This is a genomic window from Streptomyces sp. SID14436 (assembly GCF_010548465.1).
Classification (GTDB): domain Bacteria; phylum Actinomycetota; class Actinomycetes; order Streptomycetales; family Streptomycetaceae; genus Streptomyces.
The window spans coordinates 1-42,791 of record NZ_JAAGMD010000597.1; the positions used below are offsets into that span (position 1 = coordinate 1).

Genomic DNA, 42,791 nt, shown 5'->3' on the forward strand with positions numbered 1-42,791 from the left:
GCCCGGTCGCCGGGCGCCGCGAGGCGGACTGCGTCCTGCGCGACGGGACCCGGCTGCGGACCGTGCTGCTGCTGCCGCACGGGACCGGGCCGTGGCCGGCCCTGCTGACCCGCCATCCCTACGACGTGACCCGTGAGGAGTACGACGGGCTGCTGGACGTCGGCCGTCTCGTCGCCGCCGGCTACCTCGTCGCGCTCCAGGACGTGCGGGGCCGCTTCGGCTCCGAGGGCGTCTTCGAGCCCGGTGCGCAGGAGGTGGCCGACGGCGCCGACGCCGTGGCCTGGCTCGCGGCGCGTCCCGAGTGCACCGGCAGCGTCGGCATGTGGGGTGCGTCCTACGCCTCGGACACCCAGTTCGCCGCCCTGTTGGGAGGTGCCCCGGCGCTGCGGGCGATCGCTCCGGCGATGACGCCGGCGTTGTCAGCGCTCGACGGTTTCCGGTTCCGCGGCGGGGTGCCGGAGATCGGGAGCACCCTGACGTGGACGCACGGGGCGATCGCCCCGGACCTGATCTCGCGCATCGGTTCCGCCCGCGAACGGGAGGCCGAGCAGCGGCGGTGGGAGGCCACCGAGCGGGCCATCGCCTCCGGTGACGCGTTCCGGGCCGGGGCCCCGCACCCCGGGTGGGACGCCGAGGCGATCGTCCGGTGGGGCCTGGACCGGCTTCGGGAGCCGCTCGGGTCGGTCCGGCACCGCGAGGGCAAGATCGTCGACCGGATCGACGCGGTCGGTGTCCCCGTCCTGCTGACCGGCGGGTGGTTCGACGTGTTCCTCGGGCCGACCCTGGAGATGTACCGGCGGCTGCTGCGCCGCGCGAAGGACACCGGCGGGCCGGTGCCCCGCCTGCTGGTCGGCCCCTGGACGCACGACGACCTGTCGGGCCGGGCCGCCGGCGCCGACTTCGGTCCCGGCGCGTCCGCCGACGACCTCGGCGACGGCAGCGACCTCACCGCACGGCATCTGCGGTGGTTCGACTCCGTCCTGCGCTCGGGCGCGCCGACGGGGCCGCCGGTGCGCGTGTTCGTGATGGGCTCCGGCCGGTGGGTGACGCTGGACGAGTTCCCGCCGCCCGGCACGCGGACGCTCGCCCTGTACCTGAACCCGGGGGGCGAGCTGGCCGCCGAGCCGGCCGGCAGCGGTGAACGGCGGCTGATCAGCGACCCGTCGGACCCGGTGCCGACGCGCGGCGGTGCGGTGCTGCTGTTCGCGCCGTTCACGGCGGGGCCCGCCGACCAGACGGAGGTTCAGGCGCGTCCCGACGTGGTGGCGTGGCGCACCGGGCCGCTGACGGAGGGCCTCACGGTGCTGGGCGCGGTGCGTGCCGTGGTCCACCTCGTGACCACGGGGACGGACGCGGACGTGGTGGTGCGGCTGTGCGACGAGCACCCGGACGGCAGCAGCCGGGTCGTCGCCGACGGTGTGCAGCGGGCGTCGGCCCTGTCCGTCGACCCGGTGACGGGCCTGGGCGAGCGGCTGCCGGTCGTGCCGGGTCAGGAGCTGGAGGTGGTCGTGGACCTGTGGTCGACGGCGCACACGTTCCTGCCGGGCCACCGGGTGCGCGTGGACATCGCCCCGAGTTCGTCACCCCGCTGGGAGGCCGGGCGCAACGCCTTCGATGCGGACGGCACGGCCGCGCGGCCCGCGGCGGCGGAGTACACGATCCGTCACGGCGCCGCCCGGCCGAGCCGTCTCGTCCTCCAGGTCGCGGCGACGGCACCGGGGTGAGAGCGGCCGGGCCGCGCCCGGCGGGTCACCGGCGTGGTGCCGTGGTGGCCCGGGCGGGTGCGGTGGAGGACCGGACGACCAGCTCGGTGGCCAGTTCCATGCGGGCGGGTGACCGGGCGCCGCCGTCCTCGCCGCGGGTCTGCTCGATCAGGAGCTTGACCGCGGCGGCGCCCAGTTCGGTGCTGGGCTGGCGGACGGTCGTCAGGCCGGGGGTGATGTACTGCGCCTCGGGCAGGTCGTCGAAGCCGACGACACTGATGTCCTCGGGGATCCGCAGGCCGCGGGCGGCCAGGGCGTCGTAGATGCCGAGTGCCATGGAGTCCGCGCAGGCGAAGAGCCCGGTGATGCCGGGGTCGCCGTCGAGCAGGGTGTGGGCGGCGGTGGCCGCCTTGGCCCGGTTCCAGCCGCCGTGGGCCACCGACACCGAGGCCGGGCCGGCCGCCGCCGTGTCGGCCGCGGCGCGGAAACCGTCGACACGGGCGCGGCTGAAGAGGTGGCGGGCGTGGCCGGCGACCACGCCCAGGCGCTCGTGGCCGAGGGACAGCAGGTGCTCGGCGGCCATCCTGCCGCCTTCCCAGTTCGCCACGCCGATGCTCGACACCCCGGACGGGGGTGCGCTCATGGGGTCGATCAGCACCACGGGGACACCGGCGGCGAAGAGGGTGCCGAACTGGTGCGAGGCGGGATCGACGAGCGTCCCGATCACGCCGAGGGTGCGTCGGCGCAGGACCCGCGACACCCAGTCGCCGTCCGGTTCGGCGAGCGTCAGTACGACGTCGAGGCCGGCTGCGGCCGCTTCCCGGCCGACGCCGGCGATCAGCAGGTTCGCCCAGGATCCCTCGAAGTGGGTGACGACGAGGTCGAGTACGTGGGACAGGGCGGTCTCGTCCCGCCCGCTCTCGCTCTTGGCCCCGCCCCGGCGGGTGTAGCCGACGGCCCGCACGGCTTCCATGACCCTCGCGCGTGTCTCCGCCGAGACGTCGGTTCCGCCTCGCAGCACCTTGGACACGGTGGGCACGCTCGTACCGGCGGTCTGGGCCACCAAGGACAGTGTGGGGCGCGATCCGGCTGGTCGGGGGGGCATGGGGACAGATTATCCCAAGGCGTGGAAGGGCCCCCGGGGGCCCAAGAGGCGCCTTGGGGCGGGGCCGGACCGGCCGCGGACGGGCCCCTGGGGAGGCGGAGCCCGCCCGCGTCCGCCCGCCGGGCACGCGCGCGTCATCCGGTCGGCACCGGGACGTACTCGAACCAGTCGAAGGCGACCGTGCCCTCGGTGGCGTACATGCCGATGACCCGGCCGGTGAAGCCGGCGGCGACCTCGGTGGACAGGTAGCGTCCGTCCAGTTCGGCGAGCGGCGGGCCGTCCGGGGTGCCGGGTCCGCCGAGGTGGAAGGCGATGGTGTCGGGGCCCGTGGTCCCGCCGTCGGTGAGTCCGGGTGACGCGGGGACGAGGCCGGTCGTCCGGACCGTGACGGTGAGGTGCAGGGGGCCCGCCGGGGCGGGCTGCCGGGCGACGGTGCTGCGCAGCGGCCCGATGCGGGCGACGACGCGGACCTCGCCGTCCCCGGCCTCGATCTCGTAGTGGTGGGCCTCGTCCAGGCGTACGCAGAGGCCGCCGCGGCCGGTGCCCGGGTCGAGCAGGGCGGTGACGCGGCAGTCGTGGTGCTGCTGGCGGCGGCCGACGAAGGTGTGGCCGGGGCTGTCCAGGGTGGGGCCGGTCGCGTGGAGGGTGAGACGGCCGGGGCGCTCGGTGAGGGACCAGGAGCCCTCGGGGCGGGCGAACGGCGAGATCCAGTGCGGGGCGAGAGCCGGCTCGTCGAAGTCGTCGCGGGCGGGCGGGGCGGGAACGGGATGCCAGGCACCGCCCGGCGCCGGGTGCCGTTCGGGGACGGGAGCGACGACGGGCCAGCCGTCCTCGTCCCACTCCACGGGGGTCAGGAACGTCTCGCGGCCGAGCACGTGCACGTCGGGGGTGAAGCCGCGGGGGCGGACACCGAGCAGCACCATCCACCAGCTGCCGTCGGGGGCCTGCACCAGGTCGGCGTGGCCGGTGTTCTGGACGGGGCGGGGGCTGCCGCTGTGGGTCAGCAGGGGGTTGCCGGGTGCGCCCTCCCAGGGGCCGCGCGGCGAGCGGCTGCGGGCCACGGACACGCTGTGGCCGCGTTCCGTGCCGCCCTCCGCGATGAGCAGGTACCACCAGTCGCCGATGCGGTACAGGTGCGGTGCCTCGGGGAACTTCAGGCCGGTTCCGGACCAGGTGGCGAAGGGCCCCTCCAGCACCTCTCCCCGGACGGGGTCGATCCTGGCCATGTTGATGCCCCCGGCGGGGCCGGAGAAGGCGCACCAGCAGGTGCCGTCCTCCTCCCACGCGAGGTCGGGGTCGATGCCGGGCAGGCCGATCCACACCGGGTCGCTCCACGGCCCCTCGGGCCGCTCGGCCGTGACGACGAAGGTGCCGCCGCCGTCGATGTTGGTGTTGATGACCCAGTAACGGCCGTCGTGGTGACGGATCGTGGGGGCGTAGAGCCCGCCGGACGCCTTGGCGCCGGGGAGGGGCAGGGGCAGTTGTGCGGGGCGGTCCAGCACGTTGCCGATCTGCTCCCAGTGCACCAGGTCCTTGCTGTGGAACAGCGGCAGTCCGGGGACGTACTCGAAGCTGGAGCACACCAGGTAGTAGTCGTCGCCGACCCGGCACACGCTCGGATCGGGGTGGAACCCGCTGATCACCGGGTTGTCGTAGAGGTGCACGGGACGTGTTCCCTTCGGGGTGCCGGGCAGCGCCCGCTGCGGCACGACGGACGGCCCGCAGCGCCCGCTGCGGCACGACGGACGGCCGGTGAGGGCCGCCGCCCGGACGGCGGCGGCCCTCACGCTCAGCGGTGCTGTCCTCGCGCGGGACGTGTCAGGCGCGGGTCCAGCGCTGGTTGTTGCCGTTGGAGCAGGAGTAGATCTGGATCTGGGTGCCGTTGGCGGTGCCGGCGCCCACGGCGTCCAGGCACTTGCCGGACTGGACGCCGACGATGGAACCGTCGGAGTTCAGACGCCACTTCTGGTTGTCGCCGCCCCAGCAGCTGTAGATCTGGACCTTGGCGCCGTTGCCGGTGCCGGCGGCGTCCAGGCACTTGTCGCCGTAGACCCTGAGCTCACCGGAGCCGGTCAGCGTCCACTGCTGGTTGGTGCGGTTGTTGCAGTCGTAGAGCTGGACCTGGGTGCCGTCGGCCGTGCTGGCGTTGGGCACGTCCAGGCAGCGGCCCGAGGCGACGCCCTTGATGGCGGTGCCGTCACCGGGCTCCGGGTCCGGGTCCGGGTTGCCGCCGGCGCCCCCGTTGAGGGCGTTCAGCACGGCGCTGTACGCCTGCTTCTTGCTGCCGTCGTTGTTGAACAGCAGCGGAGTGTGCTCCGAACGCCAGGAGTCGCTGTCGCGGACGCCCCAGACGGTGACGCCGAGGCAGCGGGAGACGGCCAGGCAGTCGTTGACCACGGCGGCGTAGGTGGTCGGCGAGGCGCCCTGGATGTCGAGCTCGGTGACGGCCACGTCGACTCCGAGGGCGGCGAACTCACTCAGCGTGGTGCGGAAGTTGCTGTTGTAGGGGCTGCCGCTGTTGAAGTGCGACTGGAAGCCGACGCAGTCGATCGGCACGCCGCGCTGCTTGAAGTCCCGCACCATGCGGTACATCGCCTGGGTCTTGGCCCAGGTCCAGTCCTCGACGTTGTAGTCGTTGTAGCAGAGCTTGGCGGACGGGTCGGCGGCCCGCGCGGTGCGGAAGGCGACCTCGATCCAGTCGCTGCCGCTGCGCTCCAGGTTGGAGTCGCGCCGGGCGCCCGAACTGCCGTCGGCGAACGCCTCGTTCACCACGTCCCACTGCGTGATCTTGCCCTTGTAGTGGTTCATCACGCCGTTGATGTGGTCGATCATCGCCTGGCGCAGCGCGCTGCCGTTGAGGCTCTGCATCCAGCCGGGCTGCTGGGAGTGCCAGGCCAGCGTGTGGCCGCGCACCTCCTTGCCGTTCTGCACCGCCCAGTTGTAGACGCGGTCGCCGGCGGAGAAGTCGAACTGGCCCCGCTGCGGCTGGGTGGCGTCGATCTTCATCTCGTTCTCGGCCGTCACCGAGTTGAACTCACGGGAGGCGATCGAGGCGTACGTCGAGTCGTTCAGCCTGTTCGCGGCGATGGCGACGCCGAAGTAGCGGCCGCTCTGGGCCGCGGCGGCACCGAGGGTGCTCTCGGCGGCCTGGGCGGAGGGCGGCGCGACGAGCGCGCCGACCAGACCGACGGAGCCGGCGACCAGCGCCAGCATCGCAGCGCGGAATTTCTGCCGTACAGGGGGTCTGGCAAGGGCAGAGGAGCCCATGGCTGTGCCTCCAGGGGTAGGGGATGACGGGATCACCGGACGTCGCGGTCATGGGACCCGGGGGGAAGAAGTCGACCGGCACGGACGGGCCCGGTCGGCCGCCGAGGTGCGCCGGGCGGCGGCGGTCCTGCGGCCGTGCGGGCTGTTGCACGGCTGTGGTGCGGCTCGGGCTGCGCAGGGGCCCGCTCACGGCAGGCCCGTTCGAGATTTCGGTACACGGTCGGTGTACCAGACAGGATCATTGAGTGATTGACAGTGCCTCGTCAACCCCTCGGCCTCATCAATTTCCGACTCTGGCCCGAAACTTTCGAACAGCCGGTCATGAAGTCGCGCTCACGGGAGCCGCGTGCCACACAGCTCACCACCTGCCGGTTCCCGGTCAACTCCGCGGACCGTTCCGCCGGGTGGGAGGGACTGTTTGCGGTCAGGTCGGCCGCAGACCTTGACCGAGGAGCGTCGGCTTCCTAGCTTGTGGCGTCACACAACCGGGATCACTTTCGAAACATTCGACATCCGCCCCGCCCCGGAGCGGCTGCCGCTCCGCGGTTCGCCCGCGTCCCCCCACCCCGCCCCCTAGGAGGCCCCTCGATGTGGTCACGCCCCCTGTCCCCGGTCCGTCCGAGACGCTTACTCGGTGTCCTCGCCCCACTGCTCCTGCTGGCCACGTTCCTCGGCGCCCAGCCCGCCGAGGCGGCGACCGTCGACACGAGCGCCAGCTACGTGCTGGTCAACCGCAACAGCGGCAAGGCGCTCGACGTGTACAACCGGGCGACCGGCGACGGCGCCCGCATCACCCAGTGGACACGGAACGACCAGGCCCAGCAGCAGTGGCAGTTCGTCGATTCCGGTGACGGCTACTACCGCCTCAGGTCCCGCCACTCGGGCAAGGTGCTGGACGTCCACAACTGGTCCACCGCCAACGGCGGTTCGATCGTCCAGTGGTCCGACCTGAACGCCGCCAACCAGCAATGGCGGCTGGCCGACAGCGCGGACGGCCACGTCCGGCTCATCTCGCGCCACAGCGGCAAGGCCCTCGAAGTGCAGGGCGGGTCCACCGCCGACAACGCGAACATCGTCCAGTACGACGACTGGGGCGGGACCAACCAGCAGTGGCGGCTCGTCGAGGTCGGCGCCGGCGATCCCGGCACACCCGGCACGTGCGAGCTGCCGTCGAGCTACAGCTGGACGTCGACGGGCGCGCTGGCGCAGCCCCGGCAGGGCTGGGTCTCGCTCAAGGACTTCACCGTCGCCCCCTACAACGGCCGGCAGCTCGTCTACGCGACCACGCACGACACCGGGACGCGGTGGGGGTCGATGAACTTCGACCTGTTCACCGACTGGCCGGAGATGGCCTCGGCCGGCCAGAACGCGATGTCGGCGTCGACCGTGGCGCCCTCGTTGTTCTACTTCGCGCCGAAGGACATCTGGGTGCTCGCCTACCAGTGGGGCCGCACCGCCTTCTCCTACCGGACGTCGAACAACCCCACCGACCCCAACGGCTGGTCGTCGGAGCAGACGCTCTTCTCCGGGAGCATCCCCGACTCCGGAACGGGACCCATCGACCAGGCCCTCATCGGTGACGGCACGAACATGTACCTGTTCTTCGCCGGCGACAACGGCCGCATCTACCGGGCGAGCATGCCGATCGGGAACTTCCCCGGCAGCTTCGGCTCGACCTCGACCGTGGTCATGAGCGACACGACGAACAACCTGTTCGAAGCCCCGCAGGTCTACAAGCTGGAGGGCCAGAACCGCTACCTCATGATCGTCGAGGCGATCGGCTCGCAGGGCCGCTACTTCCGCTCGTTCACGGCCACGAGTCTGAACGGCTCCTGGACGCCCCAGGCCGCGACCGAGAGCAATCCCTTCGCCGGCAAGGCCAACAGCGGCGCCACCTGGACCAACGACATCAGCCACGGCGAGCTGCTCCGCACCAGCCCCGATCAGACCATGACCGTCGATCCCTGCCGGCTGCAGCTGCTGTACCAGGGCCGCAGCCCCGCCTCCGGCGGCGACTACGGCCTGCTGCCCTACCGTCCGGGCCTGCTGACGCTGCGGCGCTGACGGTACGACGGGGCCGGCAGCGGGCCGGCAGCCAGGGGGAGCCGGTGTGGCGGGTCCGGCGGGTGGGCCGGACCCGCCACACCACCGGCCCCCGGCTGTGGGGGCGGGGCCGTGCGGCCGGGGGCCGCGGGACCGGAGAACCCCGATGGCGGAGGGCCGCGGGGCCGGAGAAGAGCCTGGGGCCGGAGGGCCGGAGCGCAGATCGCGCAGGGCAAGGAACACGGCGGACCCCGGGTGACGGGGTGAGGAGGGCGTGACGCCGGGCAGACACAGCTCTTGACTCGCACGTGACGACATGATCGGCGGCATCTCAACGGATGTCGCCGACACTCCTGTCGGCACGCCGGTGAGGCGCAGGTGAGGCCATGGGCGGCCGGTGATCGCCGGAGCGGTTCGCGTCACACTCGCGGGGAGAACAAGGTCACAACGTTCCCTCTGCTGCTCGCCTGTCGGCCTGCCCTAACATCCGAGCATGACGCTCCTGCCTGACGACGGCCTCGGCCTGGCCGCCGAGTTCCCCGACGCGACCCACGAGCAGTGGCAGCACCTGGTGGCCGGTGTGCTGCGCAGGTCGGGCCGGGAAACGCCGGACGACGAGGCGGAGGACGCCCTGTCCACGCTGCTGGAGGACGGCCTGCGGGTGCGTCCCCTCTACACCCGGCGCGATGCCGCCCCCGACCCGGGGCTGCCCGGCTTCCCGCCCTTCGTGCGGGGCGGGCGGGCCGAGGGGAGCCGGGTCGGCGGCTGGGACGTACGGCAGCGCCACACGGTGGCCGATCCGGCGTCGGTGCTCGCCGACCTGGAGAACGGGGTCACCTCCCTGTGGCTGGCCGTCGGCGAGCCCTCCGGCCTCCCGCTCGGCGCGCTCGGTCACGCCCTCGACGGTGTCCTCCTCGACCTGGCCCCCGTCGTGCTGGAGGCGGGCTCCGCGTTCGAGCCGGCCGCGCGGGAACTGCTGGCGCTGCACGAGGAACGGGGCGTCGCCGCGGACGCCGTGCGCGGCAACCTGGGGGCCGATCCCCTGGGCCACGAGGCCCGCACCGGCAGCGCCTTCGACACCGCGCCCGTGACGGAAACGGCCCTGCGGTGCGCCGAACGGCACCCGGGTCTGCGCGTGCTGACCGTGGACGCGCTGCCCTACCACGAGGCCGGCGGGTCCGCGGCGCAGGAACTGGGCTGCTCGCTGGCGACGGGGGTGGCCTATGTGCGCGACCTCACCGCGGCCGGGCTGAGCACGGCGCAGGCGCTGGCGCAGCTGGAGTTCCGGTACGCCGCCACCGCCGACCAGTTCCTGACCGTCGCCAAGCTGCGTGCCGCACGCCGGCTGTGGGCGCGGGTGGCCGAGGTCTGCGGGGAGCCGCGGGCGGGCGGGCAGCTCCAGCACGCGGTGACCTCACCGGTGATGATGACGCGCCGCGACCCGTGGGTGAACATGCTGCGCACCACCGTCGCCACCCTGGCCGCCGGAGTGGGGGGTGCCGACTCCGTGACCGTGCTGCCCTTCGACCACGCGCTGGGTCTGCCGGACGCGTTCGCCCGCCGGATCGCCCGCAACACCTCCACGATCCTCATCGAGGAGGCGCACCTGTCGAAGGTGATCGACCCGGCCGGCGGCTCCTGGTACGTGGAACGGCTCACCGATGAACTCGCCCACGCCGCCTGGGAGTTCTTCCAGGACATCGAGAAGGCGGGCGGTCAGGCCGCCGCCCTGCGCTCCGGGACGGTCGGCGAACGGCTCGCCGGGACCTGGGCGGTGCGCAGCGCGAAGCTGGCGAAGCGGCGGGAACCGGTCACCGGGGTCAGCGAGTTCCCGCACCTGGCCGAGAAGCCGGTGGTCCGCGCGTCCGTGCCCGAACCGCCGGGCGGGGGCCTGCCGCGGGTGCGGCGGGACGAGGCGTTCGAGGCGCTGCGGGCCCGCTCCGACGCCCACCTGGCCGCCACCGGCGCCCGGCCGCGCATCCATCTGACCGCCCTGGGCCCGGCCGCCGCGCACACCGCCCGGCTCACCTTCGCCGCCAACCTCTTCCAGGCCGGCGGCATCGAGCCCGTCACCGAGGGCGGCTTCGCGGACAGCGGGGCGCGGGAGGTGTGCCTGTGCTCCAGCGACGCGCTGTACGAGGAGCAGGCCGCGACCGCGGCCGCCGCGCTGCGTGAGGCGGGCGCCGAGCACGTGTTCCTCGCGGGCCGTCCGGGAGCGTATCCGGGCGTCGACAGCTACGTCTTCGCCGGCTGTGACGCCGTCGCCGTGCTCTCCGCAGCCCTCGACCGCATGGGAGTGTCCTGATGTCCATCCCCGACTTCTCCACGATCGGGCTGGGGTCGCCGTCCTCCGGCGCCGGCCCCGACGAGTGGCGCGCGGCGGTGAAGAAGGCCGCCGACGGCGACGACCTGCTCTGGGAGACGCCGGAGGGGATCGACGTCAAGCCCCTGTACACCGGGCAGGACCTGGAGGGCCTGGACTTCCTGGACACCTTCCCCGGCGTCGCCCCGTATCTGCGGGGCCCGTACCCGACGATGTACGTGAACCAGCCGTGGACGATCCGCCAGTACGCGGGCTTCTCCACGGCCGAGGAGTCCAACGCCTTCTACCGCCGCAATCTGGCCGCGGGGCAGAAGGGGCTGTCGGTCGCCTTCGACCTGCCCACGCACCGGGGCTACGACAGCGACCACCCGCGGGTGACCGGTGACGTCGGCATGGCGGGCGTGGCGATCGACTCGATCTACGACATGCGCCAGCTGTTCGACGGCATCCCGCTGGACCGCATGACGGTGTCGATGACGATGAACGGCGCGGTGCTGCCGGTGCTGGCGCTGTACATCGTGGCGGCGGAGGAGCAGGGCGTACCGCCCGAGAAGCTGGCCGGGACCATCCAGAACGACATCCTCAAGGAGTTCATGGTCCGCAACACGTACATCTATCCGCCGAAGCCGTCGATGCGGATCATCTCCGACATCTTCGCGTACACCTCGCAGCGGATGCCGCGCTACAACTCCATCTCCATCTCCGGCTACCACATCCAGGAGGCGGGTGCGACGGCCGATCTGGAGCTGGCGTACACGCTCGCCGACGGGGTGGAGTACATCCGGGCGGGGCGGGAGGCCGGCCTGGACGTGGACGCGTTCGCGCCGCGGCTGTCGTTCTTCTGGGCGATCGGCATGAACTTCTTCATGGAGATCGCCAAGCTGCGGGCGGCCCGCCTGCTGTGGGCCAAGCTGGTGCGGCAGTTCGACCCGCAGAACGCCAAGTCGCTGTCGCTGCGCACCCATTCGCAGACCTCCGGCTGGTCGCTGACCGCGCAGGACGTGTTCAACAACGTCACCCGCACCTGCGTGGAGGCGATGGCCGCCACTCAGGGCCACACCCAGTCGCTGCACACCAACGCCCTCGACGAGGCGCTCGCCCTGCCCACCGACTTCTCCGCCCGCATCGCCCGCAACACGCAACTGCTGCTCCAGCAGGAGTCCGGGACGACCCGGGTGATCGACCCCTGGGGCGGCAGTGCCTACGTGGAGCGGCTGACGTACGACCTCGCGCGCCGCGCCTGGCGGCACATCGAGGAGGTGGAGCAGGCCGGCGGCATGGCGCAGGCCATCGACGCGGGCATCCCCAAGCTGCGGGTGGAGGAGGCCGCCGCCCGCACCCAGGCCCGGATCGACTCGGGGCGGCAGCCGGTGATCGGGGTGAACAAGTACCGGGTGGAGACGGACGAGCAGATCGACGTGCTCAAGGTCGACAACTCCTCGGTGCGCGCCCAGCAGATCGCCAAGCTGCGGCGGCTGCGCGAGGAACGGGACGAGACCGCCTGCCGCGACGCGCTGGACGCCCTGACCCGGGCGGCCGGCGGGGAGGGCAACCTGCTGGAGCTGGCGGTGCGGGCGGCCCGGGCGAAGGCGACGGTCGGTGAGATCAGCGACGCCCTGGAGAAGGTGTACGGGCGGCACGCCGGGCAGATCCGTACGATCTCCGGTGTGTACCGCAACGAGACGGGGGAGTCACCGGCCGTGGAACGCACCCGGACGGTGGTGGACGCCTTCGCCGACGCCGAGGGGCGGCGGCCGCGCATCCTGGTCGCCAAGATGGGCCAGGACGGTCACGACCGGGGCCAGAAGGTGATCGCGACGGCCTTCGCCGACCTCGGTTTCGACGTGGACGTCGGCCCGCTGTTCCAGACGCCGGGCGAGGTCGCCCGGCAGGCCGTGGAGGCGGACGTGCACATCGTGGGCGTGTCGTCGCTGGCCGCGGGGCACCTCACCCTCGTCCCTGCGCTGCGCGAGGCGCTCGCCGAGGAGGGACGGGAGGACATCATGGTCGTCGTCGGCGGGGTGATCCCGCCGCAGGACGTGCCCGTCCTGCTGGAGATGGGCGCGGCGGCCGTGTTCCCGCCCGGCACGGTCATCCCGGACGCGGCCCGTGACCTGGTGGAGCGGCTGGCGGGTGCCCTCGGGCACGACGAGCTGTGAGCCGGTGACGTGATGGCCCTCGATCTGGACGCGTACGTCAAGGGTGTCCTCGACGGCAGGCGGGCGGTCGTCGCCCGGGCGATCACCCTCGTCGAGTCCACCCGGCCCCGGCACCGTGCGCTCGCCCAGCGGCTGCTGACGGAGCTGCTGCCGCACAGCGGGCGGGCGCGGCGGATCGGCATCAGCGGGGTGCCGGGCGTGGGCAAGTCGACGTTCACCGACGCCTTCGGCACGATGCTGACGGGGCTCGGCCACCGGGTGGCGGTCCTGGCCGTCGACCCGTCGTCGACCCGCACCGGCGGTTCGATCCTGGGCGACAAGACCCGGATGGAGCGTCTGGCCGTCGACCCGGCGGCGTTCGTCCGCCCCTCCCCCACGGCCGGTACGCTCGGCGGCGTCGCGAAGGCGACCCGCGAGTCGATCGTGGTGATGGAGGCGGCCGGTTACGACGTCGTGCTGGTGGAGACGGTCGGGGTCGGCCAGTCCGAGACGGCGGTCGCCGACATGGTGGACTCCTTCCTGCTGCTCACCCTGGCCCGCACCGGCGACCAGTTGCAGGGCATCAAGAAGGGCGTGCTGGAGCTGGCCGACGTCATCGCGGTCAACAAGGCCGACGGCCCGCACGAGCGGGACGCCCGCGCGGCGGCGCGTGAACTGGCCGGGGCGCTGCGGCTGATGCACGGCAAGGACGCCTTCTGGACGCCTCCCGTGCTCAGTTGCAGCGCGCGCGAGTCGACCGGGCTCGACGCGGTCTGGGAACGGCTGGAGCAGCACCGGGCGTTGCTGGACTCCACGGGCCGGCTCGCCGCCAAGCGGCGGACCCAGCAGGTCGACTGGCTGTGGGCGATGGTCCGGGACGAACTCCTGGACCGGCTGCACGCCGACCCGGCGGTGCGCTCCCTCGCCCCCGGGCTCGAACAGCAGGTGCGGGACGGCGGGTTGACGGCGACCCTGGCCGCCGAACGCATCCTGGACGCCTTCACGGGCGGCGCGCCCTCCGCCGGGCCGCCGGGCCCTGCGGCCCCCCCGGCCGCCCCGGCCACACCGCCCGCTGCCGAGTGACCGGGCGGGACTGCGGCACGTGAGCAGCGCCGTGCGGCGCGGCGGCCGTCGGCCGGCCGCTCAGCGTACGGACGTATCGCGGCGCGCGGCCCGCCGGGGCGGGCGGTCGGCCAGCCCGCAGTCACCGCACTTCGAGCCGTTCGGCGCGCGGTAGTAGAGGCAGCAGCTCACGCGGCGGAACGCCAGGTCGGGGCCGGTGAGGACGCCGGTGCCCGCCAGGCGTCCGGTGCCCAGCAGTTCGGTCGTGAGAGCGGTGAGCGGTCCGCGTACGGCGGGCCGCAGGGCGAGCAGGGCGTGGGCCGCTCCGGCCAGCGCGGACGCCGAGTTGCCGTCCAGCAGGCGTGGGGCGACCTTGACGCGCAGTCCGTCGGCCAGGGCCGACAAGTGGCCGGTCACCTGCTCGTACAGGGCGCGCGCGGGGCCGGCGTCGAGCCGGTCGGCGTACCGGCCGGCTGGCCGTGGCAGCCGCAGGGCGGGGCCGTCGTCGGCCCGCTGGAGTCCCTCCAGGTCGAGGACGATGCCGTGCAGGACGGCGCAGGCCAGGACGGGTGACCAGAGGCGGGCGGCGTGACCGAGCTGGGCGATGGAGACATCGACGCGCGGCTCGGTGGTGCGGTGGAGGCGGGCGACCGCCGCGGCGAGGTCGGTGAAACCCGTCGCGTAGGAGCGGGCGACCGGGTGCCAGCCGTCGTCCGGGCCGCCGGCCCGCAGATCGAAGAACCCGCCGAGACCGGCCACGTCGTGCAGGGCGGCGGTGACGGACGCGGCCGGGGCGCGGGCGTCCTGCACGGCTCGGTCCTCCCTCTGCACTCCTGCGACGGTTCCTGCATCATCCCATCCCGGGTCCTGCGCGTCGCGGGCCCCCGGGGCGGTCATTCGGTCGCCTGCTCGTGCGGGGCCGTGGCGGGCGGATGCGTCGGCCGGTCCCGTCCGCCGTCACGGCCGGACACCACGACGGCCAGCAGCCCCAGGACGACGGCTGCGACGGCGACCCGTCCTGCCGCCCGGAGCCACCAGCCCGGCCGGCCCCCGCGCCCGCCTCCGCCCGGGGAGCCGAGCCGCTCGGCCCGCCGGGCCGGTCTCAGCAGGCGCAGCAACAGCAGGACGGCGATCGGCAGTTGCAGCAGCCACAGCAGCGTGCGCGGCCATGCTCCGAACCAGACGTTGGTCCCGTACAGCAGGGTGTGCCAGACGCTCAGCACGTAGACGGCGATGACGAAGCGGTGCAGCCGGCGCCAGGTGTTGGCTCCGATGCGGTGGCGGACGTAGAACAGCAGGCCCAGCGGAATCGCGAGGTAGAGGGCGGCCTGTCCGATCGGGATGGCGATCCGGCCGGTGCCGGAGTCGTACCAGCCGGGCACGAAGGTGTCCGCGAAGGCCACCCACAGGCGCTTCGCCCACCCCACCTCGGACTCGTAGCGGACGAGTTCCGCCGCGAACATCAGGGCGTGGGCCAGCATCAGCGCCGTCGTCGACAGGCTGGTGGTGCGGTGCCAGCGCTCCAGGACCGGCCGGGAGACGGGCAGGCGGACCGGCCGGGGGCCCGACAGCAGGAGACCGAGCATGACCGTGCCCCAGGCCCACAGCAGCGCCGACCAGCCGAACGCCTGGCTGAGCAGGTACATCCAGTAGGTGCGGGGATCGTCCATGAACGGCATGACGGCGACGGTGTCCGAGGCGCCCGATTCCATGCGCGCGTACAGGAGCGCGAAGACGAGCGCCGTGACCACCACCGCCGCGGTGGCGTCGGGGAGGGCGGACCGCAGGTCGCCGCGCAGCCCGGCGCGGCCGCCGGGAGGCCGTCGCTCTCCGGGCCGGACCGCTGCGCCGTCCTCGTCCGGAGTGGGGTCCGACAGCATCAGGGCCTCCCGGGCACGGTGCACCGCGGGGCGGTGCGCATGTGGCGTGAGGCAACCAGTCTGGCCGAGGGGGCCGGTGATCGCCGAGGCGTTATCCGGCCAGAGGTGCGGCGCGCAACGCGCGAGGCGGCAGCAGCCTCGCTTTGTCTAGACCTATTATGTCTAGACCTCTTGCCCCGGCCAGGATCCGCGGGCTACGTTGCGCGCTGTTCGGCTCCCCTGGTGATTCCCGCAACTCCCCTGACCAGCAAGGCTGGAAGGAGCATGCCCGCATGCAGGACCGAAGCCCGTCCAGACGAACAGTGATCGCCTCCGCGGCCGTGGTCGCCGCGAGCGCCACGGGTGTCGTGGGCGCGACGGCCACCCCCGCGGCCGCCCACCGGCGCGACCGGCGCCTGAAGAAGATCCTCTCCGGGATGAGCACCGAGGCGAAGGTCGGCCAGCTGTTCGTGCCGTACTTCTACGGCTCGTCGGCGACCTCCCCCAGCCAGTTCGACCAGGAGCGCAACCTCAGCGAACTCGGTGTCCGCACCGTGGCCGAACTCATCGCCAAGTACCACCTCGGCGGTGTCATCTACTTCCAGGGCTGGACGAACAACATCCACGACCCCCGGCAGATCGCGGACCTGACGAACGGTATCCAGCGGGCCTCCCTCGCCCTGCCCACCCCCGTCCCGTCGCTGATCTCCATCGACCAGGAGCACGGGGCCAACGTCCGGGTCGGCGACGGCGCCACCCAGCTGCCGGGGGCGATGGCGCTCGGCGCGGGCCGTTCGCTGTCCGACGCGCGCACCGCCGGGCGCATCTCCGGCACCGAACTCGCCGCCCTGGGCATCCACCAGAACTTCGCCCCGGTCGCCGACGTCAACGTCAACCCGGCCAACCCCATCATCAACATCCGTTCCTTCGGTGCCGATCCGCGCGAGGTCGGCCGCATGGTGGCCGCCCAGGTGACGGGCTACCAGCAGGCCGGAGTCGTGGCCTGCGCCAAGCACTTCCCCGGCCACGGCGACACCGGGCAGGACAGCCACACCGAGCTGCCCGTCATCACCCACACCCGAGAGGAGTGGGAACGCATCGACGCCCCGCCCTTCCGGGCCGCCATCGCCGCCGGCGTCGACTCGATCATGACCGCGCACCTCCAGGTGCCCGCGCTCGACCCCAGCAACGACCCGGCCACCCTGTCCCCCACGATCCTTCAGGGCGTGCTGCGCGGCGAACTCGGCTTCGACGGCGTGATCGTCACCGACGCCCTCAACATGCAGGGGGTGCGCACCAAGTACGGCGACGACCGCGTGCCCGTCCTCGCCCTCAAGGCCGGCGCCGACCAGCTGCTGTTCCCGCCGGACATCGACGTCGCCTACCACGGCGTCCTGGCCGCCGTCCGCAGCGGGGAGATCGCCGAGGACCGGCTGAACGAGTCCGTGCTGCGCATCCTGCGGGTGAAGGACAAGGCCGGTCTGCTCAGCGGCAGCCCCTACGTGTCGCGCAGAGAGGTCGACCGGGTGGTCGGCGCCCGCGCGCACCGCCTCGCCGCCGCCCGGATCGCCGAGCGCACCACCACCCTGCTGGTCAACCGGGGCAGGACGCTGCCGCTGCGGCGCCGGCACCGCAAGCTGCTCGTGGTCGGCGCCAGCCCGGCCTTCCCGACCGACGGCACCCGCACCACCGTGCCGGAACTGGCCAGGGCGTTCGACGAACTGGGCTACAGCACCACCCACCTCGCCACCGGCCGCACCCCCGACGCGGCGAAGATCGACGAGGCGGTGTCCGCCGCGCGGGGCCGGGACGCGGTGATCGTCACCACCGACAACGTCGGCGCGCCCAGCACCCAGCGCACCCTGGTGACCCGGCTGCTCGCGACGGGCGTGCCCGTCGTCCACCTCGCGGTGCGCAACCCCTACGACATCGCCCACCTCGGCGACGTCCCCGCCTCCCTGGCCTCCTACTGCTGGACCGAGGTCGAACTGCGCGCCGCCGCCCGGGTGATCGCCGGCCGTGTCGACCCGCGCGGCCGGCTGCCCGTGCCCGTCCCCCGGGCCGACGATCCGGACCGGATCCTCTTCCGCTCCGGACACGGCCTGTCGTACGACGACTGACGCCGGTCAGCCCTCACGCCGGGCGCATTCGGCCCACACCGTCTTGCCGCCCGGCGGGCAGGGCTCGCAGCCCCACGCGTCCGCGAGGGCGGCGACCAGGAGCAGGCCGCGCCCCGACTCCCCGTCGGCACCCGCGGCCGACACGGGCACGGGCCGGCGTTCGCCCCGCGCGTCGGTGACCTCGATGCGCAGGGTGGTGGCCGTCAGGGTCAGGGCCAGGCGTGCGTGGCGGCCCCTCACCCGGCCGTGCAGGGCGGCGTTCGCCGTCAGTTCGGCGACGAGGAGGCGGGCCGTGGCCGTGCTCTCGTCGTCGTCGGCCTCCGGCCCGCCCCGCCGGTCCGTCAGCCACCGCTCGGCGGCGTGGCGCGCGGTGTGCGCGCCGCGCGCCGTGGCGGCGAACACGGTGCGGAAGTGGGCGGCGCCCACCGTCGGTTCATCAGGTGCGGTGACGATTTCCTGTTTCACCTCACCGAGGGTGACCGAGTCGCCCTACCGTGGGGAGCCCTCGGGGCCGTACGCAGGGTGACTGTCCCGGTGCGGACGGTGTGCCGTACGGGTGTCCGGCCGTGCCCCGGCGGGATCCTCGCCGGTTCGTCCCCGGTACACGGAGCGATCAGGGTGGGTGGTGGTGCGGCATGACGGTGCAGCCGGGTACGGGCGTTTCCCCGGGCGGTGAGGCGGACGGTACGGACGAGGTCACGGACCTGTTCCGGGCACTGGGGCGGCAGATCAGGGTCGCCCGGGAGCGGGCCGGGCTGAGCCAGCGGGAGCTGGGCGACCGGGTCGGCTACGGCGAGGAGACGATCTCCTCGGTCGAGCGCGCACGGCGTACGCCCCAGCCCGAACTGCTCCTCGCCGTCGACCGGTTGCTCGACTGCGGCGGCCTGCTCGCGTCGGCCGCGGAGGACGTGGAACGGGCGAAGTCCCGTCGCCGGGTGCGGCATCCGGAGTGGTTCCGGGACTATGCGCGGTTGGAGGCGGAGGCGGTCGAGCTGCACGACTACAGCTCACTCGCCGTTCCCGGCCTCCTCCAGACCGAGGCGCACGCACAGGTGGTGTTCGGCACCCGCCGGCCCCTGCTGGACGAGGCAACCGTGGAACAGCGGGTGGCCGCGCGGCTGGACCGTCAACAGGTCTTCACCCGCTGGCCCCCGCCCTTCACGACCTTCACCATCGAGGAGTCCGTGCTGCGCCGTCCGCTCGGCGGATGGGACGTTCATCGGCAACAGCTCGAAGCGCTGCTGAAGTTCGGCGGGCTGCGCAGTGTGGAACTCCAGGTACTGCCGACGGACCGCAAGGAGCATCCCAGCCTGGGCGGGCCCTTCATCCTGCTCACGCCGAAAGGCAGACCGCAGGTGGCCTACCTCGAAGTACAGCACGTCAGCCGTCTGATTACAGACCCGGACGAGGTACGTACCCTTGCCGCACGCTACGGCAGCATCAGGGCGCAGGCACTCACCCCGGAGGAGTCGCTGGCCCTGATCGAGACGATGCTGGGAGACCGATGAACACTGAACGGCCGGCACGGCTGGACTGGTTCAAGAGCAGCTACAGCAGCGGCGAGGGCGGGGCGTGCGTCGAGGTCGCCGCCGACCCCGCCCTCATACACGTACGGGACTCCAAGGAGCGCCGGGGTCCGTGCCTCGCGTTCGCGCGGAGCGCCTGGGCCGGGTTCGTGGCAGGGCTGGAGCGGGACCGGAGCTGACCCGCGGGGAGGCCCGGGTACGCACCCGGGCCTCCGTGGCCGGTCGGCTCAGCCGCCGCTCTTGCGCCGGAACGACCGCTGGTTCGCGGCCGGTCCGTGCGCCCCACGGACCTTCGAGGCGTTCGGGCCGGCGCCCGACTCGGCCGTCTTCGCCTGCGTGCCGCGCTTGCGCTCCAGGGCCTCACGGAACTTGCGCTTGAGGTCGTAGGTGCCATCGCCGTCCGGCTCCAGCGGGGGCGTCCCGGGGGCGGCCGGCTCCGAACCTTCGGTGGGGACGGGCTCTGTGGTCATGGTGCCTCCTGGGTTCGGGGGTGGTGCCGGCACAGCCTGCCGTGCCGGTGTTCGCGGGGCAGGCCCTTCAGCCGTTGCGCCGCACGTGGGCCGCCTTCCGGGCCTCGGCCAGCTTGCGGGCCTCGCCCGCCTTGCGGGACGGCCTGCCGCCGCCGCGCGAGGTGTCCTTGCTGGTGCCGAGCCCACGGAAGGGACGGTTGGTGTTCTTGGGCCGGGGGGCGGCGGGCCCGCCGTCGAGCGGGGACCCGGAGGGGGTCCTGGCGCCGGTGATGCGGCTCAGTTCCGCCTCGCCGGAGCGCACCTTGGTGACGCCCGCCTCGATGCCGGCCTCGGCGATGACGCGGGCCGCTTCACGGCGTCCGCCCGCCGGCACCAGCGTGACGACGGTGCCGGACTCGCCGGCGCGGGCGGTGCGGCCCGCGCGGTGCACGTAGTCCTTGGGGTCGGTGGGCGGGTCGACGTTGACGACGAGGTCGAGGTCGTCGATGTGCAGTCCGCGGGCGGCGACGTTCGTCGCCACCAGGGCGGTGAGGTGGCCGTCCTTGAACTGCGCGAGGGTGCGGGTGCGTTGGGGCTGGGACTTGCCGCTGTGCAGGGCCCCGGCGGGCACCCCGGAGGCGCGCAGGTGGCGGGTGAGCTGGTCGACGGCGTGCTTGGTGTCGAGGAACAGCAGGACGCGGCCGTCACGGGCGGCGATCTCCGTGCAGACGGCGTAGCGGTCGGGGCCGTGGACGACGAGGAGGTGGTGCCGCATCGTCGTGACGGTGCCCTCCGCGGGGTCGACCGAGTGGACGACGGGATCGCGGAGGTGGCGCCGGACCAACTGGTCGACGTCGCCGTCCAGGGTGGCCGAGAACAGCATCCGCTGGCCGTCGGGGTGGACCCGGTCGAGCGCGTCGACGGCCTGGGGCAGGAAGCCCAGGTCGCACATCTGGTCGGCCTCGTCCAGCACGGTGATCCGCACCCGCCCCAGCCGGCAGGCGTTCCGCTCGACCAGGTCGTGCAGGCGTCCGGGGGTGGCGACGACGACCTCGGCTCCCTGCCGGAGCGCGGTGATCTGCCGGCCGATGGACATGCCGCCGACGACCGTGGCCATGCGCAGCCGCAGTGCCTCGGCGTACGGCTGAAGCGCCTGGGTGACCTGCTGGGCCAGCTCCCGGGTGGGCACCAGGATCAGGGCGAGCGGCTGCTTCGGTTCGGCGCGCCGCCCGGCCGTGCGGGTCAGCAGGGGGAGGCCGAAGGCGAGCGTCTTGCCGGAGCCGGTGCGCCCGCGGCCCAGGACGTCGCGTCCTCGCAGGGCGTCGGGCAGCGTGGCGGCCTGGATCGGGAAGGGTGCGCGCACGCCCTGCTCGTCCAGGGTGCGCAGTACCGCGCCGGGCAGTCCCAGGGCGGCGAAGGTGCCGGAGTCGTCGGGGTGCTTCATGAAGGGGGCCTTCCGCAGGGGGCGTACCGAGGAAGGCCCGGCGGACGACACGGCCCCCGCACCGGCGGATGCGTACGGGCGGTATCGTCCCACCGCGACGACCACGCAAACGCGTCACAGTAGCACGCGCTGGAGATCTCCTACGACTCAGTTCTTGCGGGTCTTTCCTCCGGGTCCGTTTCCCCGCCCCGGTCCCGGTCGGTTCCCGCGTCCGGGTGCGCGCCACCCTCCGGTCGTTCGACCGGATCGCCCCCGACACCGCCCAGATCGGCTGGGACGCCGTGGTGGAACGGGAGGGGTCGGACAAGCCGGTGTGCGTCCGGGACGTCACCATCCGCGGCGCGGGCATGTGGCACTCCCAGCTGTACACCCTCACCCCGCCCCACGAGGCCGGCGGCATCAACCACCCGCACGAGGGGAACTTCGGCTTCGACATCGACGACAACACGAGGATCTCCGACCTGGCCGTCTTCGGCTCCGGCACGATCCGGGGCGGGGACGGCAACGCGGAAGGGGGCGTCGGCCTCAACGGCCGGTTCGGCCGGAACACCCGGATCAGCAACGTGTGGATCGAGCACGCCAACGTCGGCGTCTGGGTAGGCCGGGACCACTCGAACATCCCCGAGCTGTGGGGGCCGGGCGACGGGCTGGAGTTCACCGGCATGCGGATCCGCAACACGTACGCCGACGGCATCAACTTCGCCAACGGCACCCGCAACTCGACCGTCTTCGACTCGTCCTTCCGCAACACCGGTGACGACTCCCTGGCCGTGTGGGCCAGCAAGTACGTCAAGGACCCCGCCGTGGACGTCGGCCACGACAACCACTTCCGCAACAACACCGTCCAGTTGCCCTGGCGGGCCAACGGCATCGCCGTGTACGGCGGCCACGGCAACACCATCGAGAACAACGTCGTGTCCGACACGATGAACTACCCGGGCATCATGCTCGCCACCGACCACGATCCGCTGCCCTTCTCGGGACGGACCCTCATCGCCGGCAACGCCCTGCACCGCACCGGCGGGGCGTTCTGGAACGAGGCCCAGGAGTTCGGCGCCATCACCCTGTTCGCCCAGGGTCCGGACATCCCGGGCGTCACCATCCGGGACACCGACATCCATGACTCCACCTACGACGGCATCCAGTTCAAGACGGGCGGCGGCGCACTGCCGGACGTGACGGTGGACAACGTCCGCATCGACGGGTCGGTCAACGGCTGCGGAGTCCTCGCGATGAGCGGAGCCCGGGGCAGCGCCACCCTGACGGACGTCACCATCACCGGCTCGGCGGAGGGCGACGTCTGCGTCGAACCGGGCTCGCAGTTCGTCGTGCGCCGCGACTGACCGCGCGACAGGAGACCGTCGGCCCGGGGACGTCGTCGTCCTCGGGCCGTTGGAGGACGAGCTATCCCGTGGTGACTCGGTTCACGGTGTGACCAGTTCTCCGACGGTTCCGCACCTCATGGGGCTTTCCAGTACGAGAGCCCGGTCGGACCTGGTGTAATCGGCGGCGGACGACCGAGGATCAAGGGGGCCATATGCAGGCCAAGGAAACATTGTTCGCCGATCTCGTGCAAGGCAGGGCTCAGCAGTTCCAGGTACCGCTCTACCAACGGACGTACTCCTGGACCGAGAAGCACCTCAAGCAGCTGTGGAGCGACATCCTGGAACAGGCAGGCCTGCTCGAGTCGCAGGAGGAGAAGGCGAGCACGCACTTCCTCGGTTCGGTCGTGCTCGCGCCATCACCGCAGAACGACGCTACGTTCCCCCGCTGGCTCGTCGTCGACGGTCAGCAGCGACTGACCACGTTGTCTCTGGCCCTGGCCGCCATCCGCGATCACGTCGCGGACACCGCGCCAGACCAGGCCCAGCGCATCGACGAGCAGTACCTGATCAACAAATGGAACAGCGGCCACGACCACCTCCGCCTGCTGCCGACGCAGGCTGACCGGCCGCAGTTCGCCGCACACATCCGCGGCCCCCTCAGCGAGCAGGCCGCCGGCAGCGGTGTCGCCACCGCCTACGCCTTCTTCCGCAGGAAGCTCGTCGAGGCGGACGACCCTGCTGCCCCGCAGGACGTGTTCCGCATCGAGCAAGCGATCACCTCGCGACTCACGCTGGTGGCGGTGACCGCCGAACGCGGCGACAACGTGCATCGCATCTTCGAGTCGCTCAACAACACCGGCCTGAAGCTGAGCCAGGCCGACCTGCTGCGCAACTACCTTTTCATGCGGCTGCCAACGCGCGGCGAGCACGTCTACGAGACCTATTGGCTGCCCCTGCAGAACAGTCTCAGCAACGACGAGCTGGAGCAGCTCATGTGGCTGCAACTCGTGCTGGACGGAGACGACCGGGTCCGCCGCCAGGATCTGTACACCGCCCAGCAGAAGCGCTTCGAGAAGTCCGGGACCGGCGAGGCGGAGATCGAGGCGTACATCAGGGAACTGCACCGCCGCAGTGCCCACTTCCGTCGGCTGCTGCACCCCGAGGAAGAGGCCGATCCCGCGATCCGAGCCGCCCTGCGCCGCCTGGACGGGTGGCACGCGGCCGTCACCTACCCGGCCCTGATGCTGCTGTTCGACCGGCGTGAACGTGGGGAACTCGATGCCTCCGAGACCGCCCGTGCCCTCGCGTACATCGAGAGCTTCCTCGTCCGCCGGATGATCTGCCGGGTGCCGACCAACAACCTCAACCGCATCTTCCAGGCCGTGCCGGGTCAGCTTCCGCTCGACGTGCCCGTCACCGAGGGCCTGCACAGGCTCCTCTCCTCCGAGAACCGCTTCTGGCCCGATGACGCCGAACTGCGCGAGAAGATCCGGACAGCACCGTTCTACCAGTACGGCAGGTGGCAGCAGCGCAAACTGGTGCTGCAACGGCTGGAGGAGAGCTACGAGCACCCGGAACCGGTCGACTTCGCCGCCGCACAGTTCACCGTGGAGCACGTCATGCCGCAGTCGCCCGGCGACGAGTGGCTGCGTGTTCTGGGCGAGGAGGCCGACGAGGGCGAGACCGCGGAGGAACTGCACGCCCGGTTCCAGCACACCCTCGGCAACCTGACACTCACTGCGGTCAACTCGGAGTTGTCCAACCACCCCTTCGAGCGCAAGCAAGATCTGCTGCACAGCAGTCACCTGGAGATGAACCGCCGCATCGCCGCCACCGAGCGCTGGGGCGTGCGCGAGATCCTGGCCCGTGCCGACGAACTCGCCGACCGTGCCATCGCGTTGTGGCCGGCCCCGCTGCGCGGAGTCGGCCGGGCGGAGCGCAGCCGCGACTGGCAGCTCGCCCACCAGGTTCTCGCCGCACTCCCCCACGGCACGTGGACCTCCTACGGCGACCTCGCCGCGTTCCTCGGCTCCGGCGCCCAGGCCGTCGGCAACCACCTGGCCAACACCCCCGGAGTGACGAACGCGTACCGTGTCCTGACTTCCGAGGGCAAGGTCTCCGACGGCTTCCGGTGGGCGACCCCTCAGGAGGCGGGAAGCGACGACATCCGCGCCCGGCTGGCCGCCGACGGCGTCCGCTTCACGGCCGCCGGGGCCGCCGACCCGGCCCAGCGGCTCACCGCCGACGACCTCGCCGCGCTGCTCGCCGGCACGGACGACGACCGGGCGGACGGAGAGGACACCGCTCAGGCCGGAACCGCGGAAGCACCGGGCGAGGAGACCCGCGCCGAACGCTTCTTCCGCCAGCTCGCCGCGGACGACTCCCCCGAGACGGTCGAAGCGGTCCGCGCCCTCCTCGCCCACTGGGAGGCACTGGGCGGCTGGATCGGCCACGGCGCGGGACACGTCACCACGAGTGCGTACCTCATGCTCGGTGAGGTCGGTGGACCCGGTCGCGGCATCTGGCCGATGACGCTCTGCCCGGGCGCCGGGCGCGGGGGCACGGCGGAGGTGGTGTTCCAGTACATGGCCGCACGGGAGCCGTTCACCGACCGCGCGCTGCGCGCCGAACTCCTGACCCGCCTCAACGCCCTGGACGGTGTCGACATCCCGGAGGGCAAGCTGGAGCTGCGCCCCAACATCCGGCTGTCCCTGCTGGAGAAGGAGCGCAACCGGGAACTGCTCACCGAGACGCTGACGTGGTTCCGGGACCGCTGGGAGAGCCGGGGCTCGTCCTGAGCGGTGCCCGCCGGGCGCACTCCGCCCACACCGTCTTGCCGCCCGGCGGGTACGACTCGCAGCCGCAGCTGCGGGGAGACTGATGAACGTCCGACAGCCCTGCGCGCTTGGCTGGTTCACGATCGAGCAGCAGTTCCTCGAAGCCCCGGTACTCGGCGGAGTCGAGGTCGTAACGTGCCAACATCGGCGGGCGGCCAGGAGACGGTCCGAGCTGGGGCATCCCGGCCGCCTCGTCAGCGGCCTCAGCGGTGATGAAGTGCCGTGTCCCTCAAGACACTTCCGGGCGAATCAGGGACCGGGCGAAGGGCTCGCCCGTGCGGCGGGCGTACGCCATGCGCTCGCGGACCTCCGTCAAGGTACGCGGACGGTATCCGGGCCCACCGCAACAGCTCTTGTGAAAGCGGATGCCGGCGTGGAGGAGAACGGACAGCGTGCGCCAGGCGGCGGTGTCCCGACGCGGCGGCGCCGCGAAGGCCGATCCCACGTGGATCAGCGGCTCCGCGCAACGAGGGCAGATCCGGTGCGGCCGTTCTCTGTCGTACGGCTGCTTGTACGAAGCCCGGCACGGCAGGCAGACGTACGAACTCTTCGCGTGGCCCATGCGGTCAGGGTAGGCGGCGGCCCCGCGTAGCTCGACGGATTTTCCGAAGTGGGTGCCACAACGGGCAGTGGGCGGATGCGGAGCATGTGGTGCTCGTGTCAGCCATCACCGTGCGCACCCGTCCGCACCTGCCCCCGCCGCCGCTGACAACCTGTGCGCCGAGCGGCTGTTGCGGGACAACGGGACGGGCTGGACGGTCCTGTGTCCGACGCAGCTCGCGTCGAACGCCCTGTGGCGGGCGGAGTCGGTCCGGGAGCACTCGGTCGGTCCGAGTGCCTCATGCCGACATCGAACTTCCCACCGTCCACCCCGCCGACATCGCGGCGGCGGCCCACGCGGCGCTGACCGAGCCGCATCACCGCGGGCGGACGTACGCGCGCGCTGACCGACCGGAACGCGTACACCCCGTCAGCAGGCTCGAGCCATCGGGACGGCCCTGGGGCCCGAGGTGTCCGTCGAGGAGATCGGCCCGGTGGGGACGTCACGACGCACTGCTCGAGGTGCACAAGCGGTCCGGTTGGTCAACGGCTCCCCCATCAGAGCTTTCGGGCAGTGGGGGCCGAGAACGCCGCCGCGTTCCGCTGAGGCAGGCCCCGTGCCGACGCATGGCCGGCCCGGACCGCACGGGTGCGGTCCGGGCCGGCCGGGACATGGGCGGGGACGGGTCACCCCTCCAGGGTGAACTCCGCGTGGAACCGGCGGGTGTGGTCCACCTCGCGCTCCGGGCCGGTCAGGGTGACCGTCGCCGTCAGGCGGGCGTCGGTGCTCGACGCGGCCAGGCGCAGGTGCAGGACGCCCGGTTCGACGATCCGGCGGCCGTCGCGTCCGGTGAAGGAGGCCACGTCGGCCGGCACCGTGACGTGTACGCGGCGGGACTGCCCCGGTTCCAGCGCGACCCGGGTGTAGCCGACCAGGCGCTGCACCGGCTGGACGACGGAGGCGACCGGGTCGTGCAGGTAGAGCTGGACGACCTCGGTGCCGGGACGCCCGCCGGTGTTGCGGACGGTCAGGCCGAGGGTGACCTCGCCGTCCGTGGGCGCCTGTGAGGTGTCCACCGTGAGGTCGGTCCAGTCGAAGGACGTGTACGTCAGGCCATGCCCGAAGCCGAAGGCCGGGGTCGGGTCGATGTTGGAGACGTCGCTGGCCTGGGCGAGCCGCGCCCCGAGGTAGGTGGACGGCTGGGCGCCGGTGCCGCGCGGCACGCTGACCGGGAGCCGGCCGGAGGGCTCGACCCGGCCGGCGAGCACCCCGGCGATGGCGTGGGTGCCCTCGACGCCGGGGAAGAAGGACTGCACGACCGCCGCCGACTCGGTGGCGGCGCGGCCCAGCGCGTAGGGACGTCCGGCGAGCAGGACGGTGACCACCGGGCGGCCGGAGTCGAGGAGCGCGTCGAGCAGCTGCTGCTGCGCCCCGGGCAGGGCGAGGGATTCGGCGTCGCAGCCCTCCCCGCTGGTCCCGCGGCCGAACAGGCCGGCCCGGTCGCCGAGGACGGCGATGACGACGTCGGCGTCGCGGGCCGCCTCCACCGCGGCGTCGATGCCGGTGAGGTCCCCGTCGTCGACGCCGGTGCCGCGGGCGACCGTGAAGTCGGCTGCGGGGAACTCGTCGGCGAGGGTGTCGGCCAGGGTCGGCAGGTCGATGCCGACGGGCACGTCCGGGTGCTGCACGCCCACGTGCAGGGGGAAGGAGTAGCAGCCCAGTACGGCGGTCGGCTCGGCGGCGCTCGGGCCGATCAGGGCGATGCGGCGGGGCCGGGCGAGCGGCAGGGTGCCGTCGTTGGTGAGCAGGACGACGGCCTTCTCGGCCAGCTCGCGGGCCAGTTCGCGGTTCTCGGGGCGGTCCAGGTCGACCTTGCCGCGCAGGGCGTCCGGGTCGTCGGCGTCGGTGCCGTCGAGGGCCGCCGGCACGGGGCTCCAGTCGGGGTCGAGCAGGCCGAGTTCCGCCTTCTGCGTCAGGACGCGGCGCAGGGCGCGGTCGACGAGGGCCTCCGGGACGCGGCCGTCGGCGACCGCCTCGGCGAGCGGCGCGCCGAAGGTCTTGACGGTGGGCAGCTCCACGTCGACGCCCGCCGTGAGCGCGGCGCGGGCGGCGTCGGCCCAGTCGGCGGCGACGCCGTGCAGGGTCTTGAGGAAGGCGATGCCGAAGTAGTCGGCGACGACGGTGCCGTCGAAGTCCCAGGTGTCCCGGAGCAGCCCGGTCAGCAGGGTCTCGTCGGCGGCGACGGGCACGCCGTCGATGTCGTTGTAGGCGTGCATGACGGAGCGGGCGCCGCCCTCGCGGACCGCCATCTCGAACGGCGGCAGCAGGATGTCGGCGCGTTCCCGCGCGCCCATGGGGGCGGGGGCGAGGTTGCGGCCGGCGCGGGAGGCGGAGTAGCCGACGAAGTGCTTGAGGGTGGCGACGATGCCGGCGGACTCCAGGCCTTGCACGTAGGCGGTGCCGATGGTGCCGACGAGGTACGGGTCCTCGCCGATGGTCTCCTCCACGCGGCCCCAGCGGGCGTCGCGCACCACGTCGAGGACGGGCGCGAGGCCCTGGTGGACGCCGACGGACCGCATGTCGCGGCCGATGGTGGCGGCCATCCGGCGCACCACGCCTGGGTCGAAGGTGGCACCCCAGGACAGCGGCACCGGGTAGGCGGTGGCGCCCCAGGCGGCGAATCCGGCGAGGCACTCCTCGTGGGCGAGGGCGGGGATGCCGAAACGGTTCGCCGAGGCGATGCGGGCCTGGGTGCGCTGCAGGGACAGCGCACCGAGCGCCGGGTCGACGGGCACCGTGCCGAACGGGCGGGTCAGCTGGCCCAGTCCGGCGGGCAGGAGGGTGTCGAGGTCGACGGCCTCCTCCATGTCGTGCTGGTGCGGGGCCACTTCGCCGCCCTGGTCGGACGCGCCGACCCACACGCCGTACAGCTGGGCAATCTTCTCCTCCGGGGTCATCGCGCCGATCAGCGCGTCGACCCGGTCGGAGACCGACCGGGAGGGGTCGTTCCAGAGGGGGATTTCGGGGGTGGTCTCTACGGCCACGGTGGCGGTCACTTTCCTCCGACGCCCATCAGGCCCTGGACCAGGGCGCGACGGGCGAACAGGTAGACGAGAAGGATGGGAACCATGGAGATCACGACGGCTCCCAGCAGACCGGGGATGTCGATGCCGTGCTCGGTCTGGAAGTTGTACAGACCCAGGGTGATCACCTTGCTGGAGTCGGACTGGGTCAGGACGAGCGGGAACAGGAAGCCGTTCCACGCCTGGAGGGCGGAGAACACCACGATCGTGGACAGCCCGCCCCGGGACAGCGGCAGCACGAGCTGGAAGAACATGCGCCGCGGGGAGGCGCCGTCCATGGCCATCGCCTCGTACAGCTCCGGGGAGATGTCGCGCATCGCGCCGCTGAGGATCAGCGCCGACATGGGCAGGCAGAACGCGGCCGTGGGCAGGATGACGCCGAGCAGGTTGTCGTACAGCCCGGCTTCGCTGATCAGGTAGAACATCGGCACGATGACGGCCTGGGCCGGGATGGCCAGTCCGAGCAGGAACAGCCGGAAGACGGCCGTCGTGGTCCGGCCCCGGCTGCGCACGATCGCGTAGGCGAGCGGCGGGACCAGCAGCAGCACGATGCCGATCACCGCTCCGGTGACGACCAGCGTGTTGACGAAGTACTGGCCGAACCCGGCGTCGAAGGCCCCGGTGTAGTTGTCCAGGGTGAAGCTGTCCGGGAGCGAGACCGGGCCGTTCTCGGCGTAGTCCTGTCGGGTGCGCACGGTCGCCGCGAACAGCACGTACAGCGGGAGGCCGATGATGAAGAGCCAGATCAGCGAGCCGGCGCCGGCCAGGTAGTTCGGACGGCGCCTCATGACACACCCTCCATGGTGCTGCGCATCTTGTCGTAGCCGGAGACCCGGACGACGATCAGCGAGATGACGGTGGCCGCGACGACCAGGGCCAGGGCGATCGCGGAGCCCGCGCCGAAGTCGAAGCCCTTGAACGCCTTGTCGTACATGTAGTAGGCGCTGATGGTGGTGTCGGTGCCGGGGCCGCCCTGGGTCAGGATGAGCACCGTCTCGAAGGTGGTCAGACCGCCGACGATCATCAGGATCATCGAGGTGATCATCGAGTTGCGCAGCTGCGGCAGGGTGATGGAGAAGAACTGCCGGTAGCGGCCCGCCCCGTCGATCTCCGCCGCCTGGTAGAGCACCTGCGGGACGGCCCGGGCGGCGCCCTGGTAGATCAGCGTGTGGAACGGCGTGAACTGCCAGGTGCTGACGAATGCCAGCACCCCGATGGCGGTTGCCTGTTCACCGAACAGGTTGCCGTCGCCGAAAAGCCAGGCCGCCTCGGCCGGAATGCCGAAGTTGGGGTCGAGCAGCGCCCGCCACAGCACGGAGACGGCCGTGGCCGACAGCAGCAGCGGGATGAAGTAGATGACCGACAGCACCGCGCGGTTGCGCTGGTGGCCCGCCGCCCAGACACCGAGCACCATGCTCAGCGGCGTCTGGAGGGCTACACCGAGCGCGGTCAGGAGCAGGGTCAGCCAGATGCTCTGGAACATCACCGGGTCGTCCTTCAGGCGCGACCAGTTGTCCAGCCCGACGAACTCGGGCGAGCCGAGACCGTCCCAGCTCATGAAGGACAGCACCGCCACCATGACCAGGGGGGTGATCGCGAAGAGGGCGAAGAACACGGCGGCAGGCAGCGCCCAGCCGAAGCCGGGGCGGCCCACGTGTGCCGCGGAGGATGCGGCCGGCCGCCGCCGGGACCCCTTGCGGGGCCCGGCGGCGGGCGGAACGCTCAGCGTCTTTGTCGTCATGAGCCGTTCGTCACTCGGTGGGGAGGGCCTGCATGGCCTTGATGAAGCCGTCCGCGTCGAGCTGTCCGTTGAAGAACTGCTGGATGGCCTTGTGCATGTCCGAGCTGGCCTTCTGCGGGTACGCCTGGTCCCAGGAGAGCTGGAACGACGGGGCGTCACTGACCAGGTCGTACTGGAAGCGCGCGTACTCGGCGTGCTCCGACTTGTCGATGAACTGGGCGGTGTTGGTGGTGGTCGGCAGGTTGCCGATCTCCAGCTGCGCCTTGACGAAGTCGTCGGAGTACATGAGCTTGAGGAACTCGGCGACGGCCTCGGGGTGCTTGGTCTTCTTCATCACCGAGTAGTAGTTGTTGGTGTTGCCGGCGATGTTGGCCGTGTCACCCTTGCCGCCCTCGACGGACGGGAAGGTGCTGTAGCCGAGGCCCTTCTCCGCGAAGTCCGGGTGGTCGGTGAGCTGCTGGGAGTAGTACCAGGAGCCCATCAGCTCGAAGCCGGCCTTGCCCGAGGCCAGCAGCTGGACCGAGCCGCCGTTGGTGTACTTGACGGAGTCGTAGTTCTTGCCGAAGGCGCCCGCGTCGACGAGCTCCGTGATCATGCTCAGGGCCTTCTTCGCGTCGGGGCTCTCCCACGCGCTCTTGTCGCCGTCGAGGGCCTTCTGGAGCAGCTCGGGCCCGGCGACGCGGTCGAAGAGGTACTGGAACCACATCTGCGTCGTCCAGATGTCGCCGGCGCCGAGCGCGATCGGCGTGACGCCCTCGGCCTTCAGCTTCTCGACGGCTTCGAGCAGGTCGTCCCAGGTCTTCGGCGGCTTGACGCCCGCCTTCTTGAGCACGTCCTTGTTGTGGAAGAGCAGGACCGGCTGGGTGCCGCGCATCGGGATGCCGTACGCCTTGCCGTCGACGACGGCGTTCTGGAAGACCGACGGCAGGAACTTGTTCTCCAGGTCCGGGTTCTTCTTGATCAAGTCGTCCAGCGGCATCAGCAGGTCCGCCTTCACGAACGGCCGGATGCTGCCGCCGCCCCAGTTGTAGAAGACGTCGGGGGCCTGCGGGGTGCTGAGGATGGTCTGCAGCTTCTTCTGGTAGTCCGCGCCGGGGATGGTGTCCAGGACCACCTTGACGTCGGACGTCTTGTTGAACTCGTCCACGAACCGCTTCTCGACCTTGTTCGTGGCGTCCCCGTAGACCAGGACATGGATCTTGTCGCCGTCCGCCGAGGCACCGCTGTCCCCACCGCAGGCCGTCAGCCCCAGCGCGAGGGCGAGCGTCGCCCCGCAGGCGACCAGTCTGGGCAAGCGCGCGCGTGTCTTCATCGTTCGCCTTTCGAAAGTTTCGGCGTCTTCGCCGAAAGTCCATGCGCTGGGACAGTAGGTCAGGCCCGGTGAACGGTCAACGGTCATGCACCCGTTCACCCAAACCGTTATCGAGCGCGCGTGGCCTATATTGCGGTCATGCACGAAGACGACGAGGTGAGCGGCAGAGTGACGCTGGCGGCGGTCGCGAAAGAGGCCGGCGTGTCGATGCCGACAGTTTCGAAGGTCCTCAACGGCCGATCGGACGTGTCCCCGACCACCCGGGACCGTGTCGAGCGCCTGCTCCAGGACCGCGGCTACCGCCGGCGCGCCGCGTCGGCGCCCCGCTCCCCGCTCGTCGAGCTGGTCTTCCACGAGCTGGAGAGCATCTGGGCGATGGAGCTGATCAGAGGGGTGGAGGGCGTCGCCCGCCGGAACGGGGCGACGGTGGTGCTCACCGAGAGCGGCACCCGGCACGCCCCGGCACCGGAGTGGCTCGACGGCGTGCTGCGCCGCAGACCCCTGGGCGTCGTCCTGGTCTTCTCACTCCTGGCGGAGGACGTCAAACGCCGTCTCCGGGCCGCGGGCATCCCGTTCGTCGTCATCGACCCGGCGGGCGACCCCGACCCCGACGTGCCCTCGGTCGGCTCCGCGAACTGGGCCGGCGGGCTCGCCGCCACCCGCCACCTCACCGAGCTGGGGCACGAACGCATCGCCATCGTCACCGGCCCCGAGGACATGCTCTGCTCCCTCGCCCGCCTCGACGGCTACCGCTCGGCCATGGCCATGGCGGGCCTGGAACCCGACCCCCGCCTGACCCGCTTCGGCGACTTCCACGTGCAGGGCGGCTTCGAGCACGCGATGTCCCTGCTGGAGGGCCCCGACCGGCCGACGGCCGTCTTCGCCGGCAGCGACCTCCAGGCCCTCGGCGTCCTGGAGGCCGCCCGCGTCAAGGGCCTGCGCGTCCCCGAGGACCTGTCCGTGGTCGGCTACGACGACGTCCCCCTGGCCCAGTGGTCCAGCCCGCCCCTGACCACCGTCCACCAGCCCCTGAAGCACATGGCCGAGGAGGCCACCCGCATGCTGCTCCAGCCGGGCGACCCCGGCAAGGCCGCCCAGCGCATAGAGCTGGCCACCCACCTGGTGGTCCGCCAGAGCACGGGCCGCCCCACGGGGGCGTGACCGGGGCGGCGGCACCCCGGACCGCGGGGCCTGCGGAGGACGTGCCGGGCGGGCGGGCGGAGGCCGGGGGCACCGCCCGCTGTGTCGAGCGTGCGCCCCGGGGAACCCGGCACCGGCCCCGCAGAACGTCAGGAGGTTGGTTCCCCATGCAGCAGGACGACGCCCGCACCCGGGCCGACGGTCCGCAGGTGACCGGTGAGCCCACGCCGCCCTACCCCAAGCAGCGCCAGCAGCCCCCGGGGCGCGAGTCGGACATGCAGCTGAAGCCCCGCTACCGGGCCGGACGCTACCGCGCGGCCGACAAGCTGCGCGGCAAGGTGGCGCTGATCACCGGCGGGGACTCGGGCATCGGCCGCGCCGTGGCCGTGCTGTACGCACGCGAGGGCGCCGACGTCGCGATCGCCCACCTGCCCGACGAGCAGGAGGACGCCGAGGAGACCCGCCGCGCGGTGGAGGCCGAAGGACGGCGGTGCCTGCTCCTGCCCGGCGATCTGGCCGAGGCGTCCCACTGCCGCGACGTCGTCGAACGGACGGTGCGCGAGCTGGGCGGCCTGAACATCCTGGTGAACAACACGGCCCACCTGAACAGCCAGACCGACCTCTCGCAGCTCGACTTCGAGGACTGGGACCGCTCGTTCAAGGTCAACGTGTACGCCTACTTCCACCTGGTCCAGGCCGCCCGCCCGCACCTCGAGGCGGGCGACGCCGTCATCGCGACCGCGTCGGAGGAGGCGCTCAAGGGCAGCAACACCATGATCGACTACGCCGCGGCCAAGGCGGCGCTGGTCAACTTCACCAAGTCGATCGCCCCGCACCTGGCCAAAAACGGCATCCGCGCCAACGTGGTCGCCCCCGGCCCCACCTGGACGGTGCTCAACGTCGCCGACCAGCACATGCCCCAGGACGGCCTGGCGCAGCTCGGCAGCGAGGGCCCCCTGGGCCGTGTCGCCCAGCCCGAGGAGATCGCCCCCACGTACGTGTACCTCGCCTCGGACGCCGACTCGAGCTATACGGTGGGAGAGATCATCGCCGTGACGGGCGGTTTGACCAACACGCGGTGAGGCATCGGGCACGGGGCGGACCATGCCCCGTGCCCCCGGCACCGCTCGAAGCCCGCCCAGGCCCGGGGCATGCCTGCCCGAACGGCCCTCGCACGCAGCGTTTATGCTCGCCCGTCATGAAATGGTTCCGAGCACGACGCCGCAGTGACGCCGAGACGATGGCGGGTACGCCCGTGGGCGAGGCCAAGGCCCTGTACGAGGCCGGGCGTTACGCCGAGGCGGAGGCCGGGGCGCGTGCCGTGGCCCGGGAGCGCGACGACGAGTACGCGGCCGTGGCGCTGAACATCGCCGCCCTGGCGGCGGCCGCCCAGGGGAAGCACGCCGAGGCGCTCGCCACCTACGACGAAGCGCTGCCCGCGTTCGGCCGGTTCTTCGGAGCGGATCACTGGCTGACCCTGAAGCTGCGCTCGGACCGCGCCCAGCAGATGACCTCGCTCGGCCGGCACGCCGAATGCGAGGCCGAGTGCGCGGCGGTCGTCGAGGCCGCGGGCCGGAGGACGGGCCCGGAGACGTCACGCCTGATGGCGGCCGCGCGCAACGGGCTGGCCTTCGCCCTCAACGCGCAGGGGCGGCACCAGGAGGCGGAGACCGTCGCCCGCGAGGCCCTGGCGGCCCATCCGGAACGTGACCGGCAGGCCCTGGTCCTGCGGCTCGGCCTGGCACGCAGCCTCAACGGCCAGGGCCGCCACGACGACGCCCTCACCGAGGCTCGGACCGCGGACAAGCTGCACCGCGGCCTGCCCGGACACCAGCGGCTCCCGGACACCGGCGCCGTCGACCTGGCCTTCGCCAACGCCCTGTCGGGGCTGGGCCGCGCCGCCGAGGCCCGTCAGCGGGCCGCCGCCGCGCACGATGCCTGCCTGGCCTCCTTCGGCCCGGACCACCGCCGCACCGTCGAGGCCCGGACGCTGCTGGAGCAGATCGACGCCACGTGAGGCACCGGCGCGGGGCCGGCGCGGGCGGGGCCCGCGCCTCCTGGCCGTTCACCCGCCGGCGTCGGGAGCGGGAGCCTCCGGGGAGCCAGTAGGATCGACGGGTCATCGCCGCGACGGGAGACAGGAAGCCGGTGCGAATCCGGCACGGTCCCGCCACTGTGACCGGGGAGTGCACCCCTGTTCGAAGCCACTGCGCGCCGCGTGGGAAGGCGAGGGGGAACAGCGATCCGGGAGTCAGGACACTGGCCTGTCGCGGGCCCGTCCCGAGGAGCGCGGACTCCAGGAGGCTCACGTGTCCCCCTTGTTCACCCCTGCCCGCACGCGCCGGTCACCCCGTCCACCCGTGGCGTCGCGGTCGCTTCGCCCGCCCCGTCTCCGGGCCGTCGCCGTCGCCCTGTCGGCGGTGCTGCTGACCGCCGGCTGCGGTGCGTCCGGCGGCGGGGCCGCCGGTGAGGCGAAGGCAAGTGTCCCGGCGCCGAAGGGCTTTCCCGTCACCGTCGACAACTGCGGTGTGAGGACGACGTACGAGCGGCCCCCGTCCCGGGTCGTCACCATCCACCAGCACCCGGCGGAACTGATGCTGGCGCTCGGGCTGAAGGACCGCATGGTCGGCACCGCCTTCCCCGACTCCGAGGTGTTGCCGGAGCTGAAAGCGGACTACGAGGCCGTCCCCGAACTGGCCAAGCGGGAACCGTCGTTCGAGAAAGTGCTCGACGTGGAGCCGGACCTCGTCTACGGCGGGTACGGCAGCGCCTTCGACGAGAAGCAGGGGCGTTCCCGGAAGGCGTTCGCCGACGCGGGGGTCGACACCCACCTCAACCGCGAGTACTGCGGGAAGAAGCGGGTGACGATGCGGGACACCTACGACGAGATCCGTACCGTCGGCCGCATCTTCGGGGTGTCGGAGCGCGCCGACGCGCTGGTCGCCGACCTGCGGGGCCGGGTCGGGAAGGCGGTGAAGGCCGTCGAGGGCGAGCGTCGGGTGCCGGTGTTCGTCTACGACAGCGGGGACAAGGCGCCGTTCACCGCGGGCGGCAAGAGCCTGGGCACGGAGCTGATCCGGCTGGCGGGCGGGGAGAACGTGTTCGCCGACCTCGACGACGTCTTCGGTGACGTGTCCTGGGAGCAGGTCGTCGAGCGCCGCCCCGAGGTGATCGCGGTGTACGACTACGCCGGGGCCGGGAGCGTCGAGGAGAAGAAGCGGTTCCTGCTGGCGCAGCCCGCCCTGAAGGACGTGCCGGCGATCCGGAACAAGCGGTTCGTCGTGCTGCCGTTGACGGCCACCCTGGTCGGGGTGCGGTCGGCCCACGCGGTGGGTGACCTGGCGCGCGGGCTGCACCCCGAGAGTTTCCGGTGAGCCGCGCCGGCACCGCGGTCGGGTCCGGGAAGGGCGCCGCGCCGGGCCGCGTGCGCCTGGCCGCGGTCCTGCTGGTCCTCGCCGTCCTGCTCGTGGCGTCCGCCACGGCGGGGCTGGCGATCGGGTCGGTGCGGGTGCCGCCCGGGCAGGTGTGGGGCATCGTCACCCACGCGTGGGGCGTGGAGTGGTCCGAGCCCGGATGGTCGCGGGCGCGCGAGACGATCGTGCTGGACGTCCGGGCGCCCCGGGTGCTGCTCGGCGCGGTGACCGGTGCCGGGCTGGCCGTCGTCGGCGCCGCCCTGCAGGCCCTGCTGCGCAACCCGCTCGCCGAGCCCTACCTGCTGGGGGTGTCCTCCGGGGCGTCGCTGGGGGCGGTCGCGGTGATCGTGTTCGGGGTGAGCGTGTTCGGGGCGGTGTCGTTGTCGGTCGCCGCGTTCGCGGGGGCGATGGGGGCGCTGGTCGTCGTCTACGCCACGGCCCGTACCGGCGGCCGGATCACCTCGGCCCGGCTGGTGCTGTCCGGGGTGGCGGTCGCCGCGGTGCTGACCGCGCTGCTGAACCTGCTGCTGCTGACCACCGACCGGGGCAACGAGGCCCGGGCGGTGCTGGCCTGGACCCTGGGCGGGCTCGGCGGTGTCGGCTGGGACACGCTGTGGCTGCCCGTGCTGGCCCTGGCCGTGGGCGTCGGGGTCCTGCTGGTGCAGGCCCGCAGCCTCAACCTGCTGCTGGCCGGTGAGGAGGCGGCGACGACGATGGGGCTGGACGTGGCGCGGTTCCGGGCCCGCCTGTTCGTGCTGGTCTCCCTGGTCACCGGGGTGCTGGTGGCGGCGGCCGGGCCGATCGGCTTCGTCGGCCTGATGATGCCCCACATGGTGCGGCTGCTGGTGGGCTCCGACCACCGCCGGGTGCTGCCGACGGCCGCGCTCGGCGGGGCGGTGTTCCTGATCTGGGCCGACATCGGCGCCCGTGTCGTCGCGGCACCCATGGAGATCCCCGTCGGTGTGCTCACCGCGCTGTGCGGCGGGCCGTTCTTCCTGTGGCTGATGCGCCGGGACGCCCGGCGCGGCACGGAGGGGGGACCGGCATGACGGACCCGACGGCCACTGGCGCGGGCACCCCGGGCGGCGAAGGCGCGGGTGCCGCCGCACTCTCCGTGGAGGACGTCACGCTGTCCGCGGGCGCGCGGCGCCTGGTGCGGGGCGTGTCCCTGACCGCCCGCCCGGGCGAGACCATCGGGCTGGTCGGGCCCAACGGCAGCGGAAAATCGACCCTGTTGCGCGCCGTCTACCGGGTGCTGCGGCCGGACTCCGGCCGGGTGCGGGTCGACGGCGCCGACGCCTGGTCGCTGCCGGTGCGGCGGCTGGCCCGTACGGTCGCGGCGGTGGTGCAGGACACGGGCGCGGACTTCGACCTGGCGGTCCGGGAAGTCGTCGCGATGGGCCGCACCCCGCACAAACGGCTCCTCGACGGCGACACCGCCGAGGACGCGGCGCTGATCGGCGACGCCCTGACGGCGGTCGGCGCCCGCCACCTGGCGGACCGGCCGTTCGACCGGCTGTCCGGCGGCGAACGCCAGCGGGTGCTCATCGCCCGCGCCCTCGCCCAGCGGCCCGCGCTGCTGGTCCTCGACGAACCGACCAACCACCTGGACATCCGGCACCAGTTGGACATCCTGGGTGCCCTGCGGCGGCTGCCCGCGACGGTGCTGCTCGCGCTGCACGACCTGAATCTGGCCGCGTACTACTGCGACCGTCTGCACGTGCTGTGCGACGGCGAGGTGGTGGCCTCCGGGACGCCCGCCGAGGTGCTCACCCCCGGGCTGCTGGCCGAGGTGTACGGGGTCGCGGCGGACGTCGGTGTCCATCCCGGGACGGGGGCGCCGCACGTGACGTTCCTGCCGGGCCGGGCGCCCTCCGGGGCGAACGCCCCGGAGCGTGCCTGACCGCGGGAGACGGGCCGGGGGCGGACCGGCGGGCGTTCAGTCCTCGCCCTCCAGTTCGCCCTCCGTCTCCAGGAACACCTGCCGCAGCTGATCGAGCACCGCCGGATCCGGCTTCTCCCACATGCCGCGCGACTCGGCCTCCAGCAGCCGTTCCGCGATGCCGTGCAGGGCCCACGGGTTGGCCTGCTGGAGGAACTCCCGGTTGGCGGGGTCCAGGACGTAGGTCTCGGTGAGCTTGTCGTACATCCAGTCGGCGAGGACGCCGGTGGTGGCGTCGTAGCCGAAGAGGTAGTCGACGGTGGCGGCGAGTTCGAAGGCGCCCTTGTAGCCGTGGCGGCGCATCGCCTCGATCCACTTGGGGTTGACGACCCGGGCGCGGAAGACGCGGGAGGTCTCCTCGACGAGGGTGCGGGTGCGGACCGTCTCGGGGCGGGTGGAGTCGCCGATGTACGCCTCGGGGGCGGTGCCGCGCAGGGCGCGGACGGTGGCGACCATGCCGCCGTGGTACTGGAAGTAGTCGTCGGAGTCGGCGATGTCGTGTTCGCGGGTGTCGGTGTTCTTGGCGGCGACGGCGATCCGCCGGTAGGCGGTCTCCATCTCGTCCCGGGCGGGGCGGCCGTCGAGTTCGCGGCCGTAGGCGTAGCCGCCCCACACGGTGTACACCTCGGCGAGGTCGGCGTCGGTGCGCCAGTCGCGGGAGTCGATGAGCTGGAGCAGTCCGGCGCCGTAGGTGCCGGGGCGGGAGCCGAAAATGCGGGTGGTGGCGCGGCGTTCGTCGCCGTGTGCGGCCAGGTCCTGCTGGACGTGCGCGCGGACGTGGTTGACGTGGGCGGGTTCGTCCAGTCCGGCCGCGAGGCGGACCGCGTCGTCGAGGAGGCCGACGGTGTGCGGGAAGGCGTCGCGGAAGAAGCCGGAGATGCGCAGGGTGACGTCGATGCGGGGCCGGCCCAGCTCCTCGTGGGGAATGGCTTCGAGGCCGGTGACGCGGCGGGACGCCTCGTCCCAGACGGGGCGGACGCCGAGCAGGGCGAGGGCCTCGGCGACGTCGTCGCCGGCGGTGCGCATGGCGCTGGTGCCCCACAGGGACAGGCCGACGGAGGTGGGCCAGTCGCCGTGGTCGGCGCGGTAGCGCTGAAGAAGGCTGTCGGCGAGGGCCTGGCCGGTCTCCCAGGCGAGCCGGGAGGGGACGGCCTTGGGGTCGACGGAGTAGAAGTTGCGGCCGGTCGGCAGCACGTTGACCAGGCCGCGCAGCGGCGATCCGGAGGGGCCCGCCGGGACGAAGCCGCCGTTCAGGGCGTGCACGGCGTGGGCGAGTTCGGCGGTGGTGGCGGCCAGCCGGGGCACGACCTCGCGGGCGGCGAACTCCAGGATCGCGGAGACCTGTTCACCGCGGTCGGCGGGGACGGCCGCGGGGTCCCAGCCGGCGTCCTCCATCGCCTGGACCAGGGCGCGGGCCTCCTCCTCGGCGGCGTCGGCGGTGGTGCGGGTGGCGGCGGACTCGTCGAGGCCGAGGGCTTCGCGCAGGCCGGGCAGGGCGGTGGTGCCGCCCCAGATCTGGCGGGCGCGCAGCACGGCCAGCACGAGGTTGACGCGGTCGGCGCCGTCCGGCGGGGTGCCGAGGACGTGCAGTCCGTCGCGGATCTGGGCGTCCTTGACCTCGCACAGCCAGCCGTCGACGTGCAGCAGGAAGTCGTCGAAGCCGTCGTCGTCGGGGCGGTCGTCGAGGCCGAGGTCGTGGTCGAGGCGGGCGGCCTGGATGAGGGTCCAGATCTGGGCGCGGATCGCGGGCAGCTTGGCCGGGTCCATGGCCGCGATCTGGGCGTGTTCGTCGAGGAGTTGTTCCAGCCGGGCGATGTCGCCGTAGGAGTCGGCGCGGGCCATCGGCGGGACGAGGTGGTCGACGAGGGTGGCGTGGACGCGGCGCTTGGCCTGGGTGCCCTCGCCGGGGTCGTTGACGAGGAACGGGTAGATCAGCGGGAGGTCGCCGAGGGCGGCGTCGGGGCCGCAGGCGGCGGACAGTCCGGCGTTCTTGCCGGGCAGCCACTCCAGGTTGCCGTGCTTGCCGAGGTGGATCATCGCGTCGGCGCCGAAGCCGCCGTCGTCGGCGGGGGCGGCGATCCAGCGGTAGGCGGCCAGGTAGTGGTGGGAGGGCGGCAGGTCGGGGTCGTGGTAGATCGCGATGGGGTTCTCGCCGAAGCCGCGCGGGGGCTGGATGAGGATCAGCAGGTTGCCGAAGCGCAGGGCGGCGAGGACGATGTCGCCCTCCGGGTCACGGCTGCGGTCGACGAACATCTCGCCCGGCGGCGGGCCCCAGTGCCGTTCGACGGCGGTGCGCAGTTCCTCGGGCAGGGTGGCGTACCAGCGGCGGTAGTCGGCGGCCGGGATGCGCACCGGGTTGCGGGCGAGCTGGTCCTCGGTGAGCCATTCCTGGTCGTGGCCGCCGGCCTCGATGAGGGCGCGGATGAGTTCGTCGCCGTCGCCGGAGGCCAGGCCGGGCACGTCGGCGCCGTCGCCGAAGTCGTAGCCCTCCTCGCGCAGTCGGCGCAGCAGGGCGACCGCGCTGGCGGGGGTGTCCAGGCCGACGGCGTTGCCGATGCGGGAGTGCTTGGTCGGGTAGGCGGACAGCACCAGGGCGAGGCGCTTGCGGGCGGCGGGGATGTGCCGCAGGCGGGCGTGGCGCACGGCGATGCCGGCGACGCGGGCGGCGCGTTCGGGGTCGGCGACGTAGGCGGGCAGGCCGTCGGCGTCGATCTCCTTGAAGGAGAACGGCACGGTGATCAGGCGGCCGTCGAACTCGGGCACGGCGATCTGGCTGGCCGCGTCCAGCGGGGAGACGCCCTCGTCGTTGTCCTCCCAGACGGTGCGGGAGCCGGTCAGGCACAGCGCCTGGAGGATGGGCACGTCCAGGGCGGCGAGGGCGCCCGCGTCCCAGGACTCGTCGTCGCCGCCCGCGGAGGCTTCCGCGGGCCGCGTGCCGCCGGCCGCGAGGACGGTGGTGACGATCGCGTCCGCGGCCCCGAGCGCGTCGATCAGCTCGGGTTCGGGGGCGCGCAGCGAGGCCACGTACAGCGGCAGGGCGCGTCCGCCCGCGTCCTCGATGGCCGAGCACAGCGCGTCGACGAAGGCGGTGTTGCCGCTCATGTGGTGGGCGCGGTAGTAGAGCACCGCGACGAGCGGGCCCTCGCCGCGGGACACGCGGTCCAGCGGGCCCCAGGTGGGGGCGGGCGCGGGCGGGTCGAAGCCGTGGCCGGTGAGCAGCACCGTGTCGGACAGGAAGCGGGCGAGCTGTTCCAGGTTGGCGGGGCCGCCGTGGGCGAGGTAGGCGTGGGCCTCGGCGGCGATGCCGACGGGGACGGTGGAGGCGGCCATCAGCTGGGCGTCGGGGGCCTGTTCGCCGGTGAGGACGACGACGGGGCGGCCGTCGGCGAGCAGCAGGTCCAGGCCCTCCTGCCAGGCGCGCAGGCCGCCGAGCAGGCGGACGACGACGAGGGAGACGCCGTCGAGGAGGGCGGGCAGGTCGTCGAGCGGGAGCCGGGCGGGGTTGGCGAACCGGTAGGGCACGGGGCCGTCGGCCGCGCGGGCACTGAGCAGGTCGGTGTCGGAGGTCGACAGCAGCAGGACGTGGGGCTGCCCGGCGTGCTGGGGGTGGTCCCCGGACGAGAACGGCATGCGTCGTCTGGCCTTCCTCGGGGTCCGCGCCCCGGGCGGTGTAGACGGCGGGAGTTCCTGGCTCACCCGGCCTCAGTGGCCGGATTCACAGTGGCGGGACCGCGCCGGGTTCGCACCGGGCTTCCTCCCCTGTCGCCGTCGTGGCGGTGGCGGATCGGATGATCCGCCGAGGAGCATAGTAGGCCCCCGGCAAGGGCGGCAGGGCGTGCACCCGGTGTGATGGTGGGTATGCTCGCCGCCATGTCCACGGCACCCCACCCCTCGTCGTCCCAGGCCACAGCGGTCTCCCGGGACGGCGGCGACGCCTGCCCGGGTGCGTTGAGACTGCACGCGGCGGACGACGGGGCGCTCGCCCGGGTCCGGATCCCGGGCGGTGTGCTCACCGTGCGGCAGGCGACGTCGCTCGGTGACGCGGCCCGGCGGCTGGGCGACGGCGAACTGCATCTGACCTCACGGGGCAACGTCCAGCTGCGGGGCCTGCGCCCCGCGTGCGGGGCGGAGCTCGCCGGACTGCTGGAGCCTGCCGGGCTGTTGCCGTCACCGGCGCACGAACGGGTGCGGAACGTCGTCGCGTCCCCGCTGTCCGGCCTGGACGGGCACGGCGTGCGGGACGTCCGGCCGTGGCTGACGGCCCTGGACGCGGCGCTGTGCGCGAGTACGGCGGCGGTGACCCTGTCGGGGCGCTTCCTGTTCGCGCTGGACGACGGGCGCGGGGACGTCGCCGCGCTCGGCGCCGACGTGACCGTGCGGGCGACGGCCGGCGGCGCCGCGCTGCTCACCCTGGGCGG

At 72.8% G+C, this 42,791-nt stretch carries 29 protein-coding genes, 3 pseudogenes and 2 riboswitches; of the genes and pseudogenes, 18 read left to right on the plus strand and 14 right to left on the minus strand.

Annotation, left to right across the window (positions count from 1 at the left end; all coding sequences use genetic code 11):
• Window positions 1-1,724, plus strand: a 1,724-nt coding sequence (locus tag G3I53_RS21060; RefSeq protein ID WP_164438651.1) for a CocE/NonD family hydrolase, incomplete at its 5' end; no start/stop codon positions are given.
• Window positions 1,725-1,749: 25 nt separating this feature from the next.
• Here the strand turns inward: G3I53_RS21060 and G3I53_RS21065 are convergent.
• The 3 genes from G3I53_RS21065 to G3I53_RS21075 form a co-directional block, all read right to left on the minus strand.
• Window positions 1,750-2,766, minus strand: a complete 1,017-nt coding sequence (locus tag G3I53_RS21065; RefSeq protein ID WP_343240658.1) for a LacI family DNA-binding transcriptional regulator — start codon at window positions 2,764-2,766, stop codon at window positions 1,750-1,752.
• Between the two features lie 176 nt (window positions 2,767-2,942).
• Entirely contained in the window at window positions 2,943-4,472 is a 1,530-nt protein-coding gene (locus tag G3I53_RS21070; protein WP_164333929.1) for a glycoside hydrolase family 43 protein, read from the minus strand.
• A gap of 154 nt (window positions 4,473-4,626) precedes the next feature.
• Complete coding sequence (locus G3I53_RS21075; RefSeq protein ID WP_164333926.1) at window positions 4,627-6,075, minus strand: endo-1,4-beta-xylanase; 1,449 nt, start codon at window positions 6,073-6,075, stop codon at window positions 4,627-4,629.
• Window positions 6,076-6,663: 588 nt separating this feature from the next.
• Between G3I53_RS21075 and G3I53_RS21080 the strand changes: the two genes are divergently transcribed.
• From G3I53_RS21080 to meaB, 4 genes are all read left to right on the plus strand, one after another.
• Window positions 6,664-8,139: a non-reducing end alpha-L-arabinofuranosidase family hydrolase gene (locus G3I53_RS21080; protein WP_164333927.1), complete on the plus strand. Its 1,476-nt coding sequence runs from the start codon at window positions 6,664-6,666 to the stop codon at window positions 8,137-8,139.
• Window positions 8,140-8,611: 472 nt separating this feature from the next.
• Complete coding sequence (locus tag G3I53_RS21085) at window positions 8,612-10,423, plus strand: methylmalonyl-CoA mutase subunit beta (protein ID WP_164438652.1); 1,812 nt, start codon at window positions 8,612-8,614, stop codon at window positions 10,421-10,423.
• Window positions 10,423-12,600: a methylmalonyl-CoA mutase gene (scpA, locus tag G3I53_RS21090; RefSeq protein WP_164338274.1), complete on the plus strand. Its 2,178-nt coding sequence runs from the start codon at window positions 10,423-10,425 to the stop codon at window positions 12,598-12,600. The genes G3I53_RS21085 and scpA overlap by 1 nt, the downstream gene beginning before the upstream one ends.
• Before the next feature lie 12 nt (window positions 12,601-12,612).
• Window positions 12,613-13,662 (plus strand): methylmalonyl Co-A mutase-associated GTPase MeaB, encoded by a 1,050-nt coding sequence (gene meaB, locus G3I53_RS21095; protein ID WP_164438653.1) that lies wholly within the window; start codon window positions 12,613-12,615, stop codon window positions 13,660-13,662.
• Between the two features lie 121 nt (window positions 13,663-13,783).
• Here the strand turns inward: meaB and G3I53_RS34575 are convergent, their stop codons facing one another.
• Both G3I53_RS34575 and G3I53_RS21105 read right to left on the minus strand, forming a co-directional pair.
• Entirely contained in the window at window positions 13,784-14,347 is a 564-nt protein-coding gene (locus G3I53_RS34575; RefSeq protein ID WP_343240661.1) for a hypothetical protein, read from the minus strand.
• Between the two features lie 187 nt (window positions 14,348-14,534).
• On the minus strand, window positions 14,535-15,521 hold the full coding sequence (locus G3I53_RS21105; protein ID WP_164438655.1) for a ferric reductase-like transmembrane domain-containing protein: 987 nt from the start codon (window positions 15,519-15,521) through the stop codon (window positions 14,535-14,537).
• Window positions 15,522-15,793: 272 nt separating this feature from the next.
• Between G3I53_RS21105 and G3I53_RS21110 the strand changes: the two genes are divergently transcribed.
• A complete protein-coding gene (locus G3I53_RS21110; RefSeq protein WP_164336223.1) occupies window positions 15,794-17,620 on the plus strand; it encodes a glycoside hydrolase family 3 protein in 1,827 nt (608 codons plus the stop codon).
• Window positions 17,621-17,626: 6 nt separating this feature from the next.
• Here the strand turns inward: G3I53_RS21110 and G3I53_RS21115 are convergent, their stop codons facing one another.
• Window positions 17,627-18,085 (minus strand): ATP-binding protein, encoded by a 459-nt coding sequence (locus G3I53_RS21115; RefSeq protein WP_164438656.1) that lies wholly within the window; start codon window positions 18,083-18,085, stop codon window positions 17,627-17,629.
• A gap of 170 nt (window positions 18,086-18,255) precedes the next feature.
• Here G3I53_RS21115 and G3I53_RS21120 point away from each other — a divergent pair, with 170 nt between their 5' ends.
• Both G3I53_RS21120 and G3I53_RS21125 read left to right on the plus strand, forming a co-directional pair.
• A complete protein-coding gene (locus tag G3I53_RS21120) occupies window positions 18,256-19,128 on the plus strand; it encodes a helix-turn-helix transcriptional regulator (protein WP_164337204.1) in 873 nt (290 codons plus the stop codon).
• Complete coding sequence (locus tag G3I53_RS21125; protein WP_164337205.1) at window positions 19,125-19,325, plus strand: DUF397 domain-containing protein; 201 nt, start codon at window positions 19,125-19,127, stop codon at window positions 19,323-19,325. Before G3I53_RS21120 ends, G3I53_RS21125 begins: the two co-directional genes overlap by 4 nt.
• Window positions 19,326-19,373: 48 nt before the next feature.
• Here the strand turns inward: G3I53_RS21125 and G3I53_RS21130 are convergent, their stop codons facing one another.
• Window positions 19,374-19,616: a DUF5302 domain-containing protein gene (locus tag G3I53_RS21130; protein WP_164337206.1), complete on the minus strand. Its 243-nt coding sequence runs from the start codon at window positions 19,614-19,616 to the stop codon at window positions 19,374-19,376.
• 67 nt (window positions 19,617-19,683) lie between these two features.
• On the minus strand, window positions 19,684-21,039 hold the full coding sequence (locus G3I53_RS21135; RefSeq protein WP_164337207.1) for a DEAD/DEAH box helicase: 1,356 nt from the start codon (window positions 21,037-21,039) through the stop codon (window positions 19,684-19,686).
• A 317-nt stretch (window positions 21,040-21,356) separates the two neighbouring features.
• Between G3I53_RS21135 and G3I53_RS21140 the strand changes: the two are divergent.
• Both G3I53_RS21140 and G3I53_RS21145 read left to right on the plus strand, forming a co-directional pair.
• Window positions 21,357-22,382 (plus strand): annotated as a pseudogene (locus G3I53_RS21140) (right-handed parallel beta-helix repeat-containing protein); the annotation flags it as partial.
• 194 nt (window positions 22,383-22,576) lie between these two features.
• Complete coding sequence (locus tag G3I53_RS21145) at window positions 22,577-25,162, plus strand: DUF262 domain-containing protein (protein WP_164337208.1); 2,586 nt, start codon at window positions 22,577-22,579, stop codon at window positions 25,160-25,162.
• 268 nt (window positions 25,163-25,430) lie between these two features.
• On the opposite strand, the gene G3I53_RS34050 is transcribed toward G3I53_RS21145, so the two are convergent.
• Window positions 25,431-25,763 carry a deoxyxylulose-5-phosphate synthase gene (locus G3I53_RS34050; protein ID WP_239064018.1) on the minus strand — a complete coding sequence of 111 codons (333 nt, stop codon included), beginning with the start codon at window positions 25,761-25,763 and terminating at the stop codon, window positions 25,431-25,433.
• A gap of 80 nt (window positions 25,764-25,843) precedes the next feature.
• On the opposite strand from G3I53_RS34050, the pseudogene G3I53_RS34055 reads away from it, so the two are divergent.
• Window positions 25,844-26,445: pseudogene (locus G3I53_RS34055) on the plus strand (hypothetical protein); the annotation flags it as partial.
• Here the strand turns inward: G3I53_RS34055 and G3I53_RS21150 are convergent.
• Genes G3I53_RS21150 through G3I53_RS21165 form a run of 4 tightly spaced genes read right to left on the minus strand, consistent with a single transcriptional unit; the run spans window position 26,429 to window position 31,878 of the window.
• Entirely contained in the window at window positions 26,429-28,798 is a 2,370-nt protein-coding gene (locus G3I53_RS21150) for a glycoside hydrolase family 3 N-terminal domain-containing protein (RefSeq protein ID WP_343240659.1), read from the minus strand. The pseudogene G3I53_RS34055 and the gene G3I53_RS21150 sit on opposite strands and share 17 nt — an antisense overlap.
• The gene (locus G3I53_RS21155) at window positions 28,795-29,613 is read right to left on the minus strand and encodes a carbohydrate ABC transporter permease (protein ID WP_164337210.1); all 819 of its coding nucleotides are present in this window, start codon (window positions 29,611-29,613) and stop codon (window positions 28,795-28,797) included. The genes G3I53_RS21150 and G3I53_RS21155 overlap by 4 nt, the downstream gene beginning before the upstream one ends.
• Window positions 29,610-30,566, minus strand: a complete 957-nt coding sequence (locus G3I53_RS21160; RefSeq protein ID WP_164337211.1) for a sugar ABC transporter permease — start codon at window positions 30,564-30,566, stop codon at window positions 29,610-29,612. Before G3I53_RS21160 ends, G3I53_RS21155 begins: the two co-directional genes overlap by 4 nt.
• A gap of 10 nt (window positions 30,567-30,576) precedes the next feature.
• Window positions 30,577-31,878, minus strand: coding sequence for an extracellular solute-binding protein (locus G3I53_RS21165; RefSeq protein WP_164337212.1), 1,302 nt, complete (start codon window positions 31,876-31,878; stop codon window positions 30,577-30,579).
• Between the two features lie 138 nt (window positions 31,879-32,016).
• Between G3I53_RS21165 and G3I53_RS21170 the strand changes: the two genes are divergently transcribed.
• From G3I53_RS21170 to G3I53_RS21195, 6 genes are all read left to right on the plus strand, one after another.
• The gene (locus G3I53_RS21170) at window positions 32,017-33,039 is read left to right on the plus strand and encodes a LacI family DNA-binding transcriptional regulator (protein ID WP_164337213.1); all 1,023 of its coding nucleotides are present in this window, start codon (window positions 32,017-32,019) and stop codon (window positions 33,037-33,039) included.
• 146 nt (window positions 33,040-33,185) lie between these two features.
• Complete coding sequence (locus tag G3I53_RS21175) at window positions 33,186-34,100, plus strand: SDR family oxidoreductase (RefSeq protein WP_164337214.1); 915 nt, start codon at window positions 33,186-33,188, stop codon at window positions 34,098-34,100.
• Window positions 34,101-34,216: 116 nt separating this feature from the next.
• Window positions 34,217-35,035, plus strand: coding sequence for a tetratricopeptide repeat protein (locus G3I53_RS21180; RefSeq protein ID WP_164438657.1), 819 nt, complete (start codon window positions 34,217-34,219; stop codon window positions 35,033-35,035).
• A 97-nt stretch (window positions 35,036-35,132) separates the two neighbouring features.
• A riboswitch (cobalamin riboswitch) is annotated at window positions 35,133-35,286 on the plus strand.
• Between the two features lie 92 nt (window positions 35,287-35,378).
• Window positions 35,379-36,392 (plus strand): ABC transporter substrate-binding protein, encoded by a 1,014-nt coding sequence (locus G3I53_RS21185; RefSeq protein ID WP_343240660.1) that lies wholly within the window; start codon window positions 35,379-35,381, stop codon window positions 36,390-36,392.
• 50 nt (window positions 36,393-36,442) lie between these two features.
• Window positions 36,443-37,480 carry an iron ABC transporter permease gene (locus G3I53_RS21190; RefSeq protein WP_343240662.1) on the plus strand — a complete coding sequence of 346 codons (1,038 nt, stop codon included), beginning with the start codon at window positions 36,443-36,445 and terminating at the stop codon, window positions 37,478-37,480.
• Window positions 37,477-38,334, plus strand: coding sequence for an ABC transporter ATP-binding protein (locus G3I53_RS21195; protein ID WP_164334896.1), 858 nt, complete (start codon window positions 37,477-37,479; stop codon window positions 38,332-38,334). The genes G3I53_RS21190 and G3I53_RS21195 overlap by 4 nt, the downstream gene beginning before the upstream one ends.
• A 36-nt stretch (window positions 38,335-38,370) precedes the next feature.
• Here the strand turns inward: G3I53_RS21195 and cobN are convergent, their stop codons facing one another.
• Window positions 38,371-42,003 (minus strand): cobaltochelatase subunit CobN, encoded by a 3,633-nt coding sequence (gene cobN, locus G3I53_RS21200; protein ID WP_164334894.1) that lies wholly within the window; start codon window positions 42,001-42,003, stop codon window positions 38,371-38,373.
• A 51-nt stretch (window positions 42,004-42,054) separates the two neighbouring features.
• A riboswitch (cobalamin riboswitch) is annotated at window positions 42,055-42,130 on the minus strand.
• Between the two features lie 92 nt (window positions 42,131-42,222).
• Between cobN and G3I53_RS21205 the strand changes: the two are divergent.
• Window positions 42,223-42,791 (plus strand): annotated as a pseudogene (locus tag G3I53_RS21205) (cobalamin biosynthesis protein CobG); the annotation flags it as partial.

Excerpts from the sequence above, each read along its gene's own strand:
- G3I53_RS21155 (WP_164337210.1), bottom strand. The coding sequence starts at position 29,613 with ATGAGGCGCCGTCCGAACTACCTGGCCGGCGCCGGCTCGCTGATCTGG.
- G3I53_RS21110 (WP_164336223.1), top strand. The coding sequence starts at position 15,794 with ATGCAGGACCGAAGCCCGTCCAGACGAACAGTGATCGCCTCCGCGGCC.
- meaB (WP_164438653.1), top strand. The coding sequence starts at position 12,613 with ATGGCCCTCGATCTGGACGCGTACGTCAAGGGTGTCCTCGACGGCAGG.
- G3I53_RS21170 (WP_164337213.1), top strand. The coding sequence starts at position 32,017 with ATGCACGAAGACGACGAGGTGAGCGGCAGAGTGACGCTGGCGGCGGTC.
- G3I53_RS21135 (WP_164337207.1), bottom strand. The coding sequence starts at position 21,039 with ATGAAGCACCCCGACGACTCCGGCACCTTCGCCGCCCTGGGACTGCCC.
- scpA (WP_164338274.1), top strand. The coding sequence starts at position 10,423 with ATGTCCATCCCCGACTTCTCCACGATCGGGCTGGGGTCGCCGTCCTCC.
- G3I53_RS34050 (WP_239064018.1), bottom strand. The coding sequence starts at position 25,763 with ATGGGCCACGCGAAGAGTTCGTACGTCTGCCTGCCGTGCCGGGCTTCG.
- G3I53_RS21160 (WP_164337211.1), bottom strand. The coding sequence starts at position 30,566 with ATGACGACAAAGACGCTGAGCGTTCCGCCCGCCGCCGGGCCCCGCAAG.
- G3I53_RS21195 (WP_164334896.1), top strand. The coding sequence starts at position 37,477 with ATGACGGACCCGACGGCCACTGGCGCGGGCACCCCGGGCGGCGAAGGC.
- G3I53_RS21130 (WP_164337206.1), bottom strand. The coding sequence starts at position 19,616 with ATGACCACAGAGCCCGTCCCCACCGAAGGTTCGGAGCCGGCCGCCCCC.
- G3I53_RS21075 (WP_164333926.1), bottom strand. The coding sequence starts at position 6,075 with ATGGGCTCCTCTGCCCTTGCCAGACCCCCTGTACGGCAGAAATTCCGC.
- G3I53_RS21085 (WP_164438652.1), top strand. The coding sequence starts at position 8,612 with ATGACGCTCCTGCCTGACGACGGCCTCGGCCTGGCCGCCGAGTTCCCC.
- G3I53_RS21125 (WP_164337205.1), top strand. The coding sequence starts at position 19,125 with ATGAACACTGAACGGCCGGCACGGCTGGACTGGTTCAAGAGCAGCTAC.
- G3I53_RS21180 (WP_164438657.1), top strand. The coding sequence starts at position 34,217 with ATGAAATGGTTCCGAGCACGACGCCGCAGTGACGCCGAGACGATGGCG.
- G3I53_RS21105 (WP_164438655.1), bottom strand. The coding sequence starts at position 15,521 with ATGCTGTCGGACCCCACTCCGGACGAGGACGGCGCAGCGGTCCGGCCC.
- G3I53_RS21080 (WP_164333927.1), top strand. The coding sequence starts at position 6,664 with ATGTGGTCACGCCCCCTGTCCCCGGTCCGTCCGAGACGCTTACTCGGT.
- G3I53_RS21175 (WP_164337214.1), top strand. The coding sequence starts at position 33,186 with ATGCAGCAGGACGACGCCCGCACCCGGGCCGACGGTCCGCAGGTGACC.
- G3I53_RS21120 (WP_164337204.1), top strand. The coding sequence starts at position 18,256 with ATGACGGTGCAGCCGGGTACGGGCGTTTCCCCGGGCGGTGAGGCGGAC.
- cobN (WP_164334894.1), bottom strand. The coding sequence starts at position 42,003 with ATGCCGTTCTCGTCCGGGGACCACCCCCAGCACGCCGGGCAGCCCCAC.
- G3I53_RS21165 (WP_164337212.1), bottom strand. The coding sequence starts at position 31,878 with ATGAAGACACGCGCGCGCTTGCCCAGACTGGTCGCCTGCGGGGCGACG.
- G3I53_RS21145 (WP_164337208.1), top strand. The coding sequence starts at position 22,577 with ATGCAGGCCAAGGAAACATTGTTCGCCGATCTCGTGCAAGGCAGGGCT.